The 57,671-nt window shown below is 71.4% G+C and carries 47 protein-coding genes and 2 pseudogenes (1 of these 49 only partly in view); 31 read left to right on the top strand and 18 right to left on the bottom strand.

All coding sequences use genetic code 11. From position 1 onward, the window contains the following. Both DTL70_RS10230 and DTL70_RS10235 read left to right on the top strand, forming a co-directional pair. Positions 1 to 1,385: the 3' portion of an MmgE/PrpD family protein gene (locus DTL70_RS10230; protein ID WP_114021565.1), read on the top strand. The gene continues 157 nt to the left of window position 1, outside the view; the window shows 1,385 of its 1,542 coding nt (coding positions 158-1,542); its start codon lies beyond the left edge, outside the window; it ends in the stop codon at positions 1,383 to 1,385. A gap of 43 nt (positions 1,386 to 1,428) precedes the next feature. Continuing rightward, on the top strand, positions 1,429 to 2,736 hold the full coding sequence (locus DTL70_RS10235) for an MFS transporter (protein WP_114021566.1): 1,308 nt from the start codon (positions 1,429 to 1,431) through the stop codon (positions 2,734 to 2,736). A 58-nt stretch (positions 2,737 to 2,794) separates the two neighbouring features. Here DTL70_RS10235 and DTL70_RS34195 read toward each other — a convergent pair whose 3' ends face one another. Then, the gene (locus tag DTL70_RS34195; protein ID WP_245979207.1) at positions 2,795 to 3,007 is read right to left on the bottom strand and encodes a cytochrome P450; all 213 of its coding nucleotides are present in this window, start codon (positions 3,005 to 3,007) and stop codon (positions 2,795 to 2,797) included. Between the two features lie 241 nt (positions 3,008 to 3,248). Continuing rightward, entirely contained in the window at positions 3,249 to 3,641 is a 393-nt protein-coding gene (locus DTL70_RS34200; protein WP_245979209.1) for a hypothetical protein, read from the bottom strand. 488 nt (positions 3,642 to 4,129) lie between these two features. Between DTL70_RS34200 and DTL70_RS10245 the strand changes: the two genes are divergently transcribed. Then, positions 4,130 to 4,666 (top strand): hypothetical protein, encoded by a 537-nt coding sequence (locus DTL70_RS10245; RefSeq protein WP_114021567.1) that lies wholly within the window; start codon positions 4,130 to 4,132, stop codon positions 4,664 to 4,666. A 162-nt stretch (positions 4,667 to 4,828) separates the two neighbouring features. Here DTL70_RS10245 and DTL70_RS10250 read toward each other — a convergent pair whose 3' ends face one another. Beyond that, on the bottom strand, positions 4,829 to 5,509 hold the full coding sequence (locus DTL70_RS10250) for a TetR/AcrR family transcriptional regulator (RefSeq protein ID WP_114021568.1): 681 nt from the start codon (positions 5,507 to 5,509) through the stop codon (positions 4,829 to 4,831). Between the two features lie 109 nt (positions 5,510 to 5,618). Here DTL70_RS10250 and DTL70_RS10255 point away from each other — a divergent pair, with 109 nt between their 5' ends. Beyond that, complete coding sequence (locus tag DTL70_RS10255) at positions 5,619 to 6,287, top strand: peroxiredoxin-like family protein (protein ID WP_114021569.1); 669 nt, start codon at positions 5,619 to 5,621, stop codon at positions 6,285 to 6,287. A gap of 88 nt (positions 6,288 to 6,375) precedes the next feature. On the opposite strand, the gene DTL70_RS10260 is transcribed toward DTL70_RS10255, so the two are convergent. Beyond that, positions 6,376 to 7,599 carry a PP2C family protein-serine/threonine phosphatase gene (locus tag DTL70_RS10260; RefSeq protein ID WP_245979211.1) on the bottom strand — a complete coding sequence of 408 codons (1,224 nt, stop codon included), beginning with the start codon at positions 7,597 to 7,599 and terminating at the stop codon, positions 6,376 to 6,378. Between the two features lie 378 nt (positions 7,600 to 7,977). Here DTL70_RS10260 and DTL70_RS10265 point away from each other — a divergent pair, with 378 nt between their 5' ends. The 5 genes from DTL70_RS10265 to DTL70_RS10285 all read left to right on the top strand — a co-directional run bounded on the left by DTL70_RS10265 (position 7,978) and on the right by DTL70_RS10285 (position 13,565). Next, positions 7,978 to 8,646, top strand: coding sequence for a VOC family protein (locus DTL70_RS10265; RefSeq protein ID WP_114021570.1), 669 nt, complete (start codon positions 7,978 to 7,980; stop codon positions 8,644 to 8,646). 73 nt (positions 8,647 to 8,719) lie between these two features. Continuing rightward, on the top strand, positions 8,720 to 9,745 hold the full coding sequence (locus DTL70_RS10270) for a P1 family peptidase (RefSeq protein ID WP_114021571.1): 1,026 nt from the start codon (positions 8,720 to 8,722) through the stop codon (positions 9,743 to 9,745). A 91-nt stretch (positions 9,746 to 9,836) separates the two neighbouring features. After that, a complete protein-coding gene (locus DTL70_RS10275; protein ID WP_114021572.1) occupies positions 9,837 to 10,799 on the top strand; it encodes a phosphotransferase family protein in 963 nt (320 codons plus the stop codon). Between the two features lie 529 nt (positions 10,800 to 11,328). After that, entirely contained in the window at positions 11,329 to 12,891 is a 1,563-nt protein-coding gene (locus DTL70_RS10280; RefSeq protein WP_245979213.1) for a sensor histidine kinase, read from the top strand. Between the two features lie 20 nt (positions 12,892 to 12,911). Beyond that, positions 12,912 to 13,565, top strand: a complete 654-nt coding sequence (locus tag DTL70_RS10285) for a response regulator (protein ID WP_114021573.1) — start codon at positions 12,912 to 12,914, stop codon at positions 13,563 to 13,565. A 42-nt stretch (positions 13,566 to 13,607) separates the two neighbouring features. Here the strand turns inward: DTL70_RS10285 and DTL70_RS10290 are convergent, their stop codons facing one another. Continuing rightward, the gene (locus tag DTL70_RS10290; protein WP_114021574.1) at positions 13,608 to 14,177 is read right to left on the bottom strand and encodes a hypothetical protein; all 570 of its coding nucleotides are present in this window, start codon (positions 14,175 to 14,177) and stop codon (positions 13,608 to 13,610) included. Between the two features lie 428 nt (positions 14,178 to 14,605). On the opposite strand from DTL70_RS10290, the gene DTL70_RS10295 reads away from it, so the two are divergent. Further along, positions 14,606 to 15,655, top strand: a complete 1,050-nt coding sequence (locus DTL70_RS10295) for an ArsR/SmtB family transcription factor (protein WP_114021575.1) — start codon at positions 14,606 to 14,608, stop codon at positions 15,653 to 15,655. A gap of 142 nt (positions 15,656 to 15,797) precedes the next feature. On the opposite strand, the gene DTL70_RS10300 is transcribed toward DTL70_RS10295, so the two are convergent. Further along, positions 15,798 to 17,477 carry a class I adenylate-forming enzyme family protein gene (locus DTL70_RS10300; protein ID WP_114021576.1) on the bottom strand — a complete coding sequence of 560 codons (1,680 nt, stop codon included), beginning with the start codon at positions 17,475 to 17,477 and terminating at the stop codon, positions 15,798 to 15,800. A gap of 878 nt (positions 17,478 to 18,355) precedes the next feature. On the opposite strand from DTL70_RS10300, the gene DTL70_RS10305 reads away from it, so the two are divergent. The 11 genes from DTL70_RS10305 to DTL70_RS10355 all read left to right on the top strand — a co-directional run bounded on the left by DTL70_RS10305 (position 18,356) and on the right by DTL70_RS10355 (position 32,280). Beyond that, positions 18,356 to 19,093 carry a hypothetical protein gene (locus DTL70_RS10305; protein ID WP_245979214.1) on the top strand — a complete coding sequence of 246 codons (738 nt, stop codon included), beginning with the start codon at positions 18,356 to 18,358 and terminating at the stop codon, positions 19,091 to 19,093. 956 nt (positions 19,094 to 20,049) lie between these two features. Next, positions 20,050 to 21,282 carry a cytochrome P450 gene (locus tag DTL70_RS10310; RefSeq protein WP_181860868.1) on the top strand — a complete coding sequence of 411 codons (1,233 nt, stop codon included), beginning with the start codon at positions 20,050 to 20,052 and terminating at the stop codon, positions 21,280 to 21,282. A gap of 142 nt (positions 21,283 to 21,424) precedes the next feature. Next, complete coding sequence (locus DTL70_RS10315) at positions 21,425 to 22,522, top strand: methyltransferase (RefSeq protein WP_114021579.1); 1,098 nt, start codon at positions 21,425 to 21,427, stop codon at positions 22,520 to 22,522. Further along, positions 22,519 to 24,309, top strand: a complete 1,791-nt coding sequence (locus DTL70_RS10320) for an NAD(P)/FAD-dependent oxidoreductase (RefSeq protein ID WP_181860869.1) — start codon at positions 22,519 to 22,521, stop codon at positions 24,307 to 24,309. The genes DTL70_RS10315 and DTL70_RS10320 overlap by 4 nt, the downstream gene beginning before the upstream one ends. A gap of 29 nt (positions 24,310 to 24,338) precedes the next feature. Further along, positions 24,339 to 25,433: a LuxE/PaaK family acyltransferase gene (locus DTL70_RS10325; protein WP_114021581.1), complete on the top strand. Its 1,095-nt coding sequence runs from the start codon at positions 24,339 to 24,341 to the stop codon at positions 25,431 to 25,433. After that, a complete protein-coding gene (locus DTL70_RS10330) occupies positions 25,426 to 26,889 on the top strand; it encodes an acyl-CoA reductase (RefSeq protein WP_114021582.1) in 1,464 nt (487 codons plus the stop codon). Before DTL70_RS10325 ends, DTL70_RS10330 begins: the two co-directional genes overlap by 8 nt. Next, the gene (locus DTL70_RS10335) at positions 26,886 to 28,136 is read left to right on the top strand and encodes a LeuA family protein (RefSeq protein WP_114021583.1); all 1,251 of its coding nucleotides are present in this window, start codon (positions 26,886 to 26,888) and stop codon (positions 28,134 to 28,136) included. Before DTL70_RS10330 ends, DTL70_RS10335 begins: the two co-directional genes overlap by 4 nt. After that, positions 28,133 to 29,407 (top strand): 3-isopropylmalate dehydratase large subunit, encoded by a 1,275-nt coding sequence (locus DTL70_RS10340; protein WP_114021584.1) that lies wholly within the window; start codon positions 28,133 to 28,135, stop codon positions 29,405 to 29,407. Before DTL70_RS10335 ends, DTL70_RS10340 begins: the two co-directional genes overlap by 4 nt. After that, complete coding sequence (locus DTL70_RS10345; protein WP_114021585.1) at positions 29,404 to 29,910, top strand: LeuD/DmdB family oxidoreductase small subunit; 507 nt, start codon at positions 29,404 to 29,406, stop codon at positions 29,908 to 29,910. The genes DTL70_RS10340 and DTL70_RS10345 overlap by 4 nt, the downstream gene beginning before the upstream one ends. A 2-nt stretch (positions 29,911 to 29,912) precedes the next feature. Next, positions 29,913 to 30,917: an ABC transporter substrate-binding protein gene (locus DTL70_RS10350; RefSeq protein WP_181860870.1), complete on the top strand. Its 1,005-nt coding sequence runs from the start codon at positions 29,913 to 29,915 to the stop codon at positions 30,915 to 30,917. A 73-nt stretch (positions 30,918 to 30,990) separates the two neighbouring features. Continuing rightward, positions 30,991 to 32,280, top strand: coding sequence for a cytochrome P450 (locus DTL70_RS10355; protein ID WP_114021587.1), 1,290 nt, complete (start codon positions 30,991 to 30,993; stop codon positions 32,278 to 32,280). 121 nt (positions 32,281 to 32,401) lie between these two features. Here DTL70_RS10355 and DTL70_RS10360 read toward each other — a convergent pair whose 3' ends face one another. Further along, a complete protein-coding gene (locus tag DTL70_RS10360) occupies positions 32,402 to 33,103 on the bottom strand; it encodes a ribonuclease H family protein (protein ID WP_245979215.1) in 702 nt (233 codons plus the stop codon). A 231-nt stretch (positions 33,104 to 33,334) separates the two neighbouring features. Between DTL70_RS10360 and DTL70_RS10365 the strand changes: the two genes are divergently transcribed. Further along, positions 33,335 to 33,955, top strand: a complete 621-nt coding sequence (locus DTL70_RS10365; protein WP_114021589.1) for an Rv1733c family protein — start codon at positions 33,335 to 33,337, stop codon at positions 33,953 to 33,955. A 16-nt stretch (positions 33,956 to 33,971) separates the two neighbouring features. Here the strand turns inward: DTL70_RS10365 and DTL70_RS10370 are convergent. After that, positions 33,972 to 34,143: pseudogene (locus DTL70_RS10370) on the bottom strand (IS982 family transposase); the annotation flags it as partial. Here DTL70_RS10370 and DTL70_RS34205 point away from each other — a divergent pair. After that, positions 34,130 to 34,234: pseudogene (locus DTL70_RS34205) on the top strand (FBP domain-containing protein); the annotation flags it as partial. The pseudogenes DTL70_RS10370 and DTL70_RS34205 sit on opposite strands and share 14 nt — an antisense overlap. 68 nt (positions 34,235 to 34,302) lie before the next feature. Here the strand turns inward: DTL70_RS34205 and DTL70_RS10380 are convergent. Beyond that, positions 34,303 to 34,725, bottom strand: coding sequence for a hypothetical protein (locus DTL70_RS10380; protein WP_114021590.1), 423 nt, complete (start codon positions 34,723 to 34,725; stop codon positions 34,303 to 34,305). Positions 34,726 to 34,887: 162 nt separating this feature from the next. Here DTL70_RS10380 and DTL70_RS10385 point away from each other — a divergent pair, with 162 nt between their 5' ends. The 3 genes from DTL70_RS10385 (at position 34,888) to DTL70_RS10400 (ending at position 36,798) form a co-directional block, all read left to right on the top strand. Further along, positions 34,888 to 35,328 carry an RrF2 family transcriptional regulator gene (locus DTL70_RS10385; RefSeq protein WP_114021591.1) on the top strand — a complete coding sequence of 147 codons (441 nt, stop codon included), beginning with the start codon at positions 34,888 to 34,890 and terminating at the stop codon, positions 35,326 to 35,328. A gap of 256 nt (positions 35,329 to 35,584) precedes the next feature. Continuing rightward, positions 35,585 to 36,013: a hypothetical protein gene (locus DTL70_RS10390; protein WP_114021592.1), complete on the top strand. Its 429-nt coding sequence runs from the start codon at positions 35,585 to 35,587 to the stop codon at positions 36,011 to 36,013. 455 nt (positions 36,014 to 36,468) lie between these two features. Next, positions 36,469 to 36,798, top strand: a complete 330-nt coding sequence (locus DTL70_RS10400; protein ID WP_114021593.1) for a hypothetical protein — start codon at positions 36,469 to 36,471, stop codon at positions 36,796 to 36,798. Between the two features lie 39 nt (positions 36,799 to 36,837). Here the strand turns inward: DTL70_RS10400 and bla are convergent, their stop codons facing one another. After that, positions 36,838 to 37,779, bottom strand: coding sequence for a class A beta-lactamase (bla, locus tag DTL70_RS10405; protein WP_245979216.1), 942 nt, complete (start codon positions 37,777 to 37,779; stop codon positions 36,838 to 36,840). A gap of 427 nt (positions 37,780 to 38,206) precedes the next feature. Then, the gene (wrbA, locus tag DTL70_RS10410; RefSeq protein WP_114021595.1) at positions 38,207 to 38,818 is read right to left on the bottom strand and encodes an NAD(P)H:quinone oxidoreductase; all 612 of its coding nucleotides are present in this window, start codon (positions 38,816 to 38,818) and stop codon (positions 38,207 to 38,209) included. A gap of 157 nt (positions 38,819 to 38,975) precedes the next feature. Between wrbA and sigJ the strand changes: the two genes are divergently transcribed. Next, positions 38,976 to 39,950: an RNA polymerase sigma factor SigJ gene (gene sigJ / locus DTL70_RS10415; protein WP_114021596.1), complete on the top strand. Its 975-nt coding sequence runs from the start codon at positions 38,976 to 38,978 to the stop codon at positions 39,948 to 39,950. A 21-nt stretch (positions 39,951 to 39,971) separates the two neighbouring features. Here sigJ and DTL70_RS10420 read toward each other — a convergent pair whose 3' ends face one another. From DTL70_RS10420 to DTL70_RS10440, 5 genes are all read right to left on the bottom strand, one after another. Beyond that, the gene (locus tag DTL70_RS10420) at positions 39,972 to 40,643 is read right to left on the bottom strand and encodes a TRM11 family SAM-dependent methyltransferase (RefSeq protein ID WP_147266761.1); all 672 of its coding nucleotides are present in this window, start codon (positions 40,641 to 40,643) and stop codon (positions 39,972 to 39,974) included. A gap of 5 nt (positions 40,644 to 40,648) precedes the next feature. Continuing rightward, positions 40,649 to 41,932 carry an MFS transporter gene (locus DTL70_RS10425; RefSeq protein ID WP_245979223.1) on the bottom strand — a complete coding sequence of 428 codons (1,284 nt, stop codon included), beginning with the start codon at positions 41,930 to 41,932 and terminating at the stop codon, positions 40,649 to 40,651. Continuing rightward, positions 41,929 to 43,284 (bottom strand): ATP-grasp domain-containing protein, encoded by a 1,356-nt coding sequence (locus DTL70_RS10430; RefSeq protein ID WP_114021598.1) that lies wholly within the window; start codon positions 43,282 to 43,284, stop codon positions 41,929 to 41,931. The genes DTL70_RS10425 and DTL70_RS10430 overlap by 4 nt, the downstream gene beginning before the upstream one ends. After that, a complete protein-coding gene (locus tag DTL70_RS10435; protein WP_114021599.1) occupies positions 43,281 to 44,582 on the bottom strand; it encodes an ATP-grasp domain-containing protein in 1,302 nt (433 codons plus the stop codon). The genes DTL70_RS10430 and DTL70_RS10435 overlap by 4 nt, the downstream gene beginning before the upstream one ends. A 114-nt stretch (positions 44,583 to 44,696) precedes the next feature. Further along, positions 44,697 to 45,695, bottom strand: coding sequence for a PLP-dependent cysteine synthase family protein (locus DTL70_RS10440; RefSeq protein ID WP_245979224.1), 999 nt, complete (start codon positions 45,693 to 45,695; stop codon positions 44,697 to 44,699). A gap of 224 nt (positions 45,696 to 45,919) precedes the next feature. Here DTL70_RS10440 and DTL70_RS10445 point away from each other — a divergent pair, with 224 nt between their 5' ends. The 4 genes from DTL70_RS10445 (at position 45,920) to DTL70_RS10460 (ending at position 55,388) form a co-directional block, all read left to right on the top strand. Further along, positions 45,920 to 49,882 (top strand): non-ribosomal peptide synthetase family protein, encoded by a 3,963-nt coding sequence (locus tag DTL70_RS10445; RefSeq protein ID WP_245979228.1) that lies wholly within the window; start codon positions 45,920 to 45,922, stop codon positions 49,880 to 49,882. Positions 49,883 to 50,248: 366 nt separating this feature from the next. Beyond that, positions 50,249 to 51,139 carry a helix-turn-helix domain-containing protein gene (locus DTL70_RS10450; RefSeq protein WP_114021602.1) on the top strand — a complete coding sequence of 297 codons (891 nt, stop codon included), beginning with the start codon at positions 50,249 to 50,251 and terminating at the stop codon, positions 51,137 to 51,139. A 673-nt stretch (positions 51,140 to 51,812) separates the two neighbouring features. After that, positions 51,813 to 53,798: an ATP-binding protein gene (locus DTL70_RS33500; RefSeq protein WP_245979229.1), complete on the top strand. Its 1,986-nt coding sequence runs from the start codon at positions 51,813 to 51,815 to the stop codon at positions 53,796 to 53,798. 768 nt (positions 53,799 to 54,566) lie between these two features. Beyond that, positions 54,567 to 55,388 carry an AfsR/SARP family transcriptional regulator gene (locus tag DTL70_RS10460; RefSeq protein ID WP_114021603.1) on the top strand — a complete coding sequence of 274 codons (822 nt, stop codon included), beginning with the start codon at positions 54,567 to 54,569 and terminating at the stop codon, positions 55,386 to 55,388. A 92-nt stretch (positions 55,389 to 55,480) separates the two neighbouring features. Here DTL70_RS10460 and DTL70_RS10465 read toward each other — a convergent pair whose 3' ends face one another. Both DTL70_RS10465 and DTL70_RS10470 read right to left on the bottom strand, forming a co-directional pair. Continuing rightward, the gene (locus DTL70_RS10465) at positions 55,481 to 56,554 is read right to left on the bottom strand and encodes a methyltransferase (protein WP_245979231.1); all 1,074 of its coding nucleotides are present in this window, start codon (positions 56,552 to 56,554) and stop codon (positions 55,481 to 55,483) included. Between the two features lie 43 nt (positions 56,555 to 56,597). Beyond that, positions 56,598 to 57,665, bottom strand: coding sequence for a polyprenyl synthetase family protein (locus DTL70_RS10470; protein ID WP_114021604.1), 1,068 nt, complete (start codon positions 57,663 to 57,665; stop codon positions 56,598 to 56,600). Between the last annotated feature and the right edge of the window lie 6 nt (positions 57,666 to 57,671).

Genomic DNA, 57,671 nt, shown 5'->3' on the forward strand with positions numbered 1-57,671 from the left:
ACAGTCTCGCCGCGCTGCCCGAACGGCCCGGCGCGGCGGTACGCGAACTGGTCGAGGAGTGGGGTGGCACGCCCGCAGCCACCGCCATCGGCTCCGCCGTCCGTCTGCCGGCACCCTCGGCAGCGCTGGTCAACGGAACCCTCGCGCACACCCTCGACTTCGACGACACCCACCTGCCCTCCGTGCTGCACCCCTCCGCCTCGGTACTGCCCGCCGCACTCGCCACCGCGGAGGCGGGCGGCGCCACCGGCGCGCAACTGCTGGTGGCCTCAGCCGTCGGCATCGAGGTGACATGCAGGCTCGGCATGGCGCAGTACGACGAGGCGCTGGGCAACTCCGTCTTCTTCGACCGGGGGCTGCACGCCACCGCGATCTGCGGAGCCATCGGCGCGGCCGTCGCCGCAGCGCTGCTCCGCGGCCTGGACGCGGACGGCATCTGTTCCGCGATCGGCATCTCCGCGAGCATGGGCGCGGGCATCATCGAATCCAACCGCACAGGGGGCACCGTCAAGCGTGTGCACTGCGGCTGGGCCGCGCACGCGGGCGTGGTCGCCGCCGACATGGCACGCCTGGGCCTCACCGGACCGCCCACCGTCCTGGAGGGCAGGTTCGGCTTCTTCCAGGCCTACTGCGGGGAGCGCTTCGACGCGGACAGCATCGTCCCGGCCCTCACCGACGGCCTCGGCGAACGGTGGGAGTGCGCACGGCTGTTCATCAAGCCCTACCCCTGCAACCACTTCACGCACGCCGGAATGGACGCCGCCATGCGGCTGCGGCGCCGCGGCCTCGACCCCGCACGCGTGGCCGGCCTGACGTTGGGCGTCCCGGCGCCCGTCCTGCGGACGATCGCGGAGCCCGCGGCCGAGAAGGCGCGGCCCCGCTCCGGCTACCACGCCGCGTTCAGCGGCCCCTACACCGTCGCCACCGGGCTCCTCGCCGAGCCCGGGACCGCGACGGCCACGGAGTCAGGCCCTGGACGGGCGACCGGACGAGGAGCGATCCACCGCGGTCTCGGCGTCTTCCACCAGGACTTCACCGACGAGGCGGCCGCCGACCCCGCTCGCCTCGCCCTCGCCGCACGTGTCAGCTGCGTCGCCGACGAGGAGTGCACGCGCGTCTTCCCCCACCAGTTCCCGGCCGTCCTCACGGCGGAGCTCGACGACGGCACCACCATGACCGAACGGGTCATGGTCAACAAGGGCAGCCCCGAACACCCGCTGACCGCCGGAGAACTCACCGCCAAATTCCTCGCCAACGCCCTCGGCACGGGCGACGAGCAGGCGGTGAGAGCACTGGCCGACCGCATAGGGGACCTGGCCGCCGCACCGGACACCACCGCGCTGACGCGCGCCCTTGCCGCGGTCGCGCCCGGCGTCCACCGCTGACCTTAGCCCAGGACTCCCCTTCTTCACCGAGTGAGGTGAACCAGTGAGTTCCCCGCGTTCAAACGTCCGCTGGCTGACGCTCGGACTGATCATCACCCTCATCGTCATCAACTACATCGACCGCAGTGCGGTCAGTTACACGGTCGAGCCGCTCACCGAGGCGTTCGGCATCACCAAGTCCCAGTACGGTCTCATCAGCAGTGCCTTCTCCATCGGCTACATGGTCTTCGCCTTCCTGGCAGGCCCCCTCGTCGACCGGTACGGCGCCCGCCGCACCCTGCTGGTCGGTGTCGCGCTGTGGTCCGTGGTCACCGCCCTCACCCCGGTCGCGGGCTCCTTCGCCGGGCTCTTCCTGGCCCGCATCGTCCTCGGCGCCGGCGAGGGCCCGGGGTTCCCGGCCGCCACCCGCACGGTGAGCCGATGGCTGCCGCAGAGCGAGCGCGGCACCGCACTGGCCATGATCGGCGGTGTCGCCGTGGCGGGTTCGCTGCTGATCGGTGGGCCCGTGGTGACACAGCTCATCGCCGGACTCGGCTGGCGGGGCATGTTCTGGTTCCTGGCAGCGCTCGGAGTGCTGTGGTTCGCCGCCGCGTGGGCGCTGCTCAAGAACACCCCCGAGGAGCACCCGAAGGTCTCCGAGGCCGAACGCGCCCACATCGCCGCCGGGCAACGCGAGGAGGAGCGCACCTCCAGCGGCCGCATCGAATGGCGTCCCGTCCTGACCAACCGCAACCTGTGGATCATCGCGATCGGCTACTTCGCGTGGGGCTTCATCTTCTGGGGCTTCATGTACTGGCTGCCGGACTACCTCTCGACCGAATACGACCTCGGCGTCACCGACGTGGGCATGTTCGCCATCGCCCCGTGGGCGGCCGGAATCGTGGGCGCGCTCATCGGAGGCGTGCTCACCGACCGCGTCTTCCAGCGCACCGGCAGCCCCCGCACCCGTCTGACCATCATGGGCGTCGCCCTGCTGCTGTCCGGCGCCGCACTCATCCCGATCTTCACCGCGCCCTCGCTGACGGTCTCGGTCGTCTTCATCTCACTCGGGGTCGGCATCGGCTTCGTCACCGGCGGCATCTGGTGGGTCGCCGCCATCGACGCCGCCCCCTCCCAGCCGGGCCTGGCGGCGGGTTTCGCCGACGCCGCCTTCGCCTCCTCGGGCATCGTGGCCCCCTCCGCGATGGGCTACATCGTCACGACGACCGACAGCTTCTCCAGCGGCTTCGTGCTGATGACGGGGCTCGCCGTGATCGGCGCCCTGGCCCTGCTGGTCCTCCCCCGCCGCACCGGGCCCGCCGACCAGCCGCCCTCCCGAGTCCCCGACCCGGAGTCCACGCGGGTTTCCTGAGCTGTTCTGCCAGCGCGAAGGCCCGGACGCCGGAGGCGTCCGGGCCGATGTGCCCTTGTCAGTACCAGTTCCGGCGTCGAGCCGGCGGGAAGACGGTGCCACCGAGTTCCACGGCGCGCGGGAGGGTTCGTCCGAGCATCCAGGGCACCGGGCGGTGCCTCATCGCCTCGCGCGCGACGTGGTCGGTCGGCCAGGGCCACGGTGCGGCCCCGGTGTGGTGCAGGCAGGCCGGCAGCACCGGCCATGCCAGCGAGGCGCTGACGGGGGCCATGATCGCCCCGGAACACCATCGGGTGCAGGTCGGCCACTGCCCGGACGGACATCTGTGTTTCCGGGCACACCGTGAGCGCCGCGTCCAACAGGTCACGGGTTCACCGGCAGGCTGCCGGCGGGGGCGTGCCTCCTCGGCCACTGCGGTCGCCAGCCTGGCCCGCACCAGCTCCGCCCGGGCCCGCTGCCACACGTGCGGCGGGCGCACCGCCACGCCCCCGTGCGCGGCCTGCCGCATCAGCTCACGGCTGCCGCCCGGCGTGCCGGGGCGCGGCAGCAGGTCCGCCAGGCAGCGGTACACGAGCCGCGTGCCGGTGTCCGGCCACCGGCCGGACACCGGCACAGCCGCCACCGCCTCGGACGGCGGCACGGTAGTGCGGCACGCCGGCGCGCAGCAGACCGCGCACCGCGCGGCCCAGCTCCACCTGCGCGGCGCGGTCGGGCAGCAGCTCGCCGAAGAAGACCGATCCGCCCGCGTGGCAGTCCGGATCGCGCAGCAACGTCTGCGCCGGCTCGCCGTCGCGAGCACACCAGCCGCCCCAGGGAAGCCGCATCGCGCCCCAGGGAAGTCGCATCACCCCTGCCGTGCTGTCGCGGCTCAGCTCCTCGATGAAGGCGAGGGGGTTTCGCCGCAAGCGGGCCCTGTAGCGCTGCTCATATCCGCACCTCCGGCGACGCGGGAAGTCCGTGTACCGGGACCGCAGCCAGAACGGCCCGAGGGGAGTGCACCAGTCCCCGTGCGGGGCCCCGGCGTCCCCCGATCAAGCCCATAACCGATTGAACGCAAATGGGCACTGCCACACCGCTGTTGAGGTATACCCGCAGTGCCCCAGCGGTGTCGGCGCATGCCCTTTTCTCCGCAGTCCGGGCCCGAAACAGCCCTCGAACGATGGCACTCGGCTGAGTGATTGTCCTCAGGCACAGGACGCAGGGGTGGCGGGGACGCCACCATGTGCTCCGGTCGGCCATGTGCTCCGGTCGGTTTTCCCGAGTCGGGAAACGGTCGCCTGGGGAAATCCAGGAACGTGCCGAGGAGGGTGGACGCAGAGCCTAAGGTGAACGCGGCACCCACAGCGACGGAACGGTGTGGTCGCACTGCGGCCCCGCGAGGCGGAGGAATTCTGTGTCATCGCCCTACGACCCCCAGTACGCTCCCGCAGGCGACGTGGGTGCGGCACTCATGATGGTCGACTCCCGCCTCAGGAGCATCCACGAGGGAAAGGACGCGAACGACCCGGAACACAAGGCTCTCGTCGAACAGTTGACGGCGTCGATGGGCCGCAAGGGAGCCAAGGACCTCCTGGACGGCGCGTGCACGCTCATCTACATGTTCATGATGTGGCTGCGGGAGGCCCATGAGGACCACGACAAGGACGTGTTCGAGTACGTGGTGCCCAACCTCGTGGCCACGATGCGCATGATGCCCAAGAGCGTCCGCCCCGAGGCCATCCCCACCATGGCGGGCCTCGTCATCGCGGCGGGCACCGGCCTGAGCCCCAATCTCTGGCGCAAACAGTACGGGGAGTGGACGCAGGAGGAGATGAACCCCCTGGAAGTCACCGCCTTCCTCCTCGCGGAACACATCAACCGCATCACCGACGACCAGGACTTCGCCACTCGCATGATCGCGGAAGCCCTGTCCGCCGCGGACGGGGACTGACGACCCACCGCACCTGCGCGAGACAGAGACAGCTGCGGCGACCACCGCGCGCGAGGCGACGACGCCCGCGGGTCGGCTCGCGCCCTCGGGGCGGGAACGGACGTCGCGGCGGGGAAGGACACCGCCGCTCTCCGCGGCACCGCTGCACACGGCTTCACCGTCTCAGCGCTTGTGCGCCGCCTCGACCGTGCGCGGGCCCGGGTCGGTGGTGAGTGACTCGATACGGTCGAGCGTCGTGTCCAGAGCGGCCCTCATCGGGGCGGTGTCCCGGCGCAGTTGTGTGAGAAGGATGCCACCCTGGAGAGCGGCCAGCAGGGCGAGGGCCAGCTCTTGCGGGTCGGCGTCGGGACGCAACTCCCCCCGCTCGTGCATGGTGGTGAGCCCCTCGCGCAGGGCGGTTTCCCACCGGGCGAACCCCGCCGCCAGCTCTCCGCGTGCGGAGTCGCCGCTCTCGGCCAGTTCGCCCGCGAGAGAGCCGAGCGGACAGCCGCCCGCGCACTGGCGTGAGCGCTGCAGCTCCACGACGTGGTCTCGCCACGCGCGCAGGGCCGCCATCGAGTCCAGCTGCCCCAGGACCGGCTGCTGGGCCTCCAGGACGAGGTCGGTTGCGTGCGAGATGACAGCCCGTACGAGCGCGGGTTTGTCCTCGAAGTAGTGGTAGATCTGCGACGCGCTCACGCCCGCGGCCTCACGTACGTCGTCGGTGCGCGTACCGGCCACGTTCGTCTCGATCATCAGCCGTGCGGCAGCGTCCACGATGCGGGCGCGGGTGGCCTGCCCCTTCCGGGTGAGCCGCGCGGGTGCGCGGCTCAGGGCAGCTGAGTCATCGTCGCGGGCGTTCATGGCTCAACCGTATCCGGACCTGCGGCGGAGTACCCAACCTCCGGGAGGCGATTGACACTTCACTCTGCGCACCCACAGAATGGAATCACCACTCCAGAAAGGGCGTGCCATGACCGGTCGGACCTACGCCGAGCAGGTAGCGGAGTTCCACGCACGTACGGGCGAACAGATCACCGACGAGCAACGTCCCGCCTTCGCCACTCTCCGTGCCGAACAGGAACGGCTCGCCGCCGACGGCGTACCGGCCGGTGCCGCGGCGTCCGGCATCCGGTTGCCGGACGCCGCGCTACTCGACCCGGCGGGCGTACCCACCACATGGGCCGCCGCGTGCGGCGGCCGACCCACCGTGCTGGTGCTCTACCGCGGTGCCTGGTGCCCGTACTGCAACCTGGCCCTCCGCACCTACCAGCAGGAACTGCTCCCCGAACTCACCTCCCGTGGGGTGGGGCTGATCGCCGTCAGCCCGCAGCGGCCGGACGGATCGCTGACCATGCGGGAGGTCAACGCACTCAGCTTCACGGTGCTGTCCGACCCCGGTAACCAGATCGGCCGTGCGCTGGGCGTCATGAACACCTGGTCCGCGCAGGCCAGGCAGGCGGTGACCGCTGTCGTCACGGATGTGTCGGAGGCCAACAGCGACGGCACGGACGACGTTCCCATGCCCACCGTCGCCCTGATCGACGCCCAGGGGGTCATCCGGTGGCTCGACGTCCACCCGGACTACGCGAGCCGCACCGAGCCCGCCGCCATCCTCGCAGCGCTCGACCTGCTGGACTGAGCCCTCGTCCCGTGCGGTGAGGCGGACGAGCCGCCGACGCCTGTCCCGGCGGCCGACCGCGCGCCGCGGCGCCCTCCGCCTGGCAGTCTCATCGGCTGCCGGTGTCGGCCCCGGTTTCGCTGGTACGCAGGCTCGATCCCGAACTGTGCCAGTCCAGGCAGACCACCGTGGCGTCATCCAGCAGGTGGCCGCCGGTGGCTTCCCGCAACGCGCGGGTCATGAAGCGCACGGCTTCACGGGGGTGCAGCTGTGCGTCGCGTTCGATGACACCGGGCAGGTCGAAGTCGGCGGTGTTGCGCTCGGTCATCCCGTCGGTGAACAGCACGAGCCGGTCGCCGGACCGCATGTCCAACTCCTGCACCCGGTAGACGCCGTGCCAGGGCGAGCCGAAAGGAAGGTCGATGTGCGGTTCGACCTCCGTCACCCGGCCGTTGCGCAGCCGCATCGGCCAGGGGTGGCCCGCGTTGACCAGCAGAGCTCGCCCGGTGGTCAGGTCGATGCGCAGGAGTTGCCCTGTGACGGTGGCTTCGTTGCCGTGGTCGAGGATGGCTTGATGGGCGGCGCGCGCCTGCTCCGTGAGGGACGCCTGAGCGCGGCGGGTCTGGCGCAGGGCGCCGATGACGAGGGTGGCCAGGAGAGCGGCGGGCTCGTTGTGCCCCATGGCGTCGGTGACGGACACGTGCAGGAGGTTCTCGTCCAGGCTGTAGTCGAAGGTGTCACCGGCGATGTCCCCGGCCGGTTCCAGCCCCCCGGCGACGGTGGCTTGACCTGCCTCGACGGTGAGCGCGTCCGGCAGCAGGTTCTGCTGGATCTCCGCTGCCAGGGTGGGAGTGGTACTGCGTCGGCCCCATTCGTACAGGTCGGTGAAGCGGCGGTTGGCGGTGACCACATAGGCCAGGGCGTGTGCGGCCTGCGCGATCTGCTGCCGACCGGAAGTGCCGGGCGGATCGGGGGTGATCAGTTCCAGTACACCGATGGCGTCTCCCCGGAGGGTCACCGGCGTCAGCACCCGGTGCCCGCTCCACTGGCCGTCGGATCGCGGCGCGTCGGTGACGTGGAGCCGCTGGGTGCGGATCACCGTGTCGTACACGGTGCCGGGCACCTGCACCGGGTCCTGTTTGCGGTCACGCGACGGCCACAGGGCGGGCAGGCGCCACAGCGTCTCACCACCGAGTTCGGTGATCAGGAAGCACACCTCGCGGGCGTCGAGCTGCTCGGACAGGAATCGGGCCACCACCGCGACCGAGTCGCCCGGCGGCGCCTGCTCGACCGCCCCCAGCAGCTGTTCGATGGTCACGTTCGGCTCCGTCACCAGAACACCTTCTCAGCGCCCGTCGTCTCGTCCCTGTGCCGCTCTCCCGAGCGGCACACGCTGTGGTCGAAGCGGTCTTGACCGCTGTTCCGGGCCCGGCGGCCGAACGGGTGAAGCGGCCACACCCCATCTCACCACTCCCCCGGAGCATGCGAGCACTCAACGCACCGAGCGACAGGGTGACCGGCCGTGCGTACGGCGCCGGAAGCTCTGCCCACCCGCGCAGGCCCACTCCCGCCCCGCCCGCGTGCGCGGCGGCAGCAGGGGGCGGCGGCGATGCCCGCGCCAGGCGGACGAACAGCCGGCGAGTCAGCAGCCGACGAGACCCGTCAGGAATCGAGAAGCCTCCGGTCGCCGGGCGACCCTAGCGTGAGGGCCATGGCAATCACCGCATCCCCCGTGTCCGTCGCATCCGTCACTCTCGAGGTGGCCGACCCCGAGGCCGCCCAGCGCTTCCACACCGCCTTCGGTGTGGACACCCGCATACGCCTGCGGCAGTCCGAGGCGCCCTCCACCGGCTTCCGTGGCTTCACGCTGGCGCTCACGGTGTCGCAGCCGGCCACTGTCGAGCGATTCCTGGGTTCCGCAGTGGACGCCGGCGCGACGGTGATCAAGCCCGCCGCGAAGTCACTGTGGGGCTACGGTGGCGTCGTCCAGGCCCCTGACGGGACACTCTGGAAGGTCGCGACCTCGGCGAAGAAGGACACCGGCCCGGCCACCCGCGAGATCGACGAGATGGTCGTCCTGCTCGGCGTCGAGGACGTGAAGGTCAGCAGAGAGTTCTACGTGAACCGGGGCCTCACCGTGGCCAGGAGCTTCGGAGGGAAGTACGCCGAGTTCGCCTCCGAGAAGTCCAGCCCCGTCAAACTGGCCCTGTACAAGCGCCGCGGCCTGGCGAAGGACCTCGGCGTCAGCGCAGACGGCACCGGATCGCACCGCGTCGTACTCGGCAGCACCGCCGGCCCGTTCACCGACCCGGACGGGTACGGCTGGGAGGCCGCCGCAGCACTCAGCCACGCTCCGTCCACGGCACCGGCCCACTCCTGATTCCCGTCCGTGCGCGGCATAGAGTGCGGGCCGCTGTGCGGACGGCCCGCACGGTCGGGCGAAGGGCGGACAGATGGAGGGCCAGAAGCCACGCGGACGTGCACTGCGGCTGCGGGAGACCGGGCGGGCGGTGGGACGGATGGCGCCCGGAGCGCTCAACTCGATCACGGACGTACCCGGCCTGCGCGTGGGGCACACCACGCTGGAGGACGACGAGCGCGGCGTGTACTCGGGGGTGACAGCGCTGGTGCCGGAGGCGTTGGAGGAAACGCGCGCGGTCCCGGCCGGTTTCCACATGGTCAACGGCTACGGGAAGTTCGTCGGTGCGACCCAGCTCATGGAGTTGACGGAGCTGGAGACGCCGGTGCTGCTCACCTCCACGCTGTCGGCGTTCCGCGCGGCGGACGCGCTGGTCGGCTGGGTGCTGGAGCGGGCGGCCGCCCCTGTGACCTCGCTCAATCCGGTCGTGGGAGAGATCAACGACTCCTGGCTCTCGGCGGAGCGGCGGCCGGTGACCGAGGCGCACGTACGGGCGGCACTGGACGGGGCCTGCGCGGGGCCGGTGCCGATGGGCAACGTCGGGGGCGGCACCGGGGCGTGCGCGCTCGGGTTCAAGGCGGGCATCGGCTCGGCGTCCCGGAAGGTGCCGCTGTCCGGCGGCCCCGCGACCGTCGGGGTGCTCGTACTGGCCAACATGGACGGGGACCTGCGCGTGGCGGGACACACGGTAGCGCCCGAGGACCTGGGGCTGGAGCGGGCCGGGCACACCTCGCCCCGCGGCTCCTGCGTGGTGGTCGTCGCGCTGGACGTGCCCTGCTCAGGACGCCAGTTGGAACGGGTCGCCACGCGCGGGGTGCTCGCGCTCGGCCGGGTCGGCGCCGCGTACAGCCACGGCAGCGGCGACTACGGGCTGGCGTTCTCCACCCGGGTCGCCGAGGCCCCTGTGGTGCTCTCGCCCGCCGATCTGAACCTGGTGTTCGCGGCGGTTCTGGACGGTGTCGAGGAGGCGGTGGTCGACGCGCTGCTGGCCGCTCGGACGGTACGCACACCAGGCGGGCGCACCGCCCACGCCCTGCCGCACGAGGTGCTGCGGAACTGATCCCGTCCGGGCACTCACCCTCGTGGGCGCTCACGCTGCCGGGCGCACAATACCTTCGCGCGCGCCGCCTCCCGGGTGATGAGATGGCACGGTGACCGACCACGATGAGGCAGCGCTCGTCCTCCCGTTGACACTGGCCTGGGTGAACCGGCACCTGGAGGTCGGCGAACGGATCGTCAGGGCCGAGGCGCTGCACGGCGGCATCACTGCCGCGACGCGAAGGCTGACCATCGCTGCGCGAAGCGGAACCACCCGCGACCTGGTGCTGCGGAGCTTCGTCGACCCGTTCTCCCTCAGCCACGCCGAGGACTGGCTGCACCGGGAGACCGGGGCCCTGTCGCTGCTCACGGGGGCCGCCGTGCCGGCGCCCGCGCTCATCGCCGTTGATCCGACCGCCGAGCAGTGCGCGTATCCGTCGCTCCTGATGACACACCTGCCGGGCCGGACGGTTCTCGAGGACGCGGGCGTGGAGACGCGCGTTCCTTCGCTGGCCCGTCAGCTCGTGGCGATCCACGCGTTGCGGCCCATCGAGCGGCCCCGGGAATATGTGGCGTTGACGACCGCGGACACCGTCGTGACTCCGAAGGGCGCCGACGCGGCGGCTTGGAACGCGGCGATCGAGGTGATCCGCGGGCCCGCGCCACCCTGGGAGGGGCGGTTCCTGCACCGCGACTTCCAACCCGGCAACGTGTTGTTCGACGTGACGCGCGCAGACCCGGCAGGGGCCCGGATCACCGGCGTCGTCGACTGGGCGGGGGCCTCTTGGGGCCCGGCGGATCTCGATGTGGCGCACTGCTCCACCATCCTCGCGCTGCTGCACGGCCCGGCGTGGGGCCTGCGGTTCACCGAGGCGTACGAGGAGGCCGGCGGGGTGCTGGCCGCCGACCGGGGCGAGCGGCTGTACTGGCAGGTGCGCGATGCGCTGGCGTTCTCGGAAGAGGTCCGGCCGGTCGCGCAGGCGTGGCGGGAGGCGGGGAGGACGGAGCTGACGACGCGTGCCGTGGAGAAGCGGCTGGACGCGTATGTCACGGCTCTCATGGACGCGCCGGGCTGAGTCGCCACGGCCCGTGAGCCGGCCCGGTGCGGGAGCGCCGCGAGGGCCGGGTTCGGGTCAGTCCTGTGCGAAGTGGAACGCCTTGACGAAACAGTCGCGTGGCTGGGCGCCGGGCGGCGCCGGCAGCGAAGTCGCGGATCGGTGCCGTGTGTGAGCGGCAGTCCTTTGCCTCTCGCCGTACGACGGGAGGCAACGGACCGTCGTCGACAGGCCGGCGCCGGTGTGCCGATCGGACGAGGCGGGTGGCCGGTCGGCCGAAGCGGTGCGGGCCCGCGCGTGCGTAGCGTCTTGGTGACCAGATCGCCTCACGCGAAGGAGCGGGTTGATGGCGCGGCGAGTGACGGCCGGAGCCCGGAGAGGCGGCGCGGCCCCGCCCCGGCCGCCCGAGGGCGCGGTCGGTACGGCTTCCGGCTGTCTGCGAGGGGGATGCGTACCGCGTCGCGGGCCCGGCCGCGCCGTCGGCCGGGCCCGCGACCGCTTGGGGTGCCTGGGGCGCCTGGGGCGTGATCTTCGCCGCGGATACGGTTCGATGCGACAGGACGACGGTGGCGGAGCGGGAATGATGACGAGCCAGGTGCACGAGGAAGCAGAGTCGGCGCGTCGTTCCATCGGGCTGGTGGACAGACTGGCCGCTGTGCCCCGGCGGGTGCGCGGGGAGGCGGTCGAGAGTTGGGCCGTGGTGCGCGCCGCTCCACGCCGTACGGTCGTCATCGACGTGCTGCTCAGTCTCCTGGCGGCGGCCTTCGGTCTCGTTCCGCTGCTGCTGGCGCCCCCTGAACGGCCGGTGTGGGCGGTACTCGAGGCGCTGTGGACCGCGCTGCTCGTCCTCGCCCGGCGCGGCCGGCCGGACGCCGCGATCGTGGGGGTCTCCCTGCTGGTCGTGGGAGACAACGTGTGGACCGTGGCGACGGCGCCGTTGCTCGTGCTGTCCGCCACCCGTCGTCTCGCACGGCCGCGGCGGGCGTGGCAGGCCGTCGGGGTGGCCTGCGCCGTCGTCGGTGTCCTGACTCTCGGCGCACGCGTGGCACGGCCCGGTCTGCTGCTGTCGGGCTTCGCCCAGAACAGCGTCTCCGCGGCGCTGCTCCTGCTGCTGCCGGCTCTGGCCGGAGTGCTGCTGGGACGGCGTCGCCCCCTGGTCAGCCTGTTGCGGGAGCGCAACGCCTACCTGGAGCAGGCCCGCGCGTTGACCGCCGCGGCGGCCCGGATGGAGGAGCGCAACCGGATCGCCGGAGAGATGCACGACCTTCTCGGTCACCGGCTGAGCCTGATCTCGGTGCACGCCGGGGCCCTCGAACTCGCCGTCACCCGGCAGGCGCCCGCTCTTACCGAGAGGGTCGAGCTGCTGCGGACGACCAGTGGCACGGCTTTGGAGGAGCTGCGCGAGATCCTCGGCGTGCTGCGCCACGGGGAGGTGACGGACCTGGACGTGGCGGAACCGGCACAGGACGAGAAGGGCACACGCGCGGACATCACCGCGCTGGTGCGGGAGTCCCGCAGGACCGGCAGCACCGTCGAGTTGGTGTGGTCCGTCCCCGACACGGCCGAGGTCGGTCGGCGTACGCGTCAGGCAGTGCACCGGATCGTCCGCGAGGGGCTGACCAACGTGCTCAAACACGCCTCCGGCGCCCGCACGGAGGTGGTGGTGGGGGCCACGGGCCAGGGCGTCGAGGTTCTGGTGACCAACGAGGCGCCGCACGAGGAGCGCCACTCCCCCGGAGGGAACAGGAGCGGGCTGGCCGGCTGCCAGGAGCGGATCACTCTGCTCGGCGGCACCTTCGCGGCGGGCGCCCTGCCCGGCGGCGGTTTCCGTGTGGCTGCGTGGCTGCCCGCACACGGGGGCGGCCCCCCGGAGACCGCGGCGGCCGTGGAGGGTCTCGCGGGGCCCGTCGCGAGGGACGAGGCCGCTCCCCGGAGCGCGGACAAGGCCGCTCCGTGCGGCGGCATCGCCTCGGCGAGAGGGGCGCACGCCCCTTCGCCGGACGAGATCCTGACCTGGCCGCGCATTCTGGGCTCCGGCTGCCTGACGCTGCTCGTGACCCTGCCGACCGTCGTCTTCCTCATCGTCCTGCTGGCCGGCTCCATCCCTTGGTGACGCGGTCTTAGGATGAGCGGATGATCCGCACCCTGATCGCCGACGACGAGGCACTGATGCGCGCGGGGATCCGGCTCATCCTGGAAGACGCGGAGGACATCGAGGTCGTCGCCGAGGCGGGCGACGGCCGGGAGGCCGCCGCCGCGTGCCGCACACACGACGTCGACGTGGCCCTGCTCGACATCCAGATGCCGGCCCATGACGGCATCGCCGCCGCCGGGGACATCGCGCGCCTGGCGCCCCGCACCTGTGTCGTGATGCTGACGGCGTTCGGCGAGGAGGCGAAGGTGTCGCGGGCCCTGCGTGCCGGGGCGAGCGGGTTCCTCCTCAAGGACACGGGCCCGGGCGAGCTGATCAGTGCGGTACGGCGCGCCGCCGCGGGCGAACCGGTGCTGGCCCCGCACATCACCCGGCAGCTGCTGGAGCGGCACGTGCGCTCCGGTCGGCACACCGACGAGGCCCTGCGCAGGATCAAGGAGCTGACCCCCGCCGAACAGGATGTGCTGCGGCTGCTCGGTCTGGGCTGGTCCAACTCCGAGATCGCCGACGAGCTTCACCTGAGCGTCGGCACGGTCAAGGCCCACATCAGTCGGATCCTCTCCCGTACCGGCTGCGCCAACCGCGTACAGGCCGCCGTACTCGCGCACGACGCGGAGCTGCTCACCGACCGTTGAGCCGCAGGGCCCCACTCCTCGCCCGCCACGGCGACAGGCGCTCTACGGTTTCAGCGTCTCGCACAGGTTCTCGTACCGGCCCTCCAGAGTCAGCAGCTCGCGGTGGGTTTCGCCACCACTCTTGGTGAGCCGGACGGACATGAACCCGCGCGAGACGAGCCACTTGTTGTGCGCGGGCCGGTCGCTGGAGTGCAGGCCGACGCCCCAGTCGCCCCCGCTGAGGACGTAGGTGTCGGTGCGGCCGGGTTCCGGGTACGAGAGGGTCCCGGTGCCGGACAGGTCACGGCGTACCGTTTTCCCGGTGTCCTTGTTCGTCACGTCCATGATCAACGGGCCGCTGATGACGGCGTAGACGGGATCGCCCGCGTCGTTCGTCCAGGTCTTCTGCACCATGTCGACGACGGGGAACTCCGCGTGCGTGGGAAACGCACACACCTCGCCGCGCGGGTAGTCGATCTCGGGCTGGCCGGGATGGGAGAGGACGGGGCCGTGCCAGCCACCCGAGCGGGACGCGGGACCTCCGTCGCCCCCCGCCCGAGTGCTCCCCGGAGAGGCCTGGGCCCCGGCCGAGGTGCACAGCAGGGCCGTGACCGCACATACGGTCACGGTCACGGCTCCTCCCCTCCTGCCGCCCGCCGCACCGGCTCCGCGCCTCGGCTGCCGCCCCGTGGCTGCCGCGCCCCTCGTCCTGGTCTTCCGCATCCGCGTGCTCCTCCCGGTCGTCCGGCCCGGCCCCTCGCGCCACGCTCCGATTTCTGGTGCCGCGTTCCGGCTCGGCGCGCCACGTTCCGGCTCGGCGCGCCACACTCCGGCTTCTGGCCTGGCGGCCATCGTGCCCGTCGCCGTCCGCCGCGCGTGGACGTTTCGGCCCTGCCCGAAGCGACGGCGGAACGCGGCCCGCGGCGGACCGCGCCCGGACCGCGACGCCACGGCATGACATCCCCGCCGTCTTCCGCGTACCGCACGGTGACGGAAGGGCGCGCTCCGGGGAAACATGGGGCCGGCAACCGTGCGGAAGACGACGAGCGAACAGGCCTGGCATGCGTATCCACTTCACCGTCCGCGACCTGGCCCGTGTCCGCGTGGCCGAGGAACCCAGCCCGCTGGCCACGACGACGTTCAGCGCCTTCCGCCTGCGGTACGGCCGTCGCGGCAGCCCCGCACTCGACATGTGGCGCCGCACCACACAGGCCGCCCGGCGCGCCGCGTCGGAAGCCACCGCACCGCCCGGCGCGCCACCTTTGGACAGGCTCGTGGTCACCGCGCCCTCACACCCCGTCCCCCGGCTGCTGCGCCCCCACGTGGCGCTGAACACGCTCGACGAGGAGATCGAGCGGCTGCTGTCCACACCACGGACAGAACTGCGCGCGGACTGGGGGTATGTCGCCGCGCACCGGCCGCTGCCACGCTGGGCCCGCGCCCTGTTGGAGGGTGACGTGGCCGCGCTGCGGTGGCTCGCCGGCGCGGTGAGGGCGCATCACAGCGCGGCCGTGGCCCCCTACTGGCACGGGCTGCACACCGCGCTCCGCGCGGACCAGACCACTCGCCTGCGCCAGTGGCAGGAGGGCGGCGTCGAGCGGGTGCTGACCACTTTGCATCCCCGGATGCGCTGGCGCGCCCCGGTGCTGGAATTGCCCGGCGTGGACGGCCCCGACTACCACCTCGCAGGCCGTGGACTACTGCTCGCGCCGGCCGCCTTCACCAGCTACGTACCCTGCGATCCCGGCGATCCGCAGCCGACCCTGCACTACGAGGTCCTCCCCCACCCCGGTGCCACGGCGACAGCCGATCCCCGCGGTGCGCTGGCCGCGCTGCTCGGGCACAGCCGCGCCGCGGTGTTGGAGGTCGTCGCCGAGGGCGTCTCCACCAGTCGGCTGGCGCGGCGCACCGGGCTCTCGCCGGCGTCGGCCAGCGAGCACGTGGGCGTACTGCGCCGCGCCGGGCTCGTCACGACCCGGCGCACCGGACGCACCGCCCACCACGCGTTGACCCCGCTGGGTGCCCAACTACTGCTACGGGTCTCGTCACACGGCGCCGAACGCGGCGCGGCACAGGGCTGTGCCGGCGGGCCTCTCCATCGGAGTGGCTGACGCCGAGCGCGAGCAGGCCCCCGCCCGCCACAACTTCCCGCGCTGACGAGGGACCCGCTTCCCCGCCCGAGGGCGCCCCGCCGCACCGGGGGCGCCCTCGTCCTCGGGCAACTCCGCGACCGGCCGGACCGGAAGGGTGCGGCTACCCACTGCTCGGCCGCGCGCGCTCGAGCAGACCGGCGGCCGCGTCCTCAGCCGCCTGGGCCCGAACCTGGTAGTGCACCTTCTTGCCTGTCGCGGTCAGCGGCAGCGCGTCGGTGAAGCGGTAGGCGCGCGGCCTCTTGTAGGCGGCGAGCATCGGGTCGGCGCGGCAGTGTTTGTCGAGGTCCGCGACGGTCAGCTCCGGGTCGTGGCGGACCACGTACGCGGTGACGAGCTGCCCCCACTCGGGGTCGGGGGTGCCCACCACGGCGCAGTCGGCTACTGAGGGATGCCGGCTCAGCACCTCCTCCACCTGCACCGGATGCACGTTCTCCCCGCCGGAGAGGATCATGTCGTCGCGGCGGCCCATCAGGGTCACGTACTCCTCCTCGTCCCAGGTGGCGAGGTCGCCGATGTAGAGCCACCCGTCGCGGAAGTTCTCCGCCTCCTCGTCGGGTCTGGCGGTGTAGGCGTACGCGGACTTCACGGACCGCACGATCACCTCGCCGACCTCCTGTCCGTCCTTCGCCGCCACGTCGTCGGGGTCCGCCCTGCGGTCCTCGTACACCTTGACCACGGCGACGTCGTCGTCCGTGCAGGCCCGGCCGGCGCTGCCCGCGTGGTCGGGCAGATCGGCGGGGCGCAGGAAGGTGTTCCAGAACGCCTCGGTGGTGCCGTAGCCGTTGAAGATCCGCGAGGTCAGCGTCGACTGGTAGCGCAGGCAGGCCGCGCGGTCCAGCGGCGCGCCCATGGTGACGATGCCGCGCAGGGTCGCCAGATCGCGAGGCTGCCTCTCCTGTGCGTCGGCGAGACGCTCCAGGTTGGTCGGTGCGCCGATGAGGAAGGTCAGCCCCCGCTCCTCGACCAGGTCCAGCACGGTGTCGGCGTCGAAGTGGCGTAGCGGCACCACTTCGCCGCCCACGTAGAAGACGGGGTTGGGGCCTCCCGAGTAGAGCCCCCCGCGGTGGAACCACGGCGACATGTTGAGCGTGCGGTCCTGCGGCGTCAGCGGGAAGTGCATGATCACGTCGTGGGCCGAGAGCACTTCGGTGGCGTTGTTGAGCGGTACGCCCTTGGGCAGCCCGGTGGTTCCCGAGGTGTAGAGCCGGGTGGTCTCCGCGTAGATCCCGCCCGAAGGGTCCGGCAGCGGCGGGTGTCCGACCCCGGAAGCGACCAGCTGCCAGAACGGCACCGAGTCCGGCAACGGCCGGTCCCTGTCCGCACCCGAGTCGACGTGAACCACCGATGCGGGCCGGTGCTCGGCCAGCGCCAGCGCCTGCCCGGCGCGCTCCGCCACCGCCGTGTCGTAGACGAAGACGACCGGACTGCCGGTGTCCAGCACGTGGGCGGTCTCGCCCGGCGCCAGCCGGAAGTTCACAGGTGAGCCGACCGCGCCCACGCGCTGGGCCGCCAGGTACAGAAGTGCGAACTCCGGTCCGTTGAAGAGCTGGTAGGCGATCAGGTCACCGGGGCCGACGCCGGCCGCGGCGAGCCCGGCGGCGACCCGCTCCACTTCCTCGCCCAGTTGCGCGTACGTCCACGAGCGTCCCGTTGCCGGGTCGGAGAGCGCCGGGGAGTGGGCGTAGCGGTGTGTGTTGCGGCTGAACCCCGCCCAGTAGGTGAACCGCTGCTCGAACACGGCGCGGAACGCGCCTGGATCGTAGGCGGGCGTGCTGTTCATGTACGGACCTCCTTGCTCGAGGGCGCGTGCGGTTTTCTGCGAGGTCGCTGTCTCCCGCGCCGGCCGTCTTCCGGGGCGGCGGCGCTGGGGTTGACACGGGGACCCGAGGACCTGAGGACCGGGTGAGAAGGCCGGTGCCTCCGCGCCATCCCTCCGGGGCCGGGCCGGCCTGTCCGAGGACGGTGGCGGCGCCCGGCGCAGGCGCGGTAGGGCAGCCCTCGACAGCCCGCGCCGCCGTGGCCCGGCGCCCGAGGGGCCGGAACGGTCGGCCGGCGGCGGTCACGCCGGCGGCGATGGCACCGGCGGCCAGGGGTGGTGGCCGGGCCGGTCTACGGGTGTCGGCGCCGTTCGGTGCCCGGGGTGCGGCGTACGCGCGGCCGCGGACGGTCGGGTACGCGAGCGGGAGCGCCTGGGCCGGGTATGCGGGGGCTGGTCGGCGTGCGCGGGCTGCGGCATCCGATGACGCCCGGAACAGATCGGACGGCTGTCATGGCGCGGGGGCCCGCAGAGGAGCCCCACTGGTCGTGGCAGTAGCCGAGGTGCGCTCGTGTGCCGCTGGCGGCGACGCACGGGGAAAAGCGTCCGGATGACGAGCCCGCGGGGGTCCGCGCCGTGGGGCGCGGACGCGGCAGCGGTTGCTCAGTCACATCCGCTTTTATATCACTGGCCTATACATCTAAGCGGTGGGGCCCCGCCGGCGGCACGGCAGGAGGAGAAGGCGCGGACGGGCGGCGCCGGCACGGTCTGCCGGGTGCGGATACCGTCACGCCCGGTCTGCGGGCGCCGTCGCACCCGGCCGCGGGTACCGCCATGCCCGGCCGCGGGTACCGCCACGCCCCGCCGCGGCGGCAACGGGTCGGCGCGGCATGATGTGCTCCGTGACGAACAGCACGGATCCGCGCCCCGCCCGGATACCCGGATACGACGGCGGCCCCCTCACGCACCAGCCCGAGCTCTTGGGCGAGCCTTTGTTCTGGCTGGGGCACCCCGCCTCGTGCGCGCACCATGAGGAGGCCGAGAGCCTGCTGTTCGGCGCGGACCACGAGGCGGCCGGGGCATTCCACCTGAACTTGTGGGAGCGGGCGGAGTGGCCGGCGTTCACCGTGCCACTCGCGGGCGACCACCGTCTCCACGTCGTCCACCGCACGCTGCGGGACGACACCGGCGTCGACTACCTCCTCCACCGTCCCGGCTGGGACCTGGCCACACTCCTCGCCCGCGACGACGGGCACTTCATGGGACCTGGGCTGTCCTGGCACGAGCTGGTGACGGCCGCGGACAACGCGCTGCCCGGGGGCAGCACCACCGATCCCCACGCGCGCCTCCTGCTCCTGCTGCCGGCGTTCGGCGACGACGAGGTGCCCGATGAAGCTCTTGGCCGGCTGACGGCCGCGCTGCGCGCCCGTACCGGTGTGGACGCTCCCGAGCCCCTCGCGGCTGCTCTGCTGGAAGGCCAAGGAGCGCCGGGGCCCGCGCGGTGGACCACGACCGGGCAAGGCGCCACCGTCAACGACGGCGAGCACTCCTTCCGTAACCCCGCCAACCCCTTCGCGCTGACGGCCGACCGCCTCGCCCGGGTGGCCACCGCGCTCGCCCCGCCGGGGAAAACCGCGTGACAACGCCATGGCCTCCTCCTGATGTCCTGGGCTCGGGCGAATGACGGCCAGAGCGAACGAGGCCGCGATCGGACAGTGGACCATCCGATTCCCCTGGCCGCTTTCGGCCTGTCTCAATGAAGTCCCCGCAGCTGGTTTCCGAGCGGCCTTACCGAGTCATGACGCGGATGCGCACGTCACGGAAACCTCCGGAATCTTCGGCGTGCCGGCCCGCACGGCCGTGCAGCGGATCGCCAGGTGACACCACATCGGCACCGCGTGGGAAATCGTTGGCCATAACCTGAACACCATGGCGTGTTCTCCGCGTGCACGCGAATCCAGGCCTGAACTCGCCCCCTGCTGTCTCATTATCGATACCGGACGTCATACGGAGCCGCGGGAGCCGTCGAGTTCGTCGCCTGCCGGTCGCAGGTATCGGAATGCCCGCGGCCACGACCACCGTGTCCTCCCATGTGACCCCACCATGGCCGGAGATCCGGAGCGGCGGAACATGTCACGCATTCAACATTCCTGCAGGTCGGTCGCGACCGGTCACCGACAGTAAAGGAAATTCCAACTGGAAGATCAGGTTACGGTAATTGAGGGTTGCCGACCCCGCACGCCTTTAGTAGGGTCTGCATTCTGGGGTCGCACCGATGGGTGATGAAGACCCTCCTCTTCTCCTGTGCGGGTACACACATGTCGAAAAGAAGAACTCACTGAGGTGACGGCGGTAACGCGTCGTGGACGCGTGGGCCGCGCCCACCGACTTCCGGCAGACTCACACCTTTCCGCGCGCTCCACCTGAACAAGGTGATGACCGGCGCACGCTTTCACGGCGTCGCACGTGCGGTGCCAGTTCACAACTCCCGGGAAGAACGGGAGTACAACAGACTCGTCAAGCACACTCTGCCGAGAATTCTTGAGCAGAGTGCACGAACATGTCGAAACTCCGTGCCGTTGACGGAACCGGGGCCATGTCGCACGCGCTGCCTGATACTCCTGACCTGCTGTCCGAAGAATACCGACGCTCTCCCTATCCGATTTTCGACACCCTGCGCAGACACCATCCGCTTCTCTACGACGCGCGGCTGGACGCCTGGATCATCAGCAGGTACGAGGACGTGACGCGCGCCTTCCGGGACGCGGACGTCTTCTCCAGCCGGAGTTGGGACGACCAACTGCGGCCCCTCGTCCAGCACAGCCTCATGGCCATGGACGGTGAGGAGCACACCCGTCACCGCCGCCTCATCTCGCCGGCGTTCCAGCGCAAGCGCCTGACCGAGCGGATCTCCTCCTCCATCGAGGCGTCCGCACGGCAACTCGTCCACGCCTTCGCAGCCGAGGGCTCTGCCGACTTCGCAGAGCACTTCTCCCGGCGGCTCCCCGTCCGGGTCATCATGCGTCTGCTGGGCGTCTCCGAGGACAACGCGGACTTCCGCAGGTGGTATCGCGCCATCGTGGACTACAGCGGCAACTTCGACCAGAACCCGGAGGTGACCCGCGCCGGGCTGGCGGCAGGCGGGGAACTGGCCGCGTTCCTCGACGAGCAGATCCGGCGACGCCGCGCCGACCCCGGCGAGGACCTGATCTCCTTGCTGTGCACAAGCGAGGTCGACGGGGCGCGGATGACGGACGACATGATCAAGAGTTTCGGTCTCGTCCTTCTCGCGGCCGGCGGTGAGACGACGGAGAAGGCGCTCAACCTGACCGTCTGCCACCTGCTCGACAACCGTCTCGGCGCGGCCGCCTCGACCGAGGAGCGGCTGCTGGACAGAGCCCTCGCGGAAACCCTGCGGCTGACTCCTCCGGTGCAGGTCATCACCCGCGTGACGCGGGAGGCAGTCACGCTGTCCGGCGGGAACCTGCCCGCGGGAGCCCTGGTCTTCCTCCTCGTCGGAGCCGCCAACCGCGATCCCGCGCGCTTCGAGAGGCCGGACACCTTCGACGTGTACCGCAAGGACGCCGAGGCGGACCGGGCGTTCGCGGGCGCGGCCCAGCACCTGGCGTTCGGCTCCGGACGGCATTTCTGCGTCGGTGCCTCCCTCGCCCACATGGAGATCACCACCGCTCTTCGGGTGCTGTTCGACATGCTGCCCGGCTTGCGGCTCTCCCCGGGGTTCGTCCCGCAGGACGTCGGCTTCGTCACTCGCGGGCCGCGGCAGGTCCTCATCGAGTTCCCGCCCGTGTCCGCCCACGCCACCCGCTGAGGGTCCTTCCCCTCCTTGCACTCCCCGCCACCGGCCGTGCCAGGGCCGGTGCCGGCCGTCCGACAGCAGGCAGGCCCACCGACACCGAGCCCGCCACCAGACACCGACGCCCGGCCCGCCACCAGACCAGGAGCAGTCCGCCATGACAGAAGCCGCCCCCTCCCCCGCGCCGCTCTTCGAGCTCTCGACCGGGTACTGGGCGTTCAAGACCCTGGCGACCGCCTACGAACTGCAACTGTTCGCTCGTCTGTCCGGGACGCCCGGGATGACCTGTGCTGAGTGGGCCGAGCGCTGCGGGATCGACGCGCGTCCGGCTCGCGCGCTGCTGACCGGGTGCGCGTCGCTCGGCCTGCTGGAGAAGACGGGCGAGAGGTACCGCAACAGTCCGCTGTCGGAGGCGTATCTGGTTCCCGGGAAGCCGCACCACTTCGGCGGGCTCCTGACCATGCTCGATCATCGCCTGTACGCGGCTTGGGGCCAGCTCGCCGAGGCCGTGCGCACCAATCGGCCCGTCACCTGGGACAGCGACCGCGTCAGGTCACTGTTCGAGAGCCAGGATCCCGCTGTGACCGACACGTTCTGGGAGTCCATGCACACGCTGTCGTCCTTCACCGGGGAGGCACTGACCACCGCGATCGACCTCAAGGGCGCCAGGAGCCTGCTCGACGTGGGCGGCGGATCGGGCGCACTCGCCCTCACCCTGTGCGGACACTGGCCCGGCATGAAGGCGACCGTGTACGACCTGCCGTTCGTCACCCGCATCGCCGAAGACCACATCGAGGCAGCGGGGATGAGCGGGAGAGTCCGCACCGCCGACGGCGACTTCTTCGCCGATGCCTCGCTGCCCGAAGGCCATGACGTGCACACCTTCAGCAACGTCCTGCACGACTGGCGGGAGGCGGACGCCAAGGTGCTGCTCAAAAAGTCGTTCGACGCGCTCGCACCGGGCGGCCTGCTGGTCATCGCCGGTTACTTCGTCAACGAGGAGGAGACCGGGCCTCCCCTCGCGGCGCTGATGGGCCTTGCTCAGCTCATCGAGACCGAGGGCCGCTCCTACACGGCCTCCGAATACGCGGGCTGGGCAGCCGAGGCAGGTTTCGTCGATCCGCGGACGGCCTGTGTGGAGTCGGTCGGCGCCAACGGTGTGCTCACCGCCCGCAAGCCGGCAGCCGAGCACCCCGACGTGCCGCCGCGCCCCGCAATGACGACTCACCCGATCGAAAGGCCCCAGGTCACGTGACTGAGGAACACCGCCTCGGCCGCCGCGCGGCGACAGCGGAACCCACCGCCGATGTCGTCGTTCTCGGCGGCGGTCTGGCCGGACTCACCTGTGCGCTGCAGATCCTCCGCGCACGCCCCCACACGGAAGTCGTGATCGTCGAACGCGCGCACTTTCCCTTACCCGAGGCCGCGCACAAGGTGGGTGAGTCGACGGTGGAGGCATCGGCTCACTATTTCGAGACCGTTCTGGGGCTGAGGGACCATCTCAAGTCGGCGCAGCTGCGCAAGGAGGGCCTGCGTTTCTTCGGACCGCACGAGGGCAACGAGGACATCGTGCCGCGGCTCGAGGTCGGGTTCTCCCACGCGTTGCCCACGTGGACCTACCAGCTCGACCGGGGACGTTTCGAGAACGAGCTCGCGGACCGGGTGCGCGCGGCGGGAGCCACTCTGCTCCAGGGCACACACGTCGAGGACGTCGAGTTGGGCGACGAGGAGCACCGGGTTGTTCTGCGCGACTCCCCGCACACCGGTGTGCGGGGCCGGTGGCTGGTCGACGCCACGGGACGACGCGGGCTCCTCAAACAGAAGCTGGGGCTGCGGGAGACCGTCGACCACGACGTCAACGCCGTGTGGTTCCGGATCGGCAGGAGGATCGACCTCGAGCACTTTCCGGATGCCGACCCTGCGCGCACGGACGCGGAGGCCAGGAAGACGTGGCTGGCCCGTGTCGAGGGCAACCGCTGGCAGAGCACCAACCACCTGATGGGCCCGGGCTACTGGACGTGGCTGATCCCGCTGGCCTCCGGATCCACGAGCGTGGGCATCGTCGCGGACGCACGCATGGTCCCCTTCCGCACCATCAACAGGTTCGAGAGGGCCCTGGCCTGGCTGCACGAGCACGAGCCGCAGGTGGCGCGGGACGTCGCCGGGTCGCGTGACCTTCTCCAGGACTTCCATGTGTTGCGGCACTTCGCGCACGGCTGCACACGGGTCTTCTCCGCGGACCGCTGGTGTCTGACCGGGGAAGCCGGCGTGTTCCTCGACCCGCTGTACTCGCCGGGCAGCGACTTCATCGCCTCGGCCAACTCCTACATCACCGACCTGGTCGTACGGGAGTTGGACGGTGAGGACGTCGGCCGGCGCGCGGACAGCTACGACCAGGCCTACCTCGCCTCCTTCGAGGGGGCGCTGCCCACGTGGCGGCAGCAGTACGCCCTGATGGGCAACGCGCAGGTGTTCGCGGCGAAGGTCGTGTGGGACACGCTGGCGTACTTCGGGGTGAACAGCCTGCTGTTCACCAGCGGTGCCGCCCTCGACCTGCCGTTCATGGAGTCACTGGGAGAGCCCTGGCAGCGGCACCGACGGGTGGCCCACCGGATCCAGGGGTTCTTGCGCGAGTGGGCGGAGGTGGACGAGGGGGTGGTGGACGCCATGTCGTTCGTCGACCTGAGCGCGCCGCTCTACCACCGGCTCAACGTGGAGATTCTGGCGGCCGACGCCCCTGACGCGCTGCGCGACCGCTTCCACGAGCACTTCCGTGCGCTGGAGCGGGTTGCCGTCGAACTCATGCGTGGGGCCGCCCTGCGGCAGGGGGTCGCACTGCGCGCGCAGGACATCGACCCTCTCACCTTCGACCTCGGGGCGGAACTGCGCAAGGTTCCGCAGGACGTGCGCGGCGAGAGGCGCACGACGCGCCTGGTGGGTGTGGAACTCGCCGAGGAGTGGCACGGGGACGCCCCGCGTGCGCGAGCCCGGCCGCCGGCGCCGTGCGCGGGGACCGACAACAACGTCATCGACGGTCCGTGACCGGACAACCGGGGGAACACACTGTGTCAGTGCACTGCGCGACGAAGCGCATCGCTTATCGCGACACGTTCGTCGACGAGCTGTACGAGGACATCGGCCGCCTCGTGACCGGAGACGCCGTGGACGCGCACCTGGTGGAGGCACGCCTGCGCCTGCTCGCGCGGACGAACTCCGCGGCGACCGCCGCCTACTGGGACCACCACGAGGACGGCGTGGGGGTCCCCGACAGCGCCTACAAGGCGAGCCCGCCCTACCTGTTCCCCGACCGGGAACCGGTGCGGGTCTTCGAGACCAGCAACACCACGGGCACCGGCACGGGGCGGGTCGCCTACACGCCGCGCGGCATGGAGCTCATGAAGACGTCCATCGTGCGGAACGCGGGAGCGCGTCTCCTGCGCGGACTTGCCGAACCGGCCGTGATCCGGCTGGTTCCGTCCGAGCAGGCGGCCCCGCGCATGATCATGGCCCATGGCATGGAGGTGATCGCCCGCCGGTTCGGACACGCGCGGCTCAGCTCCTGCGTGCTGGACGGTTCCGGGGTGGACCGGCACGCCTTGCGCCGGCTGCTCGGGCACGCGGTGGCGGAGGAACGTCCCGTGGTGCTCATCGGTGCGACATCGGTCTTCGTCAACCTGTGCCAGTCGTTGCGGGAAGAGGGAGAGTCCTGGCGGCTGCCTTCCGGTTCGCGCCTGGTGGACGCCGGCGGCCACAAGCGGGACCGGCGGGTGAGCGTGGAGGAGACACGGGCCATGGCCGCGCGGGTGTTCGGAATCGAGCCGCGGGGCCACTGCAACCTGTTCGGCATGACGGAGCTGGCCAGTCAGCTCTACGACGGGTGGGACACGGCCGTCGGTCCACTGGGCGAGCGGCCCAAAGCGTCCGAACCGTTCGTGCGGGCACAGGTGCGCGCGCCGGATGATCTCAGCCTCCTCGAACGCGGCGCCGGGCTGCTGGAGGTGGTCGATCTGTGCGTGCTGGACCGGCCCTGCGCGCTGCTCACGGGAGACTGGGGCCTCGCGCACCCGGCGGGGGTGGCGGTCACGGGCCGCGTGGCCAAGGCGCGTCAGCGGGGCTGCTCACTGGCTCTCGACCAGGTCACGGCGGAGCGGAACGATCATGGCTGAGCCGCGTTGCGTGTCGTGGCTGCCGTCGTGGGCCGATCCCGGCAGCCTGGAGCGTGCGTCCGTCGGCGGCGACGCCCCGGACGGGCGGTACTACGGTCTGCGGCCCGCTCCTGGGCAGTGGCCGGGCTTGGGAGAGGGGCTGCGCGCGGCCCACGAGTCGCTGCGCGCGATGCCGGTGGACCGGATCGTCGAAGCGTTCGACCGCACGTGTTCCCGGTGGGCGGACCACGGCTTCGCCCACCGGGTGCGGGCCCGGGCCGACATCGTCGCCGCGACGGGGTTCTCGGCGCAGGCGGTGGACCACGGTCTCGACGTCGAGCTGTCCAACTACCGCGCGAAGACGCTGTACCGCGTCCTTCGTCGGGAACTCGGCGACCCGGGTGTTCTGGACGGGTTCACCGCAGACCGAGAGCTCGGCGGACACACCATGGCGCTGGGACCGCGGGTGACCACGGCGGTGTGCAGCGGCAACGTTCCCGGGCTGCCTGCGCTTTCCCTCGTGCGCGCCCTGCTGGTCAAGTCGGCGGTGATCCTCAAGGTCGCCAGCGGCGAGCCCACCTTCGCCGTGCACTTCCTGCGCTCCCTCGCGGAAGTGGACCCCGCGCTGGCCGACGCCGTGGTCGTCACCTACTGGCCGAGCCAGGACACGGCCACGCTGCGCGGCGCGATGGAGCAGGCCGACGCCGTGATCGCCTACGGCGGCGACGACGCGTGCGCGGCCGTCCGTGCCCACCTGCGGCCGCACCAGCGCTACGTCGAGCACGGCCACAAGGTCTCGGTGGGTGTGCTCACCGGCGACTACCTCGCCGATGTCGGACTGCGCGAGGTGGCCGGGCGCGTCGCCGAGGACGTGTCCACCTTCAACCAGCACGCCTGCGTGGCCCCCCTGGCCTACCTTGTGGAAAGCCGCGACCCGAGCCCGCGGGACGTCGCCGAGGCGCTGGCGCGCGCGATGGCCGAGTACGCGGCGGACTGCCCGCTGGGGCTGCTGTCCTCGACGGACGCGGCGGCTCTGCAGCTGCGCCGGGCGAACATGGCATGGGCAGCGGCGAGCAGTCCCGGGGGCGGCTTCTGGCGCTCGGCGGGCCTGGACTGGACGGTCACCCTCGCCCCGGACCTGCTCTCCGTCCAGGGCGCGGGAAACCGTACGGTCGGCGTGGTGCCGGTGCGCGACACGCGGCACATCCTGAGCGAGCTGCGCCCCCTCGCCGACCGGCTGCAGAACATCGGACTCGGCGCGAGCGGGGACCGGTTTTGGACGTTGGCGTCCGCACTCGGGCGGCTCGGCGCCAGCAGGATCAGCGAACCGGGACGGATGGCGGGACCGAGCGTCGTCTGGAGACACGACGGCATGCCCTGCCTGTCCCTGCTGCTGCGTTGGTGCGACATCGAGATGCACCCGCAAGCGCGGCACCGCGTGAAGACCCCAGCGAAGGATGAAGTGACGCAAGCATGACGGAAACCACACTCAAGGCGAAAGAGCTCCACCCGCACCTGCCGGCTTCGGTGGAGGTCATCGACTGCACACTGCGCGACGGTGAGCAGGCACCCGGCGTCTGGTTCACGACCGAGGAGAAGCTGCGGCTGGCCACGGCCCTGTCAAAGGCGGGCGTCTCGGCCCTCGACGCGGGCTTCCCCGCCTCGTCCGGCAGCGAGCTGGAAGCCCTGCAGGCCCTGCACGAGCTCGGGCTCAGCGCATCGATCGCGGCGACCGCCCGTCCCCTGGCACAGGATGTCGCCGCCGCGGCGAAATCCCATGCGGACGAGGTGTTCCTGTTCATGCCGACCAGCGACCTGCGGCTCAAGGAGACCCTCGGTATCACCCGCGACCGGGCCACGACCGTCTTCAGGTCGGGGGCGGAGGCGGCCGCCGCTCGCGGTCTGGCCGTCAACCTGGTCTTCGAGGACGCGACGCGCTCCGATCCGCGGACGCTGATCGACACGGCCGAGGAGCTGCGCCGGCACGTCCCGCTGCGCCGTCTGGTGCTGGCCGACACCACCGGATGCGCCCACCCGGCCGGGATGCACCAACTGATCCGCTCCCTCACGGACGCCCTCGGCCCCGGGACGACGCTGTGCACCCACAACCACAACGACTTCGGGCTGGCGGCGGCGAACACCCTCGCGGCGGTCGGTGCGGGGGCGAAGGCGATCACCTGTACGGTCAACGGGCTCGGCGAACGCGCCGGCAACGCCGACCTGGCCGAGTGTGTGGCCGGCCTGACCCACCTGTACGGGGTCGAGCACGGCGTCGACCCGTTGGCGCTGCCCTCGCTCGCCGCCGACGTGGAACGGGCGAGCGGAGTGGCCACGAGCCCCATCAAGCCGGTGACCGGGTTCAACGTCTTCCGGCACGAGTCAGGAGTGCACGTCGACGCGATGCTCAAGGACAGCCGCAGCTACGAGTTCCTGCCGGCCGCCTGGGCGGGGCGCAGCAGCGAGTTCGTGCTGGGCAAACACAGCGGCACCTCGCTGGTACGCCACCTCCTCACCTGTGCCGGCGTGCCATGTGACGACGCTCTGGTGGCGCGCGCCCTCGGCGAGGTCAGGGACGCGGTCGAGCGGCGGGACAAGGCCGCGCACCGGCAGGCCCACGCCGACCTCCAGGCGGTGTACCGCACGCTGCTGTCGGGGTACGACGCGGCGGCGCTGGTCGAGCGCTACCGCGGCCACCGGCCGTCGGAGGGGCAGGTGGAACGGTGAACGCCGGCGGCCGCACCATCAGCGACAAGATCATCGACGCGCACACCGTCGACCCCGCTGACACCGGGGCCTACCGCGAGGTGCGGGTGGACGCACTCCTCGGCCACGACGCCACCATCGCGCTGCTGGTGGACGAGTTCGAGCGCCGCGGCCTGAAGATCTGGGACCCCGAGCGGGTCATCTTCACCAACGACCACTTCTCCCCGCCGGCGACCATCGAGCGCGCCGACATCTCCAACACCTTCCTGCGCTTCGCCCGGAAGCGGGACGTCACCCACCTCATGCTGGATCGCGGCATCTGCCATCAGCTGCTCGTGGAGAACCCGCTGTGCACACCCGGCAGCCTGATCGTCGGGGCCGACAGCCACACGGTGATGGCAGGCGGCCTCGGCGCGTGTGCGACGGGCATGGGCTCCACCGACATCCTCTACGCCCTCGCCACCGGGACGACGTGGATGCAGCGCCCCGCCACCGTGCGGGTCAACTTCCACGGCGCGCTCGGCAAGTTCTGCAACGGGCGGGACGTCGTCCTGGAACTGCTGCGCCTGCTGGGGGAGAGCGGCGCGCGGTACCGTTCCCTGGAGTTCCACGACCTCGCGGACCGTCCTCTCGGGCAGGACGACCGCTTCGCGATCTCCAACATGGCGGTGGAACTCGGCGCCAAGTTCGGCGTCTTCGTGCCCGACGACGTGACGGCCGAGTACTGCGCCGCACGGGACGGCCACCGGCCCGCCCTCCTCGCGCCGGATCCCGACGCACCGTACGAACGCGCCGTGGACGTCGATCTGTCCGCCCTGACCCCCCGGATCGCGAAACCGTGGTCGCCCGGGAACGTGGTGTCTGTCCAGGACGTCGAAACGAGGCCCGTGTCGGTCGCCTTTCTGGGGTCCTGCTCCAGCGGCCGCATCACCGACATCCGCGACGCGGCCGAGGAGCTCGACGGCGAGACCGTGCACCCCGACGTCCGCTTCGTCGTCATACCCGCCTCGGTGCACGTCTTCCAGCAGGCGCTGCGGGCGGGATACGTGACCACGCTGACGGACGCGGGCGCCGTCTTCAACCATTCGAGCTGCGGCCCGTGCGGGGGCATCGACAAAGGTGTGCTGGGCGCCGACGACGTGTGCGTCTCCACCTCGAACCGCAACTTCCGCGGCCGCATGGGCCACTGGGAGAGCCGCACCTACCTGGCGAGCGCCCGCACCGTGGCGCGCGCGGCGCGCGCCGGGCACATCGGTCCCGATCTGTACGAGGCGGGGAGCGCCGGATCATGACCACGATCACGGGCCGGGTATGGCTGTTCGGCGACGACCTCAACACCGATGTGATCCACCCTCCGCAGTTCTTCAGCCTCGACGAGGAGAAGGTGAGGGCCGGGCTCTTCCACGGCCTCGACCCCGGGATCCAGCCCCGTCTCCGCCCGGGGGACGTGCTCGTCGGCGGGCACAACTTCGGCTGCGGCTCCAGCCGCGAGACGTCGGTCAGGTCGCTCAAGCTGAACGGGATCGGTGCCCTCATCGCGCTCGACTTCGCCCGGATCTTCTTCCGCAACTGCACGAACAACGGCATCCCCTGCCTGACCCTTGCCCGCGCGCGGGACCTTCAGGCGCTGCGCCCCGGCCAGGTGGTGAACGTCGACCCGGAGCAGGCACGGATGACGACCGAGGAGGGTGAGGAGATCCCGCTGGATCCGCCCGGAGGGTTCGTCCAGCGCATCTGGCAGGCGGGCGGTCTGCTCGCCCTGCTGCCCGACTCCCGGCCCGAGCGAGGTGCGTGACCGTGCGCGCGGCATCCGACGCCCGGGACGCGGTCCTGCGCGTGCAGACCTGGGGCGGCCGGTGGGGCAGCGCCCTGCGCGGCGCCGTCTCACGCCCCTTCGAGCGAGCCACCGGTGTACGGGTGCAGCACGAACGGCACGTCGGGCTCGCACTGGCGCCTTCCTTGCTGGATGCCCTGCACACCGGGCGGCGCCCGCCGATCGACGTCGTCTGGTCCAACTCGGTGCCCGCGCTCAACGCCGCGCTCGCCGGCCACTGCGTGCCCCTGGACCGTGCCCGTATGCCGGTCCTGGACGCGCTCAGGGGCCGGGCCCGGCCCGACGGTGCCCCGGCACGGTCGGTGGTCCACCCCTACGTCGTGTACTACGTGCTGGGCTACCACGAGGACGCCTTCCCCGAAGGGGAGCCGCGCTCCTGGCACATCCTCTTCGACGAACGGCACCGCGGCAGAATCGCCCTCTACCCGCACGGAAACGGCCTGCACGCCCTCGCCCAGACGCTGCAAGGCGGACGCGTCGAGGACATCCCGGCGGACATGGAGGCGTGCTGGAGTTTCCTGCGGCGTCTTCGTCCTCAGGTCACCGAGCTCGAGTACAGCATCGGCATGGAGGAGCGGTTGCGCGCCCGCCACCTCGACCTGTGTTTCCGCGCTCTGCCCAACGTCCTCGCCTTCCAGTCCGACCTGCCCGTCGGATGGTGCGTGCCGGCCGAGGGGACCGCGGACACCACCGACGCGCTGTGGGTTCCGCGCGGAGTCCCGGACACCGTACGCGACGTCGCCATGCGGTACATCGCCTTCGCTCTGCGCCCGGACGTGCAACAGGACTGGTGCCGACAGCTCGGAGTCATGCCCGTGCACCCGGCCGCCGGTGTCCCCGAGATGCTGCGACGCCCCGATCTTCCCGCGCACGCCGACGACTTCCACGGGATCCTGCACATCCCGGAAAGCGTCAAGGCCGCGCAGCAACCGGAGTGGGAGGAGAGGTTCGCCGAGATCTTCGGCTGACCACCGCGTGCTCACCGCACCGCTTCGAGACAGGCCAGGGGCGGTGCCGAACGGCTCATTGGAGAGGAACACCATGTCCGAGAACGAGGGAGCCGCCATGGACACCGGCTCCCCACCCCCCGCCGGAGGCTGCCCGTTCGGTCCGAACGGGGCAGGCTTCAATCCGTTCGCCACACCCGGCTTCGCCGACCTCTACCAGCAGTTCGAGACGGCACGCGAGATGTCCCCCGTCTTTTACAGCGAGCCGTTCCACATGTGGATCGTCTCCCGGTACGACGACGTCCTGGCGATACTCAAGGACGCGGACCGCTTCTCGTCCTCCACCAGGCCGATCATCCTCTCGAGTTTCCCCGACGGGATCCGCACCGTGCTGGAGAGGACACACACCTTCGCCGCACCCAATCTGGCCTTCGACGGCCGCCCCGCGCACGATCGCCTGCGCGGCCCGGTGGCGAAGTACTTCTCCGCCAAGGCCATGATCCGTCGCGAGAGCCGCATACGTGACATCATGACCCGCTGCCTCGACGAGATACCCGAGGGCTCTCCCTTCGACCTCGTCGAGTCGTTCGCGCGGCCCGTCGCCAGCCGGGTGATCATCGATCTCGCGGGCCTCCCTCCGGCCGACCACGGCAGGATCATGCGATACCACGAAGCGGTCAACGGCTTCTTCTTCGGTGATCCGCCGGTCGAGCGGCAGCCGGGCTACGCGCAGGACGTACAGGAACTCGAGGCCTACCTCGCCGAGGTCATCGACCAGTGCCGGAGGACCCCGCGAGACGGCCTGATCAGCCACCTCCTCCAGCTCGTGGCGAAGGGGGAAGCCGACTACACCGACGCGGAACTCATCAGCCTGATCAGTTTCGACGTCCTCGCGGCGGGGATCCGCCCGGCCGGTTTCGTCATCGTCAACCTCTGTCGTGAGCTGCTGCGCGACCCACGGCACTGGGAGAGCGTCCGGGCCGACCCGTCCCTGTTCGACAGCGCCTTCAACGAGGCGCTCAGGCGCTCAGGTATCGGACTCGGTGTCTTCAGGACGACCACGGCCGAGGTGGACGTGGCCGGCACGCGCATTCCCGCAGGATCGGTCATCTGGGCCATGGTGTCGTCCGCGGACTACGACGAGAGCCGGTTCCCCGACCCCGCGGTGTTCGACCCCTCCCGGACGAATCTCGCCGGCAGCCTCCACTTCTCCCAGGGGCTTCACTACTGCCTCGGCTCCTACCTCGCCCGGACCGTCGCGCGGGTCGGCATCGATCTGCTGATGCGGCGGCACCCCGGTCTGCGCCTCGTGCCGGACCAGCGAATCGAGTACGAACCCAGCATCAACCTCATGATCCCGGCGGCTCTCCTCGTGGAGCGCTGAGGAGGGCGCCCGACGGGCCGGGGCTGCCTCCCCGCGGACCCGTGCCGAAGGCGGCGGGCCCGCCCGGACACGGCCCCGACCGGCCACCGCCGCCCACGCCCTCACCCCGCCTGCGCCACCGCTACACGGGGGCGCCGTCGCGGCAGGCCCGGTGGCCCCAGCCCGAAGCGGTCCTGCCGATCTCCTCGCCCACCTCGTAGCGGGACTTGCAGTGGCCGCAACGACCGGCGAACTTGGCCTTGATCACCGGCCCCGCTTTGCCGCCGCCAGGCCCGCGGGACGTCCGCGCCTTGCGCGAGCGCGCCGCGCGCGGCTTGTCCTCGGTCGCGGGGCTCGGCTGCGGGACGGCGGTGGCGCCGTGCGCCGTACCGGCGGGGGCCTGCTCGGTGGCCGCGGTGCTGGCGGCGGCGTCCGCGATCGCGTTGAGCGGATCGCCGTTCACCTGGTGGGCCAGGACGTGCTCGAAGACCACGTCGCGGCCTTCGAGGAGGGCGTCGATAAGGACGACCAGGTCCTTGTTGGCCACCGGCTTCTTCGACGCGGTCAGCCAGCCGTTGCGTTTCCACCCCGCGATCCACTTGGTGACCGCGTTCATCGCGTACTGCGAGTCCATCCGGACCTCCAGCGGCACCGCGGGGTCGGTGGCCTCCAAGAGCTCCGCGAGCGCGGTGAGCTCGGCCACGTTGTTCGTCGTACGGCCCAGCGGGCCCGACTCCCAGCGCTGCGGGGCACCCGCGGAGTCGGCGAGCACCCAGGCCCAGCCCGCGGGGCCCGGATTGATCTTGGCGGCACCGTCACAGGCCGCGACCATTCGTTCTGGCATCCCTCGATCATGCCAGGCCGTACCGAGACCGCGGACGCCCCTCGGACGAGGGCGGACCGATGGGTGCCTCCCCTCCGCGGATATGGGCGCTGCGCTCCATGGGCGTTTCCGCCCGGGTCGGCCAGGCTGGCGGGAGGGTCGGCTCCGTGCGTCGAGGCGTCGCCCAAACCCCGTCTCACACCCCCGCACCCGCCCCCCCGACGACCTGCTCCCCACCAGGAGGGCCCTGAGATGACCGGCGAAATCCCGTTCGCCCAGCCTCCTCCCCCACCGCGCCGCACCATGGGCTGGAGGTGGCGGCGCAACCCGCTGCGGCGCCCCACCGACCGGCTGCAGGCCTGGATCGGGCTGGGTCTGTTGCTGGTCACGCTGTCGGCCACCGCAGCCACTGTCCTCCTGGCCGGCCGCGCGGCGCACCAGCAACTGCGGCACACGGCGGAGGCACAGGCACGCTCCCGCCACCTGACGCCCGCGGTCCTCGTCCACGACGCGCCGGTGCACCCGGAACCGGGGTCGGACGAGGAGAAGGAGACCCGGTACACGGTCACCGTGCGGTACGCCGAACCCGGTGGGGAGCAGCGCACCGGGCAGGCCGAGGTGAGCCCCGGCCTCCCGGCAGGCGCCCGGGTACGGATCTGGGTGGACGAGGACGGATCAGTCGCCGACCCGCCCATGACCCGCGCGCACATCCACCGGCGCGTACTCGCCCGAGCGCTGCTCGCAGCCGCGCCCGTCCCTCTCGCCGCCGCCGCGGTCCACACGCTGATCGACCGCGGCGTCCAGCGCCGCAACCTGGCCGCGTGGGAAAAGGAATGGGACGAGACCGCCCCGCGGTGGACCCCTTCTCCCTAGCCGAACAAGTCCGCCGTCAGCAGTGGTCGGATGCGACCAGCGACCGCGTGCCCAAGGCGCCGGCCTTGTGGTTGCCGCCAGATGGCACCGGCCATGGCGAGGACGCGCTGGGCGACACGGAGGGCGACGCCCTCGAAGGTCCGTCCGCCGGGCTGCTCCGGATCCAACTGCCCCTCGAGGGCGTCGCTGTGCCTGACCACGCACCCCGGCAGCGGCGTCTCCCTCATGGCCGCCCCCGAGGCAGGCCCGGCCGGCCGCAAAGGCAACTCGGTGGGCCTCGCGGCTCCTCCGGTCTTACGCCGCACCTTCAGCCCGCTCCAGGCGGGTAGCGGCCCGCCGGACAGTGCCTAACGCGGCGCCGTGCCCGATGAGGAGTCACCGGCGTGCCGGCGGATCCGCATACCCGGACGGCGGCGATGCACCGTCAGGTAGGACATGCCGTCCTCGCCTGCGGTGACGCTGCGGCTGGAGCCGTGGGGAAGCCAGATCAGGCCGCCCTCGCGCAGGGGCCGGGGATCTTGCGCTGTGCCGAGAGTGCCGCTCCCGCGCACGACGAGGAGGAGCACGTCCAGATCCGGTTCGACGTGGGTCTCGATGTGCCTGCCGGCCGGTACGTGCACGAGGTTGGCGTCCAGTTGGCGCCCCGGTTCCGTCAGCCGCCACACCGCCCCGGCCCCTGCGTCCTCCTCGGCGGCGAGCGCGACGACGTCGCACAGCGGCATCGGCACCGGGACGTTCGAGGGGTGGGGGCCCGTGTCTGCATCCGCCATGAGGTGTCACCGTCCGATGTCTGTGCTGTGGGGGGTCCCTCACCGCCCCTGTGGCTACGCGGGGAGGGGCGGGTCGCGGATCCGGCGGGCGTGACGAAGCCCACGCGGTCGACGGCTCGCCTTTAATAGGAATCTAGCATGCGTATTTGCTAACGTCCTCGCGTGCGGCTGACGAGATTCACCGACCTGGCGTTGCGTGCCGTGATGCGCCTGGCGGTCAACGAGCAGGGCGGGTCCCTGGCCACCCGCGACGTGGCCGAGATGATGAGCGTGCCGTACACGCACATGGCGAAGGCGGTCACCAGGTTGCAGCACCTCGGCGTGGTCGAGGCCCGCCGGGGCCGCGGCGGCGGACTGGAGTTGACCGGGCTCGGACGACGCGTTTCCGTCGGCTGGCTGGTGCGGGAGCTGGAGGGCGAGGGCGAGGTCGTCTCCTGCGAAGGTGAGCAGCCGTGCCCCCTTCACGGCGCGTGCCGTCTCCGCCGTGCGCTGCGCGACGCACAGGAGGCGTTCTACTCCTCCCTCGAACCGCTCACCGTCGCCGACCTGGTGGCTCCGCCCGCGGGGCCGGTGCTCGTCGGGCTGGTCGGCCGATCCTCATGACGTACGTGCGCGGACCCGTCGAGCGGCCCCACGCGCACGTGCACCAGACGACGCACATGAATGGGACGACGCGCGCGAGGTCGACGGGGCGCACGAGCCGTGCGGTGCACATGAGTTGGGCGGCGCACGTGAAGCCCACGACACCCACGACGCAGGTGAAGCCCCCGACGTACGCGAACCGGACGCTCCCCCACCCGCTCGGACGCGCCGGCGACCTCCCGGAAACCCACCCCTGACCGAAGGACGGCGAACACCGATGGACTCCACGTCAGCCGCTGTGGTCACCGCGGTCACCTTTCTCTGGCTCGGGATGGTGCTGGCGATCTCCTTCCTGGAGGCCCCGTTGAAGTTCCGGGCCCCCGGCGTGACCGTGCCCGTCGGGCTGGGCATCGGCCGGCTCGTCTTCCGCGCCCTCAACGTGGTGGAGGTCGTCCTGGCCCTCGTCGTGATCGCGGCGATCGCGACCGGTGAAGCCTCCGTGACGGCGGGCGTAGCGACCGCGGCGGCCGCCGCCGTGCTGGTCGTGCAACTCGCCGTGGTCCGGCCCCGCCTCAGCCGCCGGTCCGACAGGGTGCTCGCGGGGGAAACCCTCCCGCGCTCCCACGCCCACCTCGTCTACGTGGCGTGCGAGGTGGCCAAGGTCGCCGCGCTCCTCGTCCTGGGCTGCGGCGTGCTCGCGGCCTGAGTACGGGCACAGGGGTGTCGGCCTCGCGCCCCGGTATCCCGCAGTTCCCCGCGGGGGGGGGGACAGTGGCGGCGCCGAGGACCCCGCCGCGCTGATCGACCGGGCCTTCGCCGTCGGCGCACCGTCGCTGGACGTCGTCGCGTAGGAGACCGGGCGTGCCGGGCGAGGTGCGGCACTCGCTGATGCCCTTCCCGCCCCGGCCGCGGAGAGCGCGTCCCTGTGCAGGGGGCGGAGACATGGCGCCCCCTCAACGGGGACCGCCGCACGGCGTGTTGAGCGACGCGAGTGGCGGGGCGGGGCTTGCGGTGGGGTGTGTGGTGGGCAAAGATCGGGACCAGGTGACCGATGCCGTACCGCAAATGTGTGCCGCGGTCGGAGGGCCGCCGGTGAGGGCGTGTCCGGGGGTGCGGGCCGGTCGAGGACGCCTGCTGCCGCACTGCTGACGGGGAGGACCCATGTTTCGACTGCCGCGCGCCGCGGGCGTACTGGCGGCCGGCGCCGCGTTGATCGTCGTACCCGCTCACGCCGCCGCAGCGGTCGGGCCGGCTGCCGGGACGGGCGCGCCCCACGTCCTCGGCGCCTGCTCCGAGCTGATCGGCCAGGGCCCTGGCTGGGCCTCCCTGCGCAACGACTGCGGTGTGGAGGTCAGCGGTTCCGTCCAGTTGACCTCCGGCACGAGCCCCCAGTGCGTGTCGATCCCCGCGCACGGCACGAGCACCGTGCGCTGGGCAGGAGACGGGACGGCCGAGTACGCCTACGACTGCCTGACGCGCGGGGACGAGTAAGGCGCTGCCCCCCGCCGGCCAGGCGGGCGGCCGGTGCTCTCAGCGCACGAGACCGGGGAGCGCCGCCTTGGTGGCCTCCGCCAAGAGGGCCTTGTCCGACGCTGAGTCCTCGTCGTCGCCGCGGGACATCAGCGCGATGATCACCGGTGCTCCGTGCGGGCGCCAGGCCACCGCGATGTCGTTCTGCGTGCCGTGGGTGAGGCCGGATCCCGTCTTGTCCGCGACCTTCCAATCGGAGGGAACGCCGGCACGGATGAGGTCGTCGCCTGTGGTGTTGCCGCGCATCCAGGTCGCCAGCAGCTCGCGCCGGTCCGGGGCCAGGGCGTCGTCGAGCAGGAAGCGACGCAGGTCCTGGCCCAGCGCACGGGGTGTGCTGGTGTCGCGCGTGGTGCCGGGCGGCGTGTCGTTGAGGTCCGGCTCGATGCGGTCGAACACGCTGGTCCTGTCGCCCAGGCCGCGCATCTTCCGCTGCAGCCCCGCGGGGCCGCCGAGTTGCTCGAAGAGCAGGTTCGCGGCGGTGTTGTCGCTGTACTGGAGTGCGGCCTTCAGCAAGGCGCGCACCGACATCCCGGTGTCCGGGTGTTTCCTGGTGATCGGCGCGTAGTCCTGCAGGTCGTCGCGCTCGTATGTGATCACCCGGTTCAGTTCCGCGTCATCGGCGTGCTCCAGCAGCGCCGCAGCCTGGAGGACCTTGGCCGTGGAACAGAACCCGAATCGCTCATCGGCGTGGTATGCCACCGTACGGCCGGAGCCGGTGTCCCTCATGTACAGGCCGAGTCTGCGGTCGTGCCGCTTCTCCAGTGCCGCCAGCGCTTTGGTGACGCGTGCCGGGGTGCTCGCCCCCGCGGAGGCGGACGGTGCCGCGGAGGCCCCCGCCGACGACTCGGCGGTGGTGGGGCGCTCCTCACCGCATCCGCTGATCAGACCGGCCACGAGCACGGGCACCGCGAGCAGCGTGGCCCGCTTCTTCATCGATCGCATGCGCGGCATCCTGCTGGGCGCGACCCGCACGGGCAAAGACGAGAACGCTGCTGTTCATGCCGTTGGGGCATGAGTGCCTGCCCGCATGCCTCCCTTCCCTGGCGTGGGTTGCGCTCCGGCAGGAGACCGAGGGAGCGCGAGCCTCGGTGCAGTTACCACACGTTCGGGCGCGGCACACCGGCGGACACAGCCGGCACACGTCCCCGGCACCGAAGCGCCGCCGCCGACAGCCGCCGACGACGGCAGCCGCCGACGGCGGAAAACCGGCGGCGGTGGACAGTCGGCGACGGCAAGCGCTCGCAGCGGTCGGCGCGCGCCGGCATCACCGTCCCCGGATCGGCGCGCCGGGCAGGGCGTCAGGAACCCTGCCCGGTCTTCCGTGGGGACGTGAGCGAACCATGTCCGCCCCGGAAGTGCCGCCGGGAGATCAGGCGGTGGACCCCGCCTTGATCGCGGCCGCGATCTCGACGGCGCGGCGGGCCTGGTGGCGCGCCGCCTGCAGGGTCACGTCCCCGGGTGCGCCCTCCCCGGCCACGTGGGAGGTGCCGTAGGGGTTGCCCGACTGGAACTGGATGGGGTCGGTGTAGCCGGGGGGCACGATGACGCCGCCCCAGTGGTAGAACGTGTTCGCCAGTGCCAGGATGGTGGACTCCTGACCGCCGTGCGGGGTGTTGGAGGCGGTGAAGGCCGAGTACACCTTGCCCGCGAGCTTGCCCTGGAACCACAGGGGTCCGGTGGTCTCCATGAACACGCGCAGCTGGCTGGCCGGGTTGCCGAAACGAGTGGGGGTGCCGAAGAGCACCACGTCGGCCCACTCCACGTCATCGAGGTGCACCTCGGCGACGTCCGCGGTGTCCTGGAGGTGCTGGACCCACTCGTCCCTGGTGTTGATGACCTCCTGCGGAGTCGTTTCCGCGACCTTGCGCAGTCGGACCTGCGCACCGGCCTTCTCCGCGCCCTCGACGGCCGCCTGCGCCATGGAGTACACGTTGCCCGTGCTGCTGTAGTAAATGATCGAAACGTTCACGGATTCCGACATCGGTTCCTTTTCCTCGTCATCGGGATAGTGTTCCCTTCATCAGTTACGACGACGCAGCCGGGCGGAATGTGAGGCGACGCGCCCACCTCGTCTTCCGCCGGGGCGTCTCATCGGGCTGAGCAGCGGGGACGGAGCGACCGAGGGAGCCGGCGGGACCATGACCAACCCATCAGGGCCCGAGCGTGACCGACCCGATCCGGGTCTGAGCGCGATCATGAGCGAGCGGCACCAGCTGATCAACCTCACCTACCGGCTCCTCGGCTCGCTGACGGAGGCCGAGGACGTCGTACAGGAGACCTACACCCGCTGGTACGCCATGTCGGCGCGGGAACGGGACGCCATCGAGTCGCCCGGTGGCTGGCTGACAACGGTCGCCAGCCGCATCTGCCTCGACCAGCTCGGCTCGGCGCGGGCCAGGCGGGAGCGCTACGTGGGCGAGTGGGTCCCGGAGCCGCTGCCCACGGGCACGGAGTGGATCAGCGGGCGGTGGAGCGGCGGCACCACGGCCGATCCGGCCGACCGGGTCACCCTCGACGAGTCGGTCAACATGGCCTTCCTCGTCGTGCTCGAACTGATGACCCCGGCCGAGCGTGTCGCGTTCATCCTGCACGACGTCTTCCGCTACTCCTTCGCCGAGGTGGCCGCGATCGTCGGCCGGACGCCGACGGCTTGCCGGCAGCTGGCCTCGTCGGCGCGCCGCCGCATCCGCACCTCGCAGTCCCCCGCCGCCCCTGCCGCCCGGCGCGCCGACACCGTCAGGGCGTTCAAGCAGGCGTGGGAGGCCAAGGACATCGACGCCCTCATCGGCCTGCTGGCTCCGGAGGCCACGGCGACCGGCGACGGTGGCGGCCTCGTCCCGGCCCTGCTCCGCCCCGTCGAAGGCGCCGAGGAGGTCGCGCGCTTCTTCGCGGGCCGGATCGACGTGGTGCCCGACCTGACGCTCCTGGAGAGCACGGTCAACGGTCAGCCGGGGCTGGTCGCGAAGATGGACGGCGCCCCCGTCTCCGTGCTGGCGTTCGACATCGCGGGCGACCGGATCACGCAGATCTGGTCGGTGCTCAACCCCGACAAACTGCGGCTGTGGCGGGCGGGGTCGCCCGTTCCCGAGGGGCGCGGCGACGCGGCGGGCTGACGCCCGCCGCGTCGCGCCGTCTCACTTCCTGGCCATCAGCAGATACTCGTGCGACCGGTTCGTGCGCATCGGGTCGTCCTCGTCCTTGACCGGCCAGTCGTACAGGTGGACCCGCTCGTCCCCCAGGGTCAGGTGGCGGCCGAGTACCCGCGCCGCGTCCCAGGCCAGCGGGACGAACCGGTCGGCGATCCGCCGGTTCTGCACGGCGATGACCGCGTGGGCGCCCGGCCGCATCACCGCCGCGATGGCGGCGAAGGCCTCGTCGAGTGCCGCCAGGTAGGTGTCGTAGTCGCGCAGCGCGTACAGCTGCCCCGGGTCGGGCGCCGTCTGGTCCAGGTCGGTGCCGAAGTACGGCAGGTCGCACAGGACCAGGTCGACGCTGTCGGGGTCGAGCGGCGGCTTGCGGGCGTCGCCGCAGAGCATGCGCTGCTCCGGGTGGCGTGCGACGCGTTGCCGTGCCTGCCGCGCGCGGTCCGGGTTGATCTCGATGCCGACTCCGCGCCGCCCCTCGGCCGCGCAGGCCACCAGCGTGGTGCCCCACCCCGCGAAGGGGTCGAAGACCAGGTCGCCCGGGGCGGTCAGCTCCGCGATCAGCGGGCGCAGCTGACTGACGAGGCCGCTTTGTCCTGCGGCTTCTTCCTGGGCGAACTCGGGGTCCTCCGCACCGAGCACGCGCCAACTGGAGATCCCCATGCGGGTCACGCAACCTTTCCTGTGGAGCTGGTCCGGGAAACGGCCGGCTCTTCGTCGGACGCCACCGGGCGCACCGGGTGGATCGCGGCCTGCGGCAGTACGCGTTCGAGGCGCAGCACGCCCAGCGCGGAGCCTGCCGTGGCCGCCGCCAGGAGCAGCCACATCGCGAGGGACGACAGCGAGAGCAGCGCCGTGAGCACGGTCGGCGCCAGCGCGATCGGCACCGCCCACGACAGCTGGTAGACCGCGAGGTGGCGGCCGCGGGTCTCCTCCGGCGCGGCCTGTGCGACCAGTGCCGAGGCCGTGGCGCCGTGCAGCAGTTCGCCCGCGGTGAAGGCGCCGGTCGCGGTGAACACACCGGCGATCAGCGCGGCCCCGGTCGACACGCTGCCCAGCACGGCGAACAGGACGAAGGACAGCGCGAAGACGCCCGCGCCCAGTGCCACGGCGCGGGTTCTGCGGTACCTGACCAGTATCCGGGTCACCGGGACCTGGAGCACCGCGATGCCGACCGTGTTGACCGCGAACAGGACGCCCACCAGCGAGACGGGGGCGTCGAGTTCGCGGGTGACGTACACCGGCAGCGCCACGGAGAGCACCGTGTATCCGAAGGCCGTCGGGATGTTCAGCAGGGTGAGGCCCAGGAACGGGCGGTTCCGCGCCACCAGCAGGTAGCCGCCCTTGCGGGAGACCCGGGTGCGCTGCTGCGCCGGCGCGCTGGGGCGGATCGTGCTGAGCAGCGCGGCGGAGAGCAGGTATCCGGCGGCCGCGCCGAACACGACGACGTAGAACCCCGACTCGTCGAGGGCGAGGGCCGCGCCCGCGAGGAGACCGCCCACCCCCAGCCCCGCGTTGCGCAGGCTGCGTTGCAGGGCGAGCAGCTTGTCCCGCGCGGTGCCCTGCACGATCTCCGCCACGAAGGACTGGATGGCCGGCGGGTAGGAGGTGTCGCCGAGAGCGACCGGCAGCACCACGGCGAAGACGGCCACGCCGTTGTCGACCAGGGGGTAGGTACAGAACGCCGAGGCGCGCAGCACGTATCCGCCCACCAGCACGGCGCGGGCGCTGAAGCGGTCGATGAGGACGCCGGCGATCGGGTTGCTCACCAGGCCGATCACCGCGGCGGTCGTCACGATGGCGCCGACCTGGGTGAGCGGCAGGCCGGTGACGTGGTGGAAGTAGAGCAGCGACAGCGGCAGGTACATGCCGCTGCCGGTCGCGTCGACGACCATGCCCGCCATGTACTTCACGCGTACGGACGTGAGGACGGACGACAGTTTCCCCCTCATGACGCCTCCGTCCTGTGAGTGCCCCGCTCGCGCTGCGGCGGTGGCCCTTCGGCGCGGAGCGGCACGATCTTCGTCTGTCCGGCAACCCGGTCGCCGAGGGCGCGCAGCCTGCGCTCGCATGCCCGGCGAGTCGGTGCCGAGCCCACCGCCGCCATGAGGAAGTCCGCGGAGCCGGAGGCCGGGGCGATCACCTGTCCCTCTTCGGCGAAGAGCCAGAAGCCTCTCACCCACGCGTCGTCGGGGACGGCGGGCAGCGAGCGCACCAGTCCGGGGCGCTTCATCGTGAGCACCTGGCCCGACATGCAGCGCGGCCGCAGCAGCCCGCTGTCGTCCACGGCGCCGTCGACGGCCGGCAGCGACAGGCCGGCCTCGGCGCGGGTCACCTGCGCGGCGAGCTGGATACCGAACAGGGTCTCGAAGACTTCGCGGATCTTGGCGCCGCCCGATCTCGCCGCGATCTCGCACAGCACCAGACGGTCGTCGGGCGTGTGGAAGACCTCCGCGTGGAAGGCGTGGGTGTCCAGTCGGGAGCCTGCCGGTTTCAGGCCTGCCAGGGTCTGCTCGATCAGCCGGAGCAGCCGCGGGGTGAGCGGGTCGTCCCGCTCCAGGGTCAGGTCGACGCGCGGGCCCGGGTCCGTTCCGAAGGAGGCCAGGTCGTACTGGTACTGGGAGGGCCAGGCCGCCACCGTGCGGCCGCCTGCGACCAGGCCGTCCACATGGCACATCCGCCCGGGCACGAAAGCCTCGATGAGCAGGTCGTCCCGCGCGCCGTCCCGGTAGTCGCGTGCGAGCCGCGACTCCAGCTCTTCCCCGTCGGCGATGATGTTCAGACCGATGGAGTTGTAACCCGACCGGTCCTTGAACACCACGGGGAACCCGTACCGTGCGGCGAAGTCGCGGGCTTGCTCGGCGGTGACGGGCACGGTGTGCGGCGCCACCTCGATCCCGGCCTGCTGGGCCAGCCGCTTCATCAGGGCCTTGTCGCGGAAGGGCGCGATGTCGGCACTCCACGCCCCGTCGAGGCCGAGGTGCTCACGCAGCCCGGCGGCGAGTGCCAGGTCCGCCTCGTGATGGGCGATGACGTGCGTGATCCGGTACTTCTCCGCGAGGGCGAACGCACGGCTTCGCACCCTCTCGTCGTCGAGGGTGTCGAAGAGTTCGAGGTGGGTGAAGTCGTGGCCGGTGTCGCCGGGGAGTTGCTCACCGGCCGACTCGATCTTGTCGCGGGCGGCGAGGACGACGATGTCGCCCTCGTACGGACTGCGGTCCTCGATCCCGGGGGCTTCGCCGTTCAGCCAGCGGCGGTAGGGGAAGGCGGCGAACGGGTTGCGGTGCAGAACGAGGACACTCACGCCCGGCTCACCGCCCCGTCGCTCACCGGAGCCGCCTTCGCCAGGCTTGGCCGCCCTTCGGGGCTCCTCAGACGGACCTTCACCACGTCACCGACGAGTGCGGCGCCGCGCCGGAGCGCCGCGGTGGTGTCTGCTCCGGTGACGGCGACCAGGCCGAGGCGGTCCCAGTTGTCCCGCAGGGGACGTACGGTCTCTCCCGGCTTGGCGCTGATGCGTACCGCGAGCACGTCAGCCAGGGCCTGTGCCTCGGCCACGCCGTCGATCGAGTCCACGACGTCGCCGGGTCGGCCCACCACCGAGCGCACGGCGGCACCGCCGTGCGCCTCGGGGCGGTCGGGCAGCCGCTCGGCCAGGCCGAAGGACGCGGCGAGTGCGAGCGTGATGGTGTCGATGCCGTAGACGCTGTGGACGAGGTCGGTGATGGCGTCACCGGCGATCCGGTTGTGGCTCTCGATGACGCGGGGGCCCTGGGCGCCGATCCTGATCTCGGTGTGGCAGACACCGTCCCTGACGCCGAGCCGGTCCAGGAATCCGGTGACGGCCGCGCGCACCTCCTCCTCGACCACCGTGCCGATCCTGGCCGGCACAGCGTGTGCCAGTTCGGCGAAGTGGGTACGGTCGGTGAACTTCTCGGTGACGGCGATGACCACGTGCCGCCCGGCGCAGCTGAAGGACTCCACGCTGTACTCGGGCCCTTCGAGGTACTCCTCCATCAGGAAGTCCCGGAGCAGCAGCAGCGTCGAGACCCGGTCCGTCCTGGTGCCCGACAGCCGCCGCACCTCGGCCCAGACCCGGTCGGCGTCGGCGGGCCCGTCGAGGCGGTACACGCCGATGCCAGCGGTGGCGTCGGTCGGCTTGACGATGAACGGGTAGCCGCAGGACTCCCCGAAGGCGTCCAGGTCCTCGCGTCCGCGCAGGGGCCGCGCGCGGACGGCGTCGGCGTCGAGACCGGCCAGATGTGCGCGCATCAGCGCCTTGTCGCGGAAGCGCCGGGTCACCTCGTAGCCGGTGCCGCCCAGGGCGAACAGGTCGTTGATGCGGGCCGCGTTCTCCAGTCCCGGCTCGGTGATCGAGGTGGCCGCGGCGAAGCCGGGGCGGTCCCACAGCCGCTTGACCAACGGCTCCACCAGGTCCCAACGGGTGTAGTCGACGACCTCCAGGTGGTCGGCGAGGCGCTGCTGTTCGGCACTGGTCTTGGTGGGATGCTGCAGCAGCACGACGTGCAGCCCCAGCTGCTTCGCCTTGGCCACCGTCTCGTCAGTGGCACCGACGAGCAGCAGCGAACGCTCGGGATTCATGGGTCGGTTGCGCTCCGTTCCGGTGTGCGGGCTGGGCGGCCGTGCTCGGGCTCTGAAGGCGTGGTGTGGGGGCGGGTGACCGGTTCGCGCCCGGTGCGCTGCCGCACGCCCGGTTCATCCGGCCGGGAGTGGCGCGGGGTGGTCCGTGTCGTCGGCGCGCGCCTCGGGCACGTCCTGAGCCTCGGGCCACCAGCTGAGATAGCGCTCTCCGGTGTCGGGAAAGACGGTGACGACCGTGGCACCGGTGAGGTCCAACCGGCGTGCCAGCTCCAGGCACCCGTAGGCCGCGGCGCCCGACGAGACACCGACCAGCGCTCCCGCGGAGACGGCGAGGGCGCGGGTGGTGGCCGCCGCGTCCTTGTCCTCGACGGCGATCACCTCGTCGATGACCGCGAGATCGGTGACCGGGCTGGTGAATCCGCCGTTGAGACCGGGAATGCGGTGCGGTCCCGGCTCGCCGCCGGACAGCAGGGGCGATCCTGCGGGCTCGACGGCCACGACCTTCAGCTCGGGGTTGTGCTCCCGCAGGCAGTGGGCGACACCGGTCAGGGTGCCACCGGTACCCACCGTGCACACCAGGTAGTCGACGCGGCCGCCGGTGTCCCGCCAGATCTCAGGACCCGTCGTCTCGTAGTGGGCCCGTACGTTGTCGGGGTTGAGGTGCTGCGCGGCGTACCAGGAGCCGGGGGTCTCTGCCTGCAGTTCCTCGGCGCGTTCCACGCAGCCGGCGAAACCCCGTACGTGGTCGGTGAGTTCGATCCCCGCGCCCAGCATGCGCAGGGTCAGCAGGCGCTCCCGCGAGGCGTTGTCGGGCAGCACGATCCGGCAGCCGTAGCCGCGGGCCGCGGCCAGCGCCGCCAGGGCGATGCCGGTGTTTCCCGAGGTGGACTCGATGATCGTGCCGCCGGGTCGCAGCGCCCCGCTCTCCTCGGCGGCGCGCAGCATGAACACGGCGGCCCGGTCCTTGATGCTGGACAGCGGATTCGCCGACTCCAGCTTGGCCAGCACGCGTGCGTCGTCGGACAGCCCGGGGAGCCTCAGCCGCAGCATCGGAGTGTTCCCCACGAGTTCGTCGACCGAGTCGACGACACTGCCGGTGGATGGTTCGGTCACGGGGCCCTCCGCATCTGTTCCGCCCGGCACGTGCCGCGAGTCGCGCGCGCCCCGGCACATGCCCGTCCAGAATCTGCCGCCCTCCATGCCCGAAGACCATGTGGCCCATGGTTCGGGTTGCCGCACTGCATCGATTGCGGGGGTCGCCAGCGGCGCCGCTCCTGACGCGACTCCGTACGTTCGAGCCGGAGGTCGAGGACTCATCCGAGTACGGGGGTACGTTGATGAAGCGCCAGGACGCCGCCGAGACATGTCTGCCCGAGCTGCTCCGCGCCCAGGCTCTCGCCCGTCCCGGCGACATCGCCGTGGTCCACGAGGGGGAGTCGCTCACCTTCCGGGAGCTGGCCGATCAGGCCGACGACGTGGCGCGATACCTGCACCACCTCGGCGTCGGCCCGGATGCGTGCGTGGGGCTCTTCGTCGAGCCCTCCCTGGATCTGATCAGCGGGGCCTGGGGGATTCTGCGGGCCGCCGGAGCCTATCTCCCCCTCTCCCCCGACTACCCGGCCGAGCGCGTTCGCCTCATCGCACAGGACGCCCGCGTGCGCGTCGTCCTCACCCAGGACTTCCTGCGCGACCGGCTGGCGACGTTCCTCACGGCGGACACCGTCGTCATCACGCTCGACGACGTCGTGGAGTTCATCAAGGGCAGGTCGGGCGCGGACGCCGCCGCGCTGCCGAGTGGCCCGCGCCCCGCCGATCTGGCGTACGTCATCCACACCTCGGGCAGTACGGGCAGGCCCAAGGGCGTGGCGATCGAGCACCGGTCGCTCGCGCACCAGATGCGCTGGCTCGCCGACACCTTCGCCCTCGACCGGCGCGCGACCGTGCTGCACAAGACGCCGATCAGTTTCGACGCCGCACAGTGGGAGATCCTGGCCTGCGCCGGCGGCAGCCAGGTCGTGGTCGGGTCCGGCGGCGTCCACCGCGACCCCGTGCGCCTCGTCGAGGCCGTCACCCGGCACGCCGTCACGACCCTGCAGTGCGTACCGACGCTGCTTCAGGCGCTCCTCGACACCGGCGAACTGAGCCGCTGCACCTCGCTCACCCACCTCTTCAGCGGCGGAGAGGCACTGTCCCGTGTGCTTGCGAGGAAGCTGTCCGTGGCGCTGCCGGGAGCCGCCCTGGTGAACCTCTACGGACCCACCGAATGCACCATCAACACCTCGGCCCACACCGTCGACCCCGCCACCCTCGACCTCGACACCGCCACCCCCGACGGGGGCCCGGAGGCCGTCGCGATCGGCACGCCCGTGACCGGTCTGCGCTACCACATCCTGGACGCCGAGGGCCGCCCCGTGGCGCCGGGCGAGACGGGAGAGCTGCACATCAGCGGTGTGCAGCTGGCACGCGGCTACCTGCACCGCCCCGAACTCACCGCGGACCGCTTCCGGCCGAGCCCGGCAGCCCGGCCGGGCGCCGCGGACGGTGCACGCGGCCACGAGCGGCTGTACCGCACCGGTGACCTGGCCTACTGGAACCCCGACGGCACCGTCCAGTTCGCGGGCCGCGCCGACAACCAGGTCAAGCTGCGCGGCTTCCGCATCGAGCTGGACGAAATCCGCCTGGCCATCGAGGCCCACGACTGGGTGAGGAACGCCGCCGTGCTGCCGCGCACCGATCCCCTCACGGGCGCCCAGCACCTGGTGGCGTGCGTCGAACTCAGTCCCCGGGAAGCCGCGTTGATGGACCAGGGCGAGTTCGGCGAACACCATGCCTCGAAGTCGTCCAAGTTGCAGGTCAAGGCTCAGCTGTCGAACCCGGGTGTACGGGACGCCGCCGAACTGGCCGGGCGGCCCACCGTCCCGCTGCCCGGTACCACCGCGGGCCGCGAGCAGCGGCAGCGTGCCTTCGCCCGCAAGACGTACCGCTTCTACGAAGGCGGCCCGCTGGAGCCCGCGGACGTGGTGGCCGCGATCGGGCGGCGGGCGCGTGGCCGCGGATCGCGTCGGCCCGAGGAGCTGACGCTGCTCGAACTGGGCGACATACTCGGCAACTTCGGGCAGCACCTCAGCCCGCAGCGGCTGTTGCCCAAGTACGCGTACGCCTCGCCCGGATCCCTCTACGCGACGCAGCTGTACCTGGAGCTCTCCGGGGTCTTCGGCCTGGCCGCGGGCCACTACTACTACCATCCGGTCCATCGCGAGCTGGTGCTGGTCCACCGCAGCGAGGAAGCGGACCGCCCCCTGGTGCGCGCGCACTTCATCGGCCGCAGAGCCGCGATCGAGCCGGTGTACAAGAAGAACATCGGAGAGGTCCTCGGGATCGAGGCCGGACACATGGCCGGCCTGTTCGACGAGGTACTGCCCGCCCACGGCCTCGCCCTCGGGGAGGCGGAGTACGACGGCGACCTGCCCCGGCTCCTCGGCTGCGACGACGAGGATCATCATCTGGGCTCCTTCGAGCTGGTGCCGTGGACGAAGGCGCACGCCCGGACACCCGCGCGGCGCTCCCTCGACCTCTACGTGCAGTTCCATCCGGGCAGCGAGGCGGGCCTGCCCAGCGGCCAGTATGTGTACCGGACAGGCCGCCTGCACCTGATCAGCGACGAGCTGGTCCTCAAGCGGCACGTGGTCGCCATCAACCAGGCGGTGTACGACCGGTCCGCGTTCGGCGTCACCCTCGTCAGCCGTGCGGCCGAGCAGGGCAGGGAGCGGTGGAGCTATCTCGATTTGGGCCGCGAGCTGCAACGCCTGATGATGAACGCCGGCCACCTGGGCTTCATGCCCGCCGGCTACAGCGCGCGTTCCGGTGACGACCTGCCCGCCGCCCGGCGCATGACGCGGATACTGCGGCAAGCCGGTCGACCCACCGGTGCGTCGTACTTCAGCGTCGGCGGCACCATCAGCGAGGAACAACTCCGCCACGAGGGCATGCACGAGGACCAGGTGCACATGAAGGGGCCCGAGGAGCTGATCAGGGACGACCTGGTCTCGTCCCTGCCCGAGTACATGCTGCCGAGCCGGATCCTGGTCGTCCCGGAGCTACCGCACTCCCCCAACGGCAAGCTCGACACCAGGGCGCTCGAAGGGCACGTCGAGGAGGTATCGGCCCGAACCCGACCGCTGGTGGAGCCGCGCAACCGGACGGAAGCACGGCTGTGCGGCCTGTGGAAAGCAGCCCTGAAGCGGGACTTCGTCTCCGTGCACGACGACTTCTTCCAGCTCGGCGGGGACTCGCTGATCGCGGTCGCCCTGGTCAGGCAGATCAACGAGGCGTTCGGCTGCAACATGCCGCTGCAGGTGCTCTTCGAGGCGACGACGGTGGCGAAGCTGGCCGAGGCGGTGGGCGCCGGAGCCGCCGTGGTCGCCTCCCGGATCACCCCACTGCGGTTCGAGGGCAGCGGGCCGCCGGTGTTCTGCTGGCCCGGGCTCGGCGGTGTCACGATGAACCTGCGGCTGCTCGCGGCCCGCGCCCCCGGGGACCGACCGGTCTACGGCATCCAGTCGCAGGGCGTCAACGAGGGCGAGTCACCGCTGCCGTCCATCGAGGAGATGGCCGCCGCCGACGTCGCAGCACTGCGGCACGTCCAGCCGGAGGGGCCGTACACCCTGTGGGGCTACTCCTTCGGCGCGCGGGTCGCGTTCGAGACGGCGTGGCAGTTGGAGCAGTCGGGCGAGCGCGTGGAGCAGCTTTTCCTGCTGGCACCCGGATCGCCACGGGTGGCAGACGCCCTGCGGACAGCACCTGGCGCGGCGGGGACCGGCACGGGGCAGGCGGCACAGGGCACGGGGGTGGCCGACTTCGCCGACCCCGTTTTCACCACTCTTCTCTTCTCCGTCTTCGCCGGCACAATCCGCAGCCCGGCTCTGGAGGAGCGCCTTCACCGGCCCACCGACGCGGAGAGCTTCGCACGGTTCATCGGCCGCCGGTTCCCGCAGCTGGATCCCGGGCTGATCCGCCGCGTGGTGGCCGTCGTCTGCCGCACCTACCCGTTCACCCACCACCACGTCGCCCCTGACGCGCGCCGGGTCTCGGCACCCGTCACGGTGTTCAGGGCGCGTGACGACGCACCCTCTTTCCTCGAGCGCGCCTCCGGCCACACGGCGGCACCGCCGGCGATCGTCCAACTGGAGACCGACCACTACGGAGCGCTGCGCGATCCGGGGGTGGGCGAGTTGGTCAGGGCGCTCCGGCGCGCCACGCCTCGGCCCACGCCGCGCCGGGCGACGCCACTAGAGTATTGAGCGAGGATCACTGGGGTCACCGGCGCTCGTGGTTGCGCCATCCGGTGCGTTCGCCAAGGATCTGACAGGGCGCGGTCCTTGTCGGTGCGCTCGCGAAGCGCCTGGGCCCGACTGCCGCACCGTGGGCGGTCGCAAGGGGGCCGGGCAGGGAGAACGGGGGAACCTTATGCGCGTGCGCCGCCGTCGGCTGGGGACGAGATTACGTGCGAGACCGTCGCCGCCCCATGGTGAGAGGGAAAGACGGCCCCGTCGTCACGCACCCGCGCGCACCGGTCGTGCCGGTGCCCACCTGCTTCGGCCGGCATCCCTGGCCGGTCGGCCCCGGATCAGCGGCAGCCAGGTCGAGTCGACGGGAAGGACGGCGTCATGAGCGCAGGCAGCGGACCGGCCCGGGACACCCTGGCAGCCGCCGACTCACCACTGAAGTCCCTGCTGCAGATCGCCGACACCCTCAGCAGCCTCGAACGGTACGCCACCGAGACCGCGGATCAGCTGCTCCTGTCCGAAGGTGACGCCGCGGTTCCAGGCCGGATCCGGCACATCGAGGGGTATGAAGCCGTGCGGGCGGCGATCGGGGAGGTGCTGTGGCGTGCGAGACGGGAGATCCTCACCGCCCAGCCCGACGAACCGCGCCCCGAGGCCACGCTGGACATGGTCAGCGCGGCGGTCCGCGATCCCCTGGCCCGCGGAGTGACCATGCGGACGCTCTTCCAGCACAGCGCCCGCTTCTCCGAGCCCGCGAAGAGGTACGTCCAACAGGTCATGGGGCACCGGAGGGTGGAGGTGCGCACCCTTCCCGAGTTCTTCGAGCGGCTGATCATCGTCGACGGCGAGGTCGCCCTCATCCCCGGTGCGGGACACCCGCACAGCGCGGCGCTGATCAGGGACGGCGTCGTCGTCGCGTTTCTCGCGGGCGTCTACGACAGGGCCTGGGTGCGGGCCGAGCAGTTCCCTTTCCGCCCTGTGCGGGCGGCGGACGCCGCACGCGAGGTCATACCCGACGTGCGCCGGGCCATCAAAGCGCTGCTGATCGAGGGCCGCTCCGACAAGGCGATCGCACGCCGCCTCGGCATGAGCCTGCGTTCCGTGCAGGGACACATCGCGTCGCTGCGCGAGCAGTACGGTGCCGAGCACCGCTTCCAGCTCGGTTACCGGATGGCGCGCGGTGAGTACGCCGTCGCGCACACCGGGCTGGTCGAACCGCCTCCGGAACCCCCGCCCACCATGCAGGTTCCAGCCCGTGAAGAGGCCTTCTGAGGCGACGGCCGCGCCTTGGCCGGCGGTGGACGACTTCCGCTCATTGCTCTTGGCGCCCCGGGCCACCTCGGCGGGTGTCGCCGGGCTGCTCCTCTTCCTGTGGGCCGTCTTGTGAGCGAGAAATTATGGCCCGAACCCTGCAAAGCCCAGCCTTGACACCGATCTGTGCGGAAAACATACTCAAGCGTGCGTGGGAGCCGACGGCAATCGCGGTTGGTTGCCTTCGCTCCGCCGGGGGGATATGCGTGAAGCGAGCTGGCCATGTACGTACCATTCATCTGCGCAGACACCACGGTGCCCTCTGTTCCCCCCTCAGCTATGGCATCGAAGGCATGGTTTCCGCGACGCGACGCAGCTTCTCCGAGGTAACCCCCGGCACAGCCGCCGTTGAGCCGGCCGCGCGCCGCAGCACGGGCGTTCATGCGCTCCGTCGCCCCCCTCACGGCTGCGTCGCACCGCGCGTCCGCTGCCTCGTTCCACGGTCTTCGGCACGCCGGTTCTCGCATCACCCTTGTTGAGGTGATTCGTCGCTCCACCTTCCCTGCCGCTGACGTGGAAGAAGCACGACATGACTGACGCGAGATTCTTTGCGAGATCGTTCGACATGCCGTCGGAACCACTCCGAGAGAGCGACGAGGCGCAGCCTTCGAAAAGGCATGGCATTGCCCCGCCCATGGCGCATTTCCGGGCTCTGGGCCCGTTGGAGGCCATGGTTACCGGCGGGCCCGTGGATCTGGGGGCGCCCAAACAGCGGAAGCTGGTCACGTTACTGGTCAGCCGGGTCGGCCGCCCCGTGCCGGTGGACGTGATGCTCGAAACGCTGTGGCCGGAAGGTCCGCCGCCCTCGGCGACGGCCTCGCTGCAGTCGTACGTGGCCAACCTCCGCAGGGCGCTGGAGCCGGACCGGCCTCCACGGACGCCCACGAAGGTGTTACGAACCAGCGACCGGGGCTACCTGCTGGACGGCCACGTCGTCCAGGTGGACGTCCAGCGGTTCGAGAGACGCACCAAAGCGGGGTGGGACGCGTGGAACCGGGGTGACGCACACGAGGCGTTGAGCGAGTTCGAGACCGGGTTGGCGTTGTGGCGCGGCGAGGCCTATACGGAGGTGTCCCACTCGGTCCATGTGGCGGCGGAAGTGGCACGGCTGGAGGAACTGCGGCTGTCGGCCGTCGAGGGGCGCTGCGCGGCGCTGCTGGCCGTAGGGGCCCACGAGATGGCGGTCGCCGAGCTGGAGGCCTTCACCCAGGCCCATCCGCTGCGCGAGTACGGTTGCGAACTGCTCAGCCTGGCGCTGTACAGGGCCGGGAGACAAGCCGACGCACTGGCGGTGCTGCGGGCCAATCAGAGGCGGCTGGGTGAGGAGCTGGGCATCGACCCCAGGCCGGCGCTGCAGCACCTCGAACGCGAGATCCTCAGCCACGCGCCGGGGCTCGACTGGCGCCCACTCCCGGCCGGTCGGGCACGGACAGCACCTGCCGCCCCCGCGGACACGCCGCGGGTCCACGTCCGCACGCCCGGGCCACCGCGGCACACGTCGGCCGACGACGAGGAGATCTTCGTCGGCCGCGAGGGGACACTGCGGCAACTGGCCGCGGTCTCGGCAGCGGCGGCGGTCGGCCGAGGGCGGGTTCTGACGGTCTCCGGTGAGCCGGGTATCGGAAAGACCCGTCTGCTGCGTCGCTTCGCCGAGTCGGCAGCGGGAGCACCTGCCCTGTGGGGTTCGTGCCCAGGACACGTCACGACACCGCCGTTATGGCCCTGGCGCCAGGTGCTGGGAGCCGCGGGCGCCCGCTGCCCGCGCCTGCCGGTACCGGAACCCGTGGCCGAGGTGCTCGGCGGGCAGACGCGCCGGCCGCCGGACGGCGCCGACACCGACGCCGACACCCTGCGCCGGTTCGAGGCGATCGTGGAGTACCTGACCGAAGCGTCCCATGACACACCGCTGGTGATCGTGCTCGATCACCTGCATCGCGCGGACCCTGGCTCCCTGCGGCTGCTGGCCCACCTGGCCGAGTCGGTGCGGGCAAGTCGTCTGTTGGTGGCCGCGTCGTACCGCCCTGGCGAGGCGGCGGCACTGGCCGAGACGTCGGACGCGCTCGCCCGCGCGGAGATCTCCCGAGTGGAGCTGACCGGCCTGAACGCCGCGGAGACGCGCGCTCTGGCGAGCGCGACGCTCCGTCGGGAGGTGAGCGCAACCACCGCCGAGGAGCTGCGGCACCGCTCGGGGGGCAACCCCTTCTACCTGCGCGAACTGATCAAGGCCCTGGACAGCGAGGAGCGCCCGAGCGCCCGCACGGCGCCGGTACCGGCTCCGGTACGCGAGGTGGTGCTCGGACGCGTCGCACGGCTGGGCCCGACCGCCGACGAGTTGCTGTCCGTCGCCTCCGTGGCCGGCCGCGGCTTCGCCATAGACGTCGTGGCCGAAGCCTCCTCCATCGAGATCGGAGAGGCGCTCAAAGCCGTCGACACCATCGTCGCGGCGGGCCTGATCACAGAGCACCGTCAGCGGCTGGGCTGGTACTTCTTCACCCACGCGCTGACCGCCGACGTGCTGCATGACAGGATGGGGCGGTCGCGCCGGGTCCATCTTCTGCGACGCATCCGTACCGCCGCGCTGCGATCGCGGAGCGGGAACCTCTTCTCCGGCGCGGAGTGAGGCATGCGCCCGGGGCCGGAGCCCTGGAACTGCCGCCCGCGTGGTAGCGGCCTCGCGAGGGACGCACCGGATCGAGGAGCCGTCCGCGTACCCGGAGCCGCGAACCGCCGCCCGTCGTGGGCCCGCTGCCCGACGCGTGAGCGGATACCGACCGTTCCCACATGCCTGCCCAGCCGCCGCCAAGTCGGCGCCAAGTCGATGGACAGTGGCACCCAAGTCCCGTGAACAACACTGAGCAACGTACCCAGCACCGGAATGATCCAGGCCGACCCACACGGGTATCGGCGCGGGATACGTGGAGGATCAATGTCCGAGACAGCCGAGTCGCCGGATCCTCACTCGGCCACCGCCGACCGGCGCGTCGCTGTCCCGGAAGCTGCCCTTCCATGTGCCGTCGCCCCGGCGTACGGTCGCCGTGCCGCCCGGTCCGTTCGGCCGAACCCTTCGTTCTCTTCGCCCGGCACGGGGGCTGAATCCCCCACCGAGGCGCGACTTGTTCCCGCGAGCTGAGTGACCACTCCCCTCCCAGAGCTTTCCTCCCCCACGACGCACGCGCCCGCCGCCGGACGCGCGGTGGTGAGCGCGTGGCACACCCAGGGCCGGGGGCGGCCGCGTCACGTCATGTCGGAACGACTCCACGCGTTCCACTCCGTGAGGTGAGCTTCGTGCGTTCTGGTCGGTCAAAGGGGGGTCGGCGCGGTTGCGGCTGCGGTGCGCGGCAGCGGACTCGCACCGCTGAGAGGAACTCGACGAGTTAACGGGGGGAACGTGAAGATACAGGTCTTGGGCGCCCTGGGTGCCGAGGTCAACGGAGAATCGATCGTCCCGTCGGCCGCCAAACCGCGGCAGATGCTGTCACTGCTCGCTCTCAGACCCGGGCAGGTGGTGCCCGTTCCCACGCTCATGGAGGAACTGTGGGGAACCAAGCCGCCACAGAGCGCACTGGCCACCCTGCAGACCTACATCCTGCAGCTGCGCCGGCGCATCGGCCGCGCCATGAGCTCTGACGCCCCCGGCGCGGCCAAGGAGGTGCTCGCCACCCGGCACGGCGGATACGTACTGGAAGTCCCCTCCGAGACCGTCGACGTGCACGCGTACGAGCGCAAGGTCGCGGAGGGCCGGTCGGCCTTCGAGGCCGGTGACGACGCCGTCGCGGCCGACCGTTTCCAGCAGGCGCTCACGCTGTGGCAGGGACCTTCCCTGGTCGATGTCCGGGTCGGGCCCGTCCTCAGGATCGAGGTCATGCGCCTGGAGGAGAGCCGCCTCGGTACCGTCGAGCGGCGGATCGACGCCGACCTGCGGCTCGGCCGGCACACCCAACTGCTGCCGGAGCTGACGGAGCTGACGGCCCGGCACCCCCAGCACGAGGGCCTGCACTCGCAGGCCATGGTGGCGCTGTACCGGTCGGGCCGCCAGGCGTCGGCCCTGGAGGTCTACCACAAGCTGAGGGTCCGGCTGATCAGAAGCCTGGGCGTCGAGCCGTCGCCCCGGGTGCAGCGGCTGCACCAGGCGATGCTGGTCGTCGACCCACAGCTGGATGTGGTCGCCGGGCCGAGGCGCAGCTCGACGTTCGACCTGTACGCCGCCTGACAGAGGCTCCCTCACCGGCGGGACCGCCGGGCGGCGGGTCGATCACCGCCACCCGGCGCGGGCTCGGGCACTTGCGCGCCGCCGGACCCCGCTCAGCCCCGCTTCGTCGCGCAGATGACGACCCGGTTGATGATGGCGTCCGGCGGGATGTCGGCCGGGTCCTTGGCGCGCACCGACGTGACCTCGAACCCGGCCTCCTCCAGCCAGCCGCGGTACGTGGACACCTTCTGCAGCCCGCCGCGCCCCACCACGCATCCGAGGATGTAGGCCGGAAAGAAGTCGGCCTGGTAGTCGTCGGTGTCCCGGATGTCCTCGGGGTACACGGGCGCGAGCACGACGATCCGCCCACCGGGCTCCAATGCCCGGTGCGCGTTATGGAAGAGGGTGAGGACCTCGTCCTTGTCGTACATGTCCACGAAGTGTTTGAGCAGCATCACGTCGTAGCCGCCGGGGAGCGACTCCAAGGCGTCGCCGCCCACGAACGAGCACTGCTCCGCCACGCCCTGTGCCGCGAAGTTGCGCAGGCACTCGGTCTCCAGAGCGGGCCGGTCGAAGGTGGTCACCCGCAGGCCGGGCGAGCCCTTCGTCTGGCAGGTCATGATGGCCCCGAGCCCGTTCCCGCCCTGCACGTCGAGTACCCGCGCCCCGGCCGGGACGTCGAAGTTGCGGAAGAACCAGGGGTAGACACTGGCGGTCTCGCTCTGCGCCAACGGGCCCCACGCGTCGCGCACCTCCTGGATCTCGCCGGCTGCCTGAAACATCGTTCCCTGGAAGCCGTAGAGCTTCTCGAGCCCGACCACACTGCTGGTGGACACGCTGTCGGCGAGGTAGTACAGCTGCCGCAGCATGCCTGTTTTCATCATGCCCATAAAAGTCAGGACACGCTGGAGATCGCTCTCGGCGACGTCGGCAAGAGCGTCGAGTGTGTAGCCGCCTGTGGCCTCGTCCAGGGCCACGAAGCCCTCCTTGACCAGCAGATGCAACAGCTGCTCCACGGCGTCGGGCTTGGCGCCGACGGCCGCGCCGAGACCGGCCGCCGTCAGCCCGGGCTCCTTGCGCAGCGCCTCGACGATGCCCAGTTCGAAGCAGGCGTAGAGGTTCATGAAACGGGTGGGCCCCACCATGTACTCGCGCATCCGGGCGAGTACGGCTTCGGCGTTGGACACGGGTGATCCCTTCGGGTCGGCGTGGGCGGTAGGGAGGCCGGGCTCAGGTGTTGCGGTAGGCGACTCGCACGGCCATGTCGGCCAGGTCCTCACGCCACGCCTCGGCCACGGGTGCGTCGGCGATGGCCTTGCAGCCCCGCTCGACGAGGCCGCCGATGTGCTTCTCGACGTCGCCGGGAACGCCCGTGGCCACCAGCCGGCGGCGCACCTCGTCGGGGGTGTGGCCCGGTTCGGTGATCAGGCTGTGGATGCGCTCGTCGCGCTGCATCGCCCAGCCCAGCAACAGCGTCATCTTGTGCTGTGTGAGGTCGAGCCCTGTGGGCTTGCCCGTGTCGGCGGAGTCACCGAAGGCGTCCAGCAGATCGTCTCTGAGCTGGAACGCCTCACCCACCGCCTCGCCGAACTCCTCGAAGGCGGCGGCGAGGTCGTCGCGGCCCGCCGCGTTCGCGCCCACGACCAGAGGACGGTGAATGGTGTAACGCCCGGACTTGATCCGGGCGATCAGGCGGGAGATGCGGGGGTTGGCCGAGAACTCGGCTGCCGCGTGGACGTCCATGTACTGGCCGATCATGACCTCGGAGCGCAGCCGGTTCCACTCCGGGACCACCGACCTGGGCGCCTCCGCCATCAAGGTCTCCGCGTACACGAGTGCGAGGTCACCGACGAGTATGGCCACGCCCTCGCCGTACCGCCGCGCCTCTCCCTGCCAACCGCGGCTCTCGTGCAACTGCGTGTGGGCCGCGTGGACGGTGGGCGCTCCGCGTCGCCGACTGGAGTCGTCCAGTACGTCGTCGTGGACGAGCGCCGACACGTGCAGCATCTCCAGGGCCGCGCAGGCCGACACGATCCCGGGGTCGTGGGGATCGCCGCCGGCGGCGAGATAGCCGGTGGCGCAGAAGGCCGGCCGGATGCGCTTGCCGCCCGACGCGATCAGCTCGGCCAGCGCGTCGACGGGGACGGCCGCCCTCTCGTGCACTCCTGCCCACACGTCCCGCTCGGCCGCCAGCAGGGAGCGAAGCCTCTCCTCGACGCGGCCGAGCACGTCGTCGCGGGTGCGGCGGGCGAGGTCCGCGGCCTCCTGGCCGGTGTCGGTGTTCTTGTCCGAGGTCATGGGTTC

Origin of the sequence: Streptomyces diacarni (genome assembly GCF_003323715.1) — a bacterium.
Taxonomy (GTDB): Bacteria; Actinomycetota; Actinomycetes; order Streptomycetales; family Streptomycetaceae; genus Streptomyces; species Streptomyces diacarni.

Bases quoted from the DNA above. Each gene is read 5' to 3' on its own strand.
- DTL70_RS34195 (WP_245979207.1), bottom strand. From the start codon at position 3,007: ATGGCCCCCGTCAGCGCCTCGCTGGCATGGCCGGTGCTGCCGGCCTGC.
- DTL70_RS10250 (WP_114021568.1), bottom strand. From the start codon at position 5,509: ATGAACGCCCGCGACGATGACTCAGCTGCCCTGAGCCGCGCACCCGCG.
- DTL70_RS10255 (WP_114021569.1), top strand. From the start codon at position 5,619: ATGACCGGTCGGACCTACGCCGAGCAGGTAGCGGAGTTCCACGCACGT.
- DTL70_RS10265 (WP_114021570.1), top strand. From the start codon at position 7,978: ATGGCAATCACCGCATCCCCCGTGTCCGTCGCATCCGTCACTCTCGAG.
- DTL70_RS10270 (WP_114021571.1), top strand. From the start codon at position 8,720: ATGGAGGGCCAGAAGCCACGCGGACGTGCACTGCGGCTGCGGGAGACC.
- DTL70_RS10280 (WP_245979213.1), top strand. From the start codon at position 11,329: ATGCGACAGGACGACGGTGGCGGAGCGGGAATGATGACGAGCCAGGTG.
- DTL70_RS10285 (WP_114021573.1), top strand. From the start codon at position 12,912: ATGATCCGCACCCTGATCGCCGACGACGAGGCACTGATGCGCGCGGGG.
- DTL70_RS10295 (WP_114021575.1), top strand. From the start codon at position 14,606: ATGCGTATCCACTTCACCGTCCGCGACCTGGCCCGTGTCCGCGTGGCC.
- DTL70_RS10300 (WP_114021576.1), bottom strand. From the start codon at position 17,477: ATGAACAGCACGCCCGCCTACGATCCAGGCGCGTTCCGCGCCGTGTTC.
- DTL70_RS10310 (WP_181860868.1), top strand. From the start codon at position 20,050: ATGTCGCACGCGCTGCCTGATACTCCTGACCTGCTGTCCGAAGAATAC.
- DTL70_RS10315 (WP_114021579.1), top strand. From the start codon at position 21,425: ATGACAGAAGCCGCCCCCTCCCCCGCGCCGCTCTTCGAGCTCTCGACC.
- DTL70_RS10330 (WP_114021582.1), top strand. From the start codon at position 25,426: ATGGCTGAGCCGCGTTGCGTGTCGTGGCTGCCGTCGTGGGCCGATCCC.
- DTL70_RS10335 (WP_114021583.1), top strand. From the start codon at position 26,886: ATGACGGAAACCACACTCAAGGCGAAAGAGCTCCACCCGCACCTGCCG.
- DTL70_RS10345 (WP_114021585.1), top strand. From the start codon at position 29,404: ATGACCACGATCACGGGCCGGGTATGGCTGTTCGGCGACGACCTCAAC.
- DTL70_RS10355 (WP_114021587.1), top strand. From the start codon at position 30,991: ATGTCCGAGAACGAGGGAGCCGCCATGGACACCGGCTCCCCACCCCCC.
- DTL70_RS10360 (WP_245979215.1), bottom strand. From the start codon at position 33,103: ATGCCAGAACGAATGGTCGCGGCCTGTGACGGTGCCGCCAAGATCAAT.
- DTL70_RS10365 (WP_114021589.1), top strand. From the start codon at position 33,335: ATGACCGGCGAAATCCCGTTCGCCCAGCCTCCTCCCCCACCGCGCCGC.
- DTL70_RS10380 (WP_114021590.1), bottom strand. From the start codon at position 34,725: ATGGCGGATGCAGACACGGGCCCCCACCCCTCGAACGTCCCGGTGCCG.
- DTL70_RS10390 (WP_114021592.1), top strand. From the start codon at position 35,585: ATGGACTCCACGTCAGCCGCTGTGGTCACCGCGGTCACCTTTCTCTGG.
- DTL70_RS10400 (WP_114021593.1), top strand. From the start codon at position 36,469: ATGTTTCGACTGCCGCGCGCCGCGGGCGTACTGGCGGCCGGCGCCGCG.
- bla (WP_245979216.1), bottom strand. From the start codon at position 37,779: ATGCGATCGATGAAGAAGCGGGCCACGCTGCTCGCGGTGCCCGTGCTC.
- wrbA (WP_114021595.1), bottom strand. From the start codon at position 38,818: ATGTCGGAATCCGTGAACGTTTCGATCATTTACTACAGCAGCACGGGC.
- sigJ (WP_114021596.1), top strand. From the start codon at position 38,976: ATGACCAACCCATCAGGGCCCGAGCGTGACCGACCCGATCCGGGTCTG.
- DTL70_RS10420 (WP_147266761.1), bottom strand. From the start codon at position 40,643: ATGGGGATCTCCAGTTGGCGCGTGCTCGGTGCGGAGGACCCCGAGTTC.
- DTL70_RS10425 (WP_245979223.1), bottom strand. From the start codon at position 41,932: ATGAGGGGGAAACTGTCGTCCGTCCTCACGTCCGTACGCGTGAAGTAC.
- DTL70_RS10435 (WP_114021599.1), bottom strand. From the start codon at position 44,582: ATGAATCCCGAGCGTTCGCTGCTGCTCGTCGGTGCCACTGACGAGACG.
- DTL70_RS10445 (WP_245979228.1), top strand. From the start codon at position 45,920: ATGAAGCGCCAGGACGCCGCCGAGACATGTCTGCCCGAGCTGCTCCGC.
- DTL70_RS10450 (WP_114021602.1), top strand. From the start codon at position 50,249: ATGAGCGCAGGCAGCGGACCGGCCCGGGACACCCTGGCAGCCGCCGAC.
- DTL70_RS33500 (WP_245979229.1), top strand. From the start codon at position 51,813: ATGGCGCATTTCCGGGCTCTGGGCCCGTTGGAGGCCATGGTTACCGGC.
- DTL70_RS10470 (WP_114021604.1), bottom strand. From the start codon at position 57,665: ATGACCTCGGACAAGAACACCGACACCGGCCAGGAGGCCGCGGACCTC.